The organism is Microbispora sp. NPDC046933 (assembly GCF_040644635.1).
Lineage (GTDB): Bacteria > Actinomycetota > Actinomycetes > Streptosporangiales > Streptosporangiaceae > Microbispora.
This window is the reverse complement of record NZ_JBEYWW010000055.1, coordinates 1-47,771: the sequence shown is the minus strand read 5'-3', so window position 1 is coordinate 47,771 and position 47,771 is coordinate 1. Positions and strand designations below refer to the sequence as shown.

The 47,771-nt window shown below is 71.2% G+C and carries 40 protein-coding genes and 2 tRNA genes; 17 read left to right on the top strand and 25 right to left on the bottom strand.

Annotated features, from left to right (window positions below):
- Positions 1-255: 255 nt before the first annotated feature.
- Both ABZ857_RS41395 and ABZ857_RS41390 read left to right on the top strand, forming a co-directional pair.
- On the top strand, positions 256-759 hold the full coding sequence (locus tag ABZ857_RS41395; RefSeq protein ID WP_357055499.1) for an ATP-binding protein: 504 nt from the start codon (positions 256-258) through the stop codon (positions 757-759).
- 195 nt (positions 760-954) lie between these two features.
- Entirely contained in the window at positions 955-1,989 is a 1,035-nt protein-coding gene (locus ABZ857_RS41390; RefSeq protein WP_357055496.1) for a sulfotransferase, read from the top strand.
- Between the two features lie 18 nt (positions 1,990-2,007).
- On the opposite strand, the gene ABZ857_RS41385 is transcribed toward ABZ857_RS41390, so the two are convergent.
- Positions 2,008-2,883, bottom strand: a complete 876-nt coding sequence (locus tag ABZ857_RS41385; protein WP_357055493.1) for a hypothetical protein — start codon at positions 2,881-2,883, stop codon at positions 2,008-2,010.
- Positions 2,884-3,204: 321 nt separating this feature from the next.
- Here ABZ857_RS41385 and gndA point away from each other — a divergent pair, with 321 nt between their 5' ends.
- On the top strand, positions 3,205-4,644 hold the full coding sequence (gene gndA / locus ABZ857_RS41380) for an NADP-dependent phosphogluconate dehydrogenase (protein ID WP_357055490.1): 1,440 nt from the start codon (positions 3,205-3,207) through the stop codon (positions 4,642-4,644).
- A gap of 70 nt (positions 4,645-4,714) precedes the next feature.
- Here the strand turns inward: gndA and ABZ857_RS41375 are convergent, their stop codons facing one another.
- On the bottom strand, positions 4,715-6,310 hold the full coding sequence (locus ABZ857_RS41375) for an MDR family MFS transporter (RefSeq protein ID WP_357055487.1): 1,596 nt from the start codon (positions 6,308-6,310) through the stop codon (positions 4,715-4,717).
- A gap of 105 nt (positions 6,311-6,415) precedes the next feature.
- Here ABZ857_RS41375 and ABZ857_RS41370 point away from each other — a divergent pair, with 105 nt between their 5' ends.
- The 3 genes from ABZ857_RS41370 to ABZ857_RS41360 all read left to right on the top strand — a co-directional run bounded on the left by ABZ857_RS41370 (position 6,416) and on the right by ABZ857_RS41360 (position 8,304).
- Entirely contained in the window at positions 6,416-6,976 is a 561-nt protein-coding gene (locus ABZ857_RS41370; RefSeq protein WP_357055484.1) for a helix-turn-helix domain-containing protein, read from the top strand.
- Between the two features lie 27 nt (positions 6,977-7,003).
- Complete coding sequence (locus ABZ857_RS41365; RefSeq protein ID WP_357055481.1) at positions 7,004-7,405, top strand: nitroreductase family deazaflavin-dependent oxidoreductase; 402 nt, start codon at positions 7,004-7,006, stop codon at positions 7,403-7,405.
- Between the two features lie 218 nt (positions 7,406-7,623).
- Complete coding sequence (locus ABZ857_RS41360) at positions 7,624-8,304, top strand: rhomboid family intramembrane serine protease (protein ID WP_357055478.1); 681 nt, start codon at positions 7,624-7,626, stop codon at positions 8,302-8,304.
- 10 nt (positions 8,305-8,314) lie between these two features.
- Here the strand turns inward: ABZ857_RS41360 and ABZ857_RS41355 are convergent, their stop codons facing one another.
- Positions 8,315-9,463 (bottom strand): histidine kinase, encoded by a 1,149-nt coding sequence (locus tag ABZ857_RS41355; RefSeq protein WP_357055475.1) that lies wholly within the window; start codon positions 9,461-9,463, stop codon positions 8,315-8,317.
- Between the two features lie 138 nt (positions 9,464-9,601).
- On the opposite strand from ABZ857_RS41355, the gene ABZ857_RS41350 reads away from it, so the two are divergent.
- On the top strand, positions 9,602-12,091 hold the full coding sequence (locus ABZ857_RS41350; RefSeq protein WP_357055505.1) for a DUF3516 domain-containing protein: 2,490 nt from the start codon (positions 9,602-9,604) through the stop codon (positions 12,089-12,091).
- 212 nt (positions 12,092-12,303) lie between these two features.
- Here the strand turns inward: ABZ857_RS41350 and ABZ857_RS41345 are convergent, their stop codons facing one another.
- The 5 genes from ABZ857_RS41345 to dusB form a co-directional block, all read right to left on the bottom strand.
- Positions 12,304-13,266, bottom strand: a complete 963-nt coding sequence (locus tag ABZ857_RS41345; RefSeq protein ID WP_357055472.1) for a TAXI family TRAP transporter solute-binding subunit — start codon at positions 13,264-13,266, stop codon at positions 12,304-12,306.
- On the bottom strand, positions 13,263-15,194 hold the full coding sequence (locus ABZ857_RS41340) for a TRAP transporter fused permease subunit (RefSeq protein WP_357055469.1): 1,932 nt from the start codon (positions 15,192-15,194) through the stop codon (positions 13,263-13,265). The genes ABZ857_RS41345 and ABZ857_RS41340 overlap by 4 nt, the downstream gene beginning before the upstream one ends.
- A 276-nt stretch (positions 15,195-15,470) precedes the next feature.
- Entirely contained in the window at positions 15,471-16,991 is a 1,521-nt protein-coding gene (locus ABZ857_RS41335) for a DUF6297 family protein (RefSeq protein WP_357055466.1), read from the bottom strand.
- Positions 16,988-17,614 carry a heme ABC exporter ATP-binding protein CcmA gene (gene ccmA, locus ABZ857_RS41330; protein ID WP_357055463.1) on the bottom strand — a complete coding sequence of 209 codons (627 nt, stop codon included), beginning with the start codon at positions 17,612-17,614 and terminating at the stop codon, positions 16,988-16,990. Before ccmA ends, ABZ857_RS41335 begins: the two co-directional genes overlap by 4 nt.
- 71 nt (positions 17,615-17,685) lie before the next feature.
- On the bottom strand, positions 17,686-18,798 hold the full coding sequence (gene dusB, locus ABZ857_RS41325) for a tRNA dihydrouridine synthase DusB (protein ID WP_357055460.1): 1,113 nt from the start codon (positions 18,796-18,798) through the stop codon (positions 17,686-17,688).
- A gap of 102 nt (positions 18,799-18,900) precedes the next feature.
- Here dusB and ABZ857_RS41320 point away from each other — a divergent pair, with 102 nt between their 5' ends.
- From ABZ857_RS41320 to ABZ857_RS41305, 4 genes are all read left to right on the top strand, one after another.
- Positions 18,901-19,563 (top strand): ACT domain-containing protein, encoded by a 663-nt coding sequence (locus ABZ857_RS41320; RefSeq protein WP_357055457.1) that lies wholly within the window; start codon positions 18,901-18,903, stop codon positions 19,561-19,563.
- A 54-nt stretch (positions 19,564-19,617) separates the two neighbouring features.
- A tRNA-Gly gene (locus ABZ857_RS41315) sits at positions 19,618-19,689 on the top strand.
- A 30-nt stretch (positions 19,690-19,719) separates the two neighbouring features.
- Positions 19,720-19,790 (top strand) — tRNA-Cys (locus tag ABZ857_RS41310).
- Positions 19,791-20,704: 914 nt separating this feature from the next.
- Complete coding sequence (locus tag ABZ857_RS41305) at positions 20,705-21,427, top strand: hypothetical protein (protein WP_357055454.1); 723 nt, start codon at positions 20,705-20,707, stop codon at positions 21,425-21,427.
- 51 nt (positions 21,428-21,478) lie between these two features.
- Here ABZ857_RS41305 and ABZ857_RS41300 read toward each other — a convergent pair whose 3' ends face one another.
- Genes ABZ857_RS41300 through ABZ857_RS41290 form a run of 3 tightly spaced genes read right to left on the bottom strand, consistent with a single transcriptional unit; the run spans position 21,479 to position 24,010 of the window.
- A complete protein-coding gene (locus ABZ857_RS41300) occupies positions 21,479-22,192 on the bottom strand; it encodes a phosphatase PAP2 family protein (RefSeq protein WP_357055451.1) in 714 nt (237 codons plus the stop codon).
- 49 nt (positions 22,193-22,241) lie between these two features.
- Positions 22,242-23,015 carry a phosphatase PAP2 family protein gene (locus ABZ857_RS41295; protein WP_357055449.1) on the bottom strand — a complete coding sequence of 258 codons (774 nt, stop codon included), beginning with the start codon at positions 23,013-23,015 and terminating at the stop codon, positions 22,242-22,244.
- Positions 23,012-24,010 (bottom strand): YihY/virulence factor BrkB family protein, encoded by a 999-nt coding sequence (locus tag ABZ857_RS41290; RefSeq protein ID WP_357055446.1) that lies wholly within the window; start codon positions 24,008-24,010, stop codon positions 23,012-23,014. The genes ABZ857_RS41295 and ABZ857_RS41290 overlap by 4 nt, the downstream gene beginning before the upstream one ends.
- Positions 24,011-24,313: 303 nt before the next feature.
- Between ABZ857_RS41290 and ABZ857_RS41285 the strand changes: the two genes are divergently transcribed.
- Positions 24,314-24,907, top strand: coding sequence for a transposase (locus tag ABZ857_RS41285; protein WP_357055443.1), 594 nt, complete (start codon positions 24,314-24,316; stop codon positions 24,905-24,907).
- A 252-nt stretch (positions 24,908-25,159) separates the two neighbouring features.
- Here the strand turns inward: ABZ857_RS41285 and ABZ857_RS41280 are convergent, their stop codons facing one another.
- Both ABZ857_RS41280 and ABZ857_RS41275 read right to left on the bottom strand, forming a co-directional pair.
- Positions 25,160-25,882 carry a hypothetical protein gene (locus tag ABZ857_RS41280; protein ID WP_357055440.1) on the bottom strand — a complete coding sequence of 241 codons (723 nt, stop codon included), beginning with the start codon at positions 25,880-25,882 and terminating at the stop codon, positions 25,160-25,162.
- 305 nt (positions 25,883-26,187) lie between these two features.
- Positions 26,188-26,580 (bottom strand): VOC family protein, encoded by a 393-nt coding sequence (locus tag ABZ857_RS41275; RefSeq protein WP_357055437.1) that lies wholly within the window; start codon positions 26,578-26,580, stop codon positions 26,188-26,190.
- Between the two features lie 50 nt (positions 26,581-26,630).
- Here ABZ857_RS41275 and ABZ857_RS41270 point away from each other — a divergent pair, with 50 nt between their 5' ends.
- On the top strand, positions 26,631-27,089 hold the full coding sequence (locus ABZ857_RS41270; RefSeq protein ID WP_357055434.1) for a MarR family winged helix-turn-helix transcriptional regulator: 459 nt from the start codon (positions 26,631-26,633) through the stop codon (positions 27,087-27,089).
- A 33-nt stretch (positions 27,090-27,122) separates the two neighbouring features.
- On the opposite strand, the gene pgeF is transcribed toward ABZ857_RS41270, so the two are convergent.
- On the bottom strand, positions 27,123-27,812 hold the full coding sequence (pgeF, locus tag ABZ857_RS41265; protein WP_357055502.1) for a peptidoglycan editing factor PgeF: 690 nt from the start codon (positions 27,810-27,812) through the stop codon (positions 27,123-27,125).
- Between the two features lie 58 nt (positions 27,813-27,870).
- Between pgeF and ABZ857_RS41260 the strand changes: the two genes are divergently transcribed.
- A complete protein-coding gene (locus ABZ857_RS41260) occupies positions 27,871-28,914 on the top strand; it encodes an alcohol dehydrogenase catalytic domain-containing protein (protein ID WP_357055431.1) in 1,044 nt (347 codons plus the stop codon).
- On the opposite strand, the gene glgA is transcribed toward ABZ857_RS41260, so the two are convergent.
- On the bottom strand, positions 28,889-30,082 hold the full coding sequence (glgA, locus tag ABZ857_RS41255) for a glycogen synthase (protein ID WP_357055428.1): 1,194 nt from the start codon (positions 30,080-30,082) through the stop codon (positions 28,889-28,891). The genes ABZ857_RS41260 and glgA overlap by 26 nt on opposite strands.
- 4 nt (positions 30,083-30,086) lie before the next feature.
- Here glgA and glgC point away from each other — a divergent pair, with 4 nt between their 5' ends.
- Positions 30,087-31,394, top strand: a complete 1,308-nt coding sequence (gene glgC, locus ABZ857_RS41250; RefSeq protein ID WP_357055425.1) for a glucose-1-phosphate adenylyltransferase — start codon at positions 30,087-30,089, stop codon at positions 31,392-31,394.
- A gap of 28 nt (positions 31,395-31,422) precedes the next feature.
- Here the strand turns inward: glgC and ABZ857_RS41245 are convergent, their stop codons facing one another.
- Together ABZ857_RS41245 and ABZ857_RS41240 are read right to left on the bottom strand one after the other, a co-directional pair.
- Positions 31,423-31,926 (bottom strand): hypothetical protein, encoded by a 504-nt coding sequence (locus tag ABZ857_RS41245; protein WP_357055422.1) that lies wholly within the window; start codon positions 31,924-31,926, stop codon positions 31,423-31,425.
- Positions 31,927-32,057: 131 nt separating this feature from the next.
- Positions 32,058-32,822, bottom strand: a complete 765-nt coding sequence (locus ABZ857_RS41240) for an enoyl-CoA hydratase/isomerase family protein (protein WP_357055419.1) — start codon at positions 32,820-32,822, stop codon at positions 32,058-32,060.
- A gap of 115 nt (positions 32,823-32,937) precedes the next feature.
- On the opposite strand from ABZ857_RS41240, the gene ABZ857_RS41235 reads away from it, so the two are divergent.
- Complete coding sequence (locus ABZ857_RS41235; RefSeq protein ID WP_357055415.1) at positions 32,938-34,173, top strand: DUF5685 family protein; 1,236 nt, start codon at positions 32,938-32,940, stop codon at positions 34,171-34,173.
- A gap of 461 nt (positions 34,174-34,634) precedes the next feature.
- On the opposite strand, the gene ABZ857_RS41230 is transcribed toward ABZ857_RS41235, so the two are convergent.
- On the bottom strand, positions 34,635-35,177 hold the full coding sequence (locus tag ABZ857_RS41230) for a transposase (RefSeq protein WP_357055412.1): 543 nt from the start codon (positions 35,175-35,177) through the stop codon (positions 34,635-34,637).
- A gap of 276 nt (positions 35,178-35,453) precedes the next feature.
- Here ABZ857_RS41230 and ABZ857_RS41225 point away from each other — a divergent pair, with 276 nt between their 5' ends.
- Complete coding sequence (locus ABZ857_RS41225; protein ID WP_357055409.1) at positions 35,454-37,064, top strand: hypothetical protein; 1,611 nt, start codon at positions 35,454-35,456, stop codon at positions 37,062-37,064.
- Between the two features lie 43 nt (positions 37,065-37,107).
- Here the strand turns inward: ABZ857_RS41225 and ABZ857_RS41220 are convergent, their stop codons facing one another.
- The 7 genes from ABZ857_RS41220 to ABZ857_RS41190 form a co-directional block, all read right to left on the bottom strand.
- Positions 37,108-38,163, bottom strand: coding sequence for a mechanosensitive ion channel domain-containing protein (locus ABZ857_RS41220; RefSeq protein WP_357055406.1), 1,056 nt, complete (start codon positions 38,161-38,163; stop codon positions 37,108-37,110).
- A 44-nt stretch (positions 38,164-38,207) separates the two neighbouring features.
- Complete coding sequence (locus ABZ857_RS41215) at positions 38,208-39,146, bottom strand: tripartite tricarboxylate transporter substrate-binding protein (protein ID WP_357055403.1); 939 nt, start codon at positions 39,144-39,146, stop codon at positions 38,208-38,210.
- Positions 39,147-39,514: 368 nt separating this feature from the next.
- A complete protein-coding gene (locus tag ABZ857_RS41210) occupies positions 39,515-40,129 on the bottom strand; it encodes a hypothetical protein (RefSeq protein WP_357055400.1) in 615 nt (204 codons plus the stop codon).
- A gap of 72 nt (positions 40,130-40,201) precedes the next feature.
- Complete coding sequence (locus ABZ857_RS41205; protein WP_357055397.1) at positions 40,202-43,744, bottom strand: DNRLRE domain-containing protein; 3,543 nt, start codon at positions 43,742-43,744, stop codon at positions 40,202-40,204.
- A gap of 608 nt (positions 43,745-44,352) precedes the next feature.
- The gene (gene glmS, locus ABZ857_RS41200; protein ID WP_357055394.1) at positions 44,353-46,170 is read right to left on the bottom strand and encodes a glutamine--fructose-6-phosphate transaminase (isomerizing); all 1,818 of its coding nucleotides are present in this window, start codon (positions 46,168-46,170) and stop codon (positions 44,353-44,355) included.
- Positions 46,171-46,178: 8 nt separating this feature from the next.
- Positions 46,179-46,454, bottom strand: a complete 276-nt coding sequence (locus ABZ857_RS41195) for a hypothetical protein (RefSeq protein WP_079319166.1) — start codon at positions 46,452-46,454, stop codon at positions 46,179-46,181.
- 275 nt (positions 46,455-46,729) lie between these two features.
- Entirely contained in the window at positions 46,730-47,374 is a 645-nt protein-coding gene (locus tag ABZ857_RS41190; RefSeq protein WP_357055391.1) for a hypothetical protein, read from the bottom strand.
- Between the last annotated feature and the right edge of the window lie 397 nt (positions 47,375-47,771).

Here is a 47,771-nt window from a genome sequence, read left to right as displayed (position 1 = left end):
GCCCCCGGCCGCGCGCGCGCGGTGCGGGCGGGGCGCGCGGGGCGTGGGGGGGCCCGGGGGGGGGGGGGGCCCCCCCGCCCCCGGCCCCCCCCGCCCCGTCGCGTTTCCACCCCCCATCCACCCACCGCGCGCGCCGGTGGTCACTTTTCCCCCCATAGCGAGGCAAGGACACTCATACTTTCCCGTGACATCGCGGGCGCCGAGGCGGACGTCCTCTCCTGCGGCGGCCACACCGCCCACGCGATGGAGGTGCTCATGGAGATCTCGGGGGACGGCGCGGGGAACCGCGTGGCCCGCCTCGCGGGTGCACGCGACCAGGTGGGGCGGGCACGCAGGCTCGTGTCGGCCGCGCTCGGGCGAGGCCACCCCCGGCACGACGACTGCGTGCTGCTGACCAGCGAGATCGCGACGAACGCGGTCGTCCACTCCCGTTCGGGGGACGGCGGCACCTTCACCGTCACCGTCTCGTGCCTGCCCGACCGCGTGCGGGTCTGCGTGGAGGACGACGGCTCGGCCGGACCGCCGTGCGCCGGTCATCCGCTCCCGAACGGGTCGAGCCAGGGCGGTCGCGGCCTGCCGCTGCTGGACATGCTGGCCGACCGGTGGGGGCTGGTCCGTGAGGGCGGCCGCAACGAGGTGTGGTTCGAGGTCTGGTCCGACGCCGACCGGCCCTCCGTCGCGCTCGCCCGCCCACGGCCGGCCGCGTGGGTCCGGCCCGCGGCCACGGCACGCGACGCGGCCGGCGCGACCTCCGGCTGACCCGGTCCTCCCGGACTCCCGATCGCAGGCGGCCCTCCCTGCCGGGCGCGCCGGGCGAGGAGCCGTCGCGGCCGGATACGGGCCCGGATGCGGCATCGGTGCCCGTTTCGGTGGTACTACACCGAGGTCGGGTGATTTTTTAGGCAAGGAAGGGGCAAAACCAACTTAATAAATCGGGAAAGTAGGAGGACTCCCATGGCCCTGCCCGACTTCCTGGTCATCGGGGTGCCGAAGGCCGGCACCACGGCCCTGCACGCGGCGCTGTCCCGCCATCCCCGGCTGTTCATGTCTCCCGTCAAGGAGCCGAAGTTCTTCCTCACCGACGGCCCGCCACCGGCGAAGGGCGGGCCGGGGGACGCGGAGACCTACCGCGAGCACGTGTGGCGGCGCGCCGACTACGAGGCGCTGTTCGCGGACGCGCCGCCAGGGGCGCTGCGCGGCGAGTCCACCCCCTTCTACCTGTACGACCGCACGGCCCAGCGGCGGATCCTGAAGGCGATCCCGGACGCGAAACTCATCGTCTCGCTGCGCGACCCCGTGGAGCGCGCGCACTCGAACTGGACCCACCTGTGGTCGGCCGGCCTGGAGCCGATCGGCGACGTCATCGAGGCGTGCGCGGCCGAGAAGCGGCGGATCGCCGACGGCTGGTCGCCGTTCTGGCACTACGTGGGCCTCGGCCGGTACGGCGAGCAGCTCGCGCACCTGTTCACGCTGTTCCCCCGCGAGCAGGTGCTCGTCTTCCGTTACCGGGACCTGGTCGACCGCCCCGCCGCCACGCTCGACCGCATCTGCGCGTTCCTCGGCGTGGAGCAGGGGCTGGTCGCCGAGGTGCCCAGGGAGAACGTCACGGCCCATCCGCCGCACAGCCGCAGGCACCGGATCCTGGCCCGGCTCGCCCGGCTCGGCGACCCGGTGCTGGGCCGGCGGCTCACCGGACCGCTGGAGCGGGTGCTGCAGCGCGACGGGCAGCCGCGGCGGCCGCTCACCTGGCAGCAGCGCCAGGAGCTGCTGACCTACTTCGCCGCCGACATCGCGCTGCTGCGCGACGTGCTCGGCCGCGACTCCTTCGGTGAGGACTTCGGCGACTGGCTGCGCCCCCGGGAGCGGTCGGGCGGCCTGGTCGGAGCCCGGCCGTCCGGCCAGCGGCAGTCCCGCAACGGCCGCCTCAGGAGCGCCTCCGACCCGGCCGCACGGGCGCCGGGCGCGGACGGCCCGCCCGCCGGGAGGTGATCCGGAGACCCCCGGCCGTCAGCGCAGCTCGGTGCGCAGCTCGTGGGCCCCGTCGGCGCGGGTCAGCTCGTAGTACAGGCGGTGGCCCCCCGGCACCGGCACGATCGACAGGTAGCGGAGCCCTCCCCCGGCGTGCTCCGACTGGGCGACGGGGGCGGTTCCCGTGGCGGTGAGCGTGGACGGGTCGGGGCCGATGGCCACGCCCGTGCGCTCCTCGTAGTTCTCCTCCGCCGACGCGCGGCCGTCGTAGTACGCGATGACGGTCCCGCCGCTGAACGTGACCGCGCTCACCCGCACGCCGCGCGAGTCCCACTCGCCCGGCCGCCGGTCGAGCGCGGTCCCCTGCCAGGTCCACTCGACGCCGTCGGCGCTGGTGGCGTAGTCGGTCACCATCTGGTCGGCCTCGTCGGGGTCCTCCAGGGGGTGGCAGGACGCCCACAGGTGCCACACGCCGCCGTGATGGAGGATCACCGGGTCCTTGACGCCCGTCTTGAGGTCGCCGGGCAGCACGACCCGCGCGTCGGCGGGGTCGAACCCCGCCGGCCCGTCGGCCTCGATCATCTCGACCCGCCAGTGCTTCGTGCCGTAGGTGGCGCAGCTCAGGTACAGGCGCCACCTGCCCTCCGGCGTCACCACGAGCGTCGGGCGCTCCAGCGACTCGGTCTTCATCTCCTCCTTGGTGATCGTGAGGATCCTCTCGAACCGCTCGCCGTCGGCCGAGCGGGCGATCTCCACGGCGTACCCGCGCCCGTCACCGAGCGGCCGGCGCAGCCGGTAGGCCAGGTAGATCCATCCGTCCCGGCTCACGGCGGTGGGCGCGCCCGCCCAGAATCCGGGCCCGTCTCCGGGCGGAGGAACCGCGACGACTGACCGTTCCGGCTTCGGTGCGAACACGTCTCTTCTCCGTAGGTGCGCGACGACGGTGGGCGGGCCGGCTCGGCGCCGGCCCTTCTTGGCTGTAGTGACTTACCAGCGGCCCGGCGGGAGGCCAAGTGTCCTCGCCATCGGACGGCCATGTCTATACAAAACCCGCTTGCTTTGCGGGTTTTGTCAGGATAGGGCAGTCCTGCCGCTACTCGCGCCGTCCTGCTCCCACGGCGCCGTCACCGGCGCGGTGTGGTTCTCGGTAGGCGAACGCGCAGCTCACGCGACCGGCCGCGGGACACGCCCACCCGAGGCTGCTCGCCCGTCCCCCGGAGCGGTATGACTTTAGACATGGACAAGGCAGACATCGGAGTGACGGGCCTGGCGACCATGGGCCGCAACCTCGCCCGGAACTTCGCCCACCACGGTCACGTGGTCGCGGTGCACAACCGCACGGAAAGCCGTACGACCCGCTTCATGGAGGAGCACCGCGACGAGGGCGCGTTCCTGCCCGCGGGCACGATCGAGGAGTTCGTGGCCTCCCTCGAACGGCCCCGCAAGGCGATCATCATGGTCAAGGCCGGGGCGCCCACCGACGCCGTGATCGAGGAGCTCGCCGCCGTCATGGAGCCGGGCGACATGATCATCGACGGCGGCAACGCCCACTACATGGACACCCGCCGCCGGGAGGCCGCGCTGCGCGAGCGGGGTATCCACTTCGTCGGCACCGGCATCTCGGGCGGCGAGGAGGGCGCGCTCAACGGCCCGAGCATCATGCCCGGCGGCGACGCCGAGGCGTACGAGACGCTCGGCCCCCTGCTCGAGGACATCGCGGCGAAGGTCGACGGGGTGCCGTGCTGCGTGCACGTGGGCCCCGACGGCGCCGGCCACTTCGTCAAGATGGTGCACAACGGCATCGAGTACGCCGATATGCAGCTCATCGCGGAGTCGTACGACCTGCTCCGGCAGGCCCTCGGGCTGAACCCGAAGGAACTGTCCGACGTCTTCCGGGAGTGGAACCGGGGCGACCTGGAGTCGTACCTCATCGAGATCACCGCCGAGGTGCTCGGCCACACCGACCCCGCCACGGGCAAGCCGTTCGTGGACGTCGTGCAGGACCAGGCCGAGCAGAAGGGCACCGGCCGCTGGACCGTGCAGAGCGCCCTCGACCTCGGCGTCCCGGTCACCGGCATCGCCGAGGCGGTGTTCGCCCGGGCGCTGTCGGGCCACCCGGAGCAGCGGGCCGCCGCCCGCTCGCTCACCGGCCCCTCCGGCACGGCCGGCCCCTCCGGCACGGCCGGCGACTCCGGCCTCGTCGAGGACGTGCGCCGGGCGCTGTACGCCTCCAAGATCGTCGCGTACGCCCAGGGGTTCGACCAGATGGCCGCCGCGAGCGCGGAGTACGGCTGGAACCTGAACCTGGGCGCTGCGGCCACGATCTGGCGCGGCGGCTGCATCATCAGGGCGCGCTTCCTCGACCGGATCAGGGCCGCCTACGACGCCGACCCGAACCTGCCGACGCTGCTGGTCGACCCGACGTTCGCCCAGGCGCTGGAGGAGGCCCAGGAGTCGTGGCGGCGGGTCGTGGCGACGGCGGCGACGATCGGGGTGCCCACGCCGGGCTTCTCCTCTGCGCTCGCCTACTACGACGGGCTGCGCCGCGACCGGTTGCCGGCGGCCCTGCTGCAGGGGCTGCGTGACTTCTTCGGCGCCCACACCTACCGGCGGGTCGACCGGGAGGGCTCCTTCCACACCGACTGGTCGGGCGACCGGGTCGAGCGCCCCGCCTGACCCACCCCGTGAACGCCGGTACGGCGCACTCCCCGCGCGGGGGTGTGCGCCGTACCGGCCGTGGGTTCGTCTACTCGAAGGCGGCGGCCACCGGCTCCGCCTTCTCGCCGGAGGCGGCGCCGGGAGCGCCGCTGCGCAGCGGGACGTGCTTGATGAAGGCGGCGATCACCGGGACGAGCGCGGCGAACAGGACCGACCACAGGAAGACGGTGCCGATCGTGCTGGCGAGCGCGTCCAGGAAGCCCGCCTTGACCGGCGGCGGAAGCCGGTCGAGTTGTCCCCTGTCGATCTGACCGCCACCGGAGCCGAGCAGGGTGGCCGCCTTCGCGCCGAACCTGGCGGTGATCTCGTCGGCGAGCCGGTTGTTGAAGATCGCCCCGAACAGCGAGATGCCGAACGACCCGCCGATGGAGCGGAAGAACGTCGAGGCGCTGCTGGCCACGCCGATGTCCTTCTGCTCGACGCTGTTCTGCGCGATCAGCATGGTCGTCTGCATCAGGAAGCCCATGCCGAGACCGAGGACGGCGATGTAGACGCCGGTCCGCCAGGCCGGGGTGTGGACGTCCTGCGTCGACAGCAGCCACACGCCGATGGCCATGATCACGCCGCCGATCACCGGGAAGCTCTTGTACCTGCCGGTCTGGGTGATCGCCTTGCCGACGAACAGCGACACGACCATGGACGAGGCCATCATCGGGAGCAGGAGCAGCCCGGAGTTGGTGGCCGTGGCGCCCTGCACGATCTGCTGGAACATCGGCAGGAAGGTGATCGCGCCGAACATCGCGAAGCCGAGCAGGAAGCCGAGCACGTTGATCAGCGTGAAGTTCCGGTTGGCGAACACGTGCAGCGGCAGGATCGGCTCCGCCGCCCGCCGCTCGATCGGGACGAACACGGCCAGCGCGACGACCGCCAGGGCGGCCAGCCCCAGGATCTGCCACGAGCCCCAGGGGTATCCGTGCTTCTGGCCGCCCCACGAGGTGATCAGCACGATCGCGGTGATGGCCACGGTGAGGACGGCCGCGCCGAGCCAGTCGATGCGGTGCTCGGTGCGGTGCTTCGGCAGGTGGAGCTTGAGGATCAGCCAGATCAGCGCCACGCCGCCGAGCGGGAGGTTCACGTAGAAGGCCCAGCGCCAGTTCAGGTGGTCGGTGATGAAACCGCCGACGAGAGGCCCGGCGATCATCGCGAGGGACATGATCGCGGCCATGATGCCCTGGTACTGGCCGCGCTCGCGGGGCGGGACCAGGTCGCCGATGATCGCCATCACGCCGACGATGAGCCCGCCCGCGCCGAGCCCCTGCAGCGCGCGGAAGGCGATCAGCTCGATCATGCCGTCGCCCGTGCCACCGAACAGCGACGAGCCGGCCATGCCGCACAGCGCGGAGCCGACCAGGAAGATGCCGATCGAGCTCAGGAAGATGTTCTTGCGGCCGTAGAGGTCGCCGAGCTTGCCCCAGATCGGCGTGGAGACCGTGGTGCCCAGCACGTACGCCGTGGTGACCCAGGTGAAGTAGTCCAGGCCCTTGAGCTCCCCCACGATCCTCGGCATCGCGGTGCCGACGATCATGTTGTCCAGCATCGCCAGCATCATCGCCAGCATCAGACCGGGTAAGACGATCATCACTTCCCGGGACCGGCCGGGCGCGGCCGCGGTCTCCGTGGTCATGGGTGCCCCCTTTGAAGGAATTTACTTACTTGCCGACAGGCTAGTGCCCGAGGCACGGTATTGTCCTTACTTGCCGGCCGTCAAGTTATTTAGGAACAGTCAGGAATGGGTGCTCATACCGACACGCGCAGCCGCATCCAGGAGGTCGCGATCAGGCTCTTCACCGAGCAGGGGTACGAGGCGACGTCACTCCGGGAGATAGCCGAGGCCCTCGGCGTGACCAAGGCGGCACTCTACTACCACTTCCGCACCAAAGAGGACATCGTCGCCAGCCTCATCGAGGACCGCATCGAGGCCCTGGACGAGTTGATCGCGTGGGCGAACGGACACCCCCGCACCCCGGAGACCCGTGGGGAGGTCATCCGCCGCTACTCCGCCCTGATGACCAGCGGACGCCACCACGAGATCATGCAGTTCATGGACCGCAACAAGACGGCGCTGCAGGGCCATGCCAAGGTCGACCTGATGCGCGAGCGCATGGCCGAGCTGATGCAGGCGCTGTGCGAGCCGGACGACCCGCTGCCGGTCAGGCTCAGGCGTTCGATGGCGCTGTTCGCGATGCATGCCGCCTGGTTCTTCATCCGGGACGAGTCGGCGACCGAGGAGGAGCGGGCCGCGGCGGGACTTCAGGTCGCCCTGGAATTGGCCGACGGCTCGGGCGGTTGATCCCCCTCTGATGGGAAGGTGATCGGCATGCTGTTTGGACAGGAACACGTCAAGCGCTACATCGAGACCGGCGGCGAGGAGGGCCACGACTGGCAGGGCACCACGGTGGCCATCCTCACCACCAGGGGCCGCAAGTCGGGACAGCCCCGCAGCACCCCGCTGATCTATCAGCCGTACGGGGACTCCTACCTGGTGGTCGCCTCCAAGGGCGGGGCCGACGAGCACCCGCTGTGGTACCTCAACCTCCAGGCCGACCCCGAGGTGGAGCTCCAGATCAAGGGGGACAGGTTCAGGGCACGCGCCCGTACGGCGACCCCCGAGGAACGACCGGACATGTGGCGGACGATGACCGCCACCTGGCCCGCGTACGACGAGTACGCCACCAAGACCGATCGGGAGATCCCGATCGTCGTCATCGAACGCGTGTAGCCGCACGGGGGGCGTGCCGGGCACCGGCGGCCGGGAACCACCGGACGCCCGGCCCGCCGCGCCGCCCGCCGAGGGCTACGGCGCCTCGTCGGCGGCACCCTCACCGAGCACCCGGCCGGAGCGGCGCGAGGTGCCGGGCTCCTGGCGCCGCCGCCCAGTGACGCGTCCGGCCGTCGGCGGTATCTTTCCAGGGTGATCGTCAGTGACGGGGAGGTTCGGTGAGCGACGGCCGCACCGCCGAGATCATGATCGCCGAGGCCCGGAAGGCCTTCTGGGTCATGGTCGGCTTCCTGGCGTTGATCTGGGTCGTGCAGGTGGTCAACTGGGCCGCGGACTACTCGCTCAGCTACAGCTACGGAATCAGGCCCTGGGACGTCGAGCGGCTGCCCGGGATCGTCTCCGCGCCGCTCCTGCACTGGAGCTGGGCGCACATCGAGGGCAACTCCGGGCCGCTGTTCATCTTCGGGTTCCTCGCGGCCTACCGGGGCGTGCGGCGCTTCCTCGGCGTGACCGGGCTGATCGCCGTCGCCAGCGGGCTCGGCTCGTGGTTCACCGCCGGCTCCTCCACGGTCGGCGCGGGCGCGAGCGGGCTGGTGTTCGGCTACTTCGGGTACGTGCTCGTACGCGGAGCCTTCGACCGGCACCTGATCGACATCGTCATCGGCCTGGTCATGGGCCTGTGCTTCGCCTACCAGTTCGCCGGGCTGCTGCCTGCCGAGGGCATCGGCTGGCAGGCCCACGTCTTCGGTTTCGCGGGCGGGATCCTCGGCGGCTACCTGTTCCGCGATCGACGCGCCGGGGTCACGGCGAAGGATGCCGGAGAGAACGCCTCCGGCGGGACCGCGCCCGGCGACTCCCGGTCCGCACTGCTCAAGGAAATCGAGGACCTCGGCCTCTGACCCGTACGGGTCAGGGCTCGGGATGCTCGGGCGGGTGGAAGGGGATCGTGGCGGCGAGCGCGAACCCGCCCTCGGCGGTCGGGCCGTACGTGAGCCGCCCGCCCACCAGGGCGACGCGCTCGCGCAGGCCGGGCAGCCCGTAGCCGCCCCCCGCGTCGGCGGGCACCCGGACCGGCACGGCCCGGCTCTTGCCGCTGTTGACCACCGACACGTTCAGCACGCCGCCGTGAGCCTCGCAGACCACCTGCACGTCGGCCCCCGGCGCGTGCTTGCGCACGTTGTTGAGACCCTCCTGGACGACGCGGTAGCAGGCGTGGCCGGCCTGCCGCGACAGCGCCTCCTCCGGCACGTCGTAGTGCAGGGCGACGCGCAGGCCGGTGGCCCTGCCCTCCTCGACCAGGCGCGGTATCCCCTCGACGCTCTCCGCCGAGGGGGGGAGGTCCCTGCGCCGCAGCGCCGTGAGCAGCTCACGCAGCTCGGTCAGCGCCCGCACGCCCTTGTCCTCGATGTTCCTGGCCAGCTTGCGGATCTCGTCGAGCTCGTCGGCGTCCTGGATGAGACCGGCGTTGAGGACCATCACGGTAACCGCGTGCGTCACCGTGTCGTGCAGCTCACCCGCGATGCGGCGGCGTTCCTGGGCGGCGGCGCGCTCCTCCCGCGCCCGCACGCCCGCCCGCAGCTCCCGGATCATCGAGCGGTAGCGCCACACCCAGGTGCCCACCAGCGCGGGCAGGAAGATCAGCGTGACCGCCCGCACCGTCACGACGACGGGCAGCCGGTCCGTGTAGGGGCTCGCGTAGTCGGCCAGCGCGTAGATCCCCGCGAGGACGGCGGTGACCCACGGCCATCGGCGCACCGTGTTCTGCGCCGTCATCGAGTACGCCGCCAGCATCAGCGGCATCGTCTGGCCCGCGAGCAGGGCGCAGGCGACGGTGGCCGCGATCATCGGCCAGGCCGCACTGCGCCGGGCCAGCATGGACGCGGCCGCCGCGCCCGCCGTGGCGATCTGCGCCCACCACGGCACGGCGAGGAACGGCAGGGCCGGGAAGGAGCGGCCGAACACCACCGCCGGGACCGCGAAGGCGAGGACGGCGACGGCGAGCAGCACGTCGGCCGCCGCCTCCCGGCGCGCGGCGAGCCCGGCCCACTTCTCCCCCATACCGCTAGTTTGTGGGTTTGACCTGCGGCTTCGTGCAGCGCCACGCCCCTTTGACGTAGCTGTGCAACACCTTGCCGTACGTCGGGCCGGTCGAAACAGTCATGCGTCTTGGGCAGGATAAGAGGCGTGAGCGAAAGCATGAGCCTCCTCCGCCGTCTTCCGTCCGGCTCAGAACCCGACGCGCTGTTCGACGCGTTCGTGTCGTGGAACGCCGATCGGGGGCTCACGCTCTACCCGGCGCAGGAGGAGGCGCTGATCGAGGTCGTCTCCGGCAACAACGTGATCGTGTCCACGCCCACGGGCTCGGGCAAGAGCCTGATCGCCGCCGGGGCGCACTTCGCGGCGCTGGCCCGGGACGAGATCAGCTTCTACACCGCGCCGATCAAGGCGCTGGTGTCGGAGAAGTTCTTCGACCTGTGCGCGCTGTTCGGCACCGAGAACGTCGGCATGATGACCGGCGACGCCACCGTGAACGCCGACGCGCCCGTCATCTGCTGCACCGCCGAGATCCTCGCCCAGATCGCGCTGCGCGACGGCGCGGACGCCGACGTCGGCACCGTGATCATGGACGAGTTCCACTTCTACGCCGAGCCCGACCGCGGCTGGGCCTGGCAGGTGCCGCTGCTGGAGCTGCCGCAGGCGCAGTTCGTGCTGATGTCGGCCACGCTGGGCGACGTCGAGCGCTTCCAGACCGACCTCACCCGCCGCACCGGCCGCCCCACCAGCGTGGTCAAGCACGCCGAGCGCCCGGTGCCGCTGATCTACTCCTACCGCACCACTCCCCTGCACGAGACGCTGGAGGAGCTGCTGTCCACCCAGCAGGCCCCGGTGTACGTCGTGCACTTCACCCAGGCCGCGGCGATGGAGCGCGCCCAGGCGCTCATGAGCATCAACATGTGCACCAAGGCCGAGAAGGAGGCCATCGCCGCCCTCATCGGCAACTTCCGCTTCACCACCCGCTTCGGCCGGGCCCTGTCCCGGCTCGTACGGCACGGCATCGGCGTGCACCACGCCGGGATGCTGCCGAAGTACCGCCGCCTGGTGGAACGGCTGGCCCAGGCGGGCCTGCTGAAGGTCATCTGCGGCACCGACACGCTCGGGGTGGGGGTCAACGTCCCGATCCGCACCGTGCTGTTCACCGCGCTGTCGAAGTTCGACGGCACCAAGGTGCGCCGCCTGCGGGCGCGGGAGTTCCACCAGATCGCCGGGCGGGCCGGCCGGGCCGGCTTCGACACGGTCGGATACGTCGTCTGCCAGGCGCCCGACCACGTGATCGAGAACGAGCGGGCGCTGGCGAAGATCGGCGACGACCCCAAGCGGCGCCGCGGCTACGCGCGCAAGAAGCCCCCGGAGGGGTTCGTCGGCTGGAGCGAGGAGACGTTCGAGAAGCTCCAGACGGCCGAACCCGAGCCGCTGACCTCCCGGTTCAAGGTCAGCAACGCCATGCTGCTGTCGATCATCAACCGGCCCGGCGACTGCTTCCAGGCGATGAAGCGGCTGCTCACCGACAACCACGAGGACCGCAAGGCACAGCGCCGCCACATCAGCCACGCCATCGCGATCTACCGCTCGCTGCTGGCCGGCGGCATCGTGGAGAAGCTCGCCGAGCCCGACGAGCACGGCCGGATGGCCCGGCTCACCGTGGACCTGCAGGAGGACTTCGCGCTCAACCAGGCGCTGGCCACGTTCGCGCTGGCGTCCTTCGAGTTGCTCGACCGCGAGTCCCCGACGTACGCGCTGGACATGGTCTCGATCGTCGAGTCGACGCTGGACGACCCCCGCCAGATCCTGCACGCCCAGCTCAACAAGGCCAGGGCCGAGGCGGTCGCCCAGATGAAGGCCGACGGCATCGAGTACGAGGAGCGGATGGAGCGCCTCGCCGAGATCACCCACCCGATGCCGCTGGCCGACCTGCTCTTCGGCGCGTACGAGACCTACCGGCGCGGGCACCCGTGGGTCGGCGACCACGTCGTCAGCCCCAAGACGATCGTGCGCGACATGTACGAGCGGGCCATGACCTTCACCGAGTACATCCAGTTCTACGAGCTGGCCCGCTCGGAGGGCACGGTGCTGCGCTACCTGGCCGACGCCTACCGGACGCTGTCGAAGACGGTGCCCGAGCATCTGAAGACCGACGACCTCGTGGACCTCATCGAATGGCTCGGCGAGCTGGTGCGCCAGGTCGACTCCAGCCTGATCGACGAGTGGGAGAAGCTGGCCAACCCCGCCGAGGCACTGGCGGCCGGGGAGGAGCTGGAGACCAGGGCCCGCCCGGTCACCGCCAACGCGCGCGCCTTCCGGGTGCTGGTCCGCAACGCGATGTTCCGCATGGTGGAGCTCGCCGCGCTGGACCGGGAGGAGGAGCTGGTCGGGCTCTACCCCGATGTCGACTGGGGCGCGGGCCTGGACGCCTACTACGAGGAGCACGACGAGATCCTCACCGGCCCGGCCGCCCGCGGTCCCGCCCTCCTGCTCATCGAGGAGGAGAAGGAGCTGTGGCGGGTGCGTCAGATCATCGACGACCCGGCCGGCAACCACGACTGGGGCATCGGCGCGGAGGTCGACCTGGCCGCCTCCGACGAGGAGGGCCACGCCGTCCTCCACGTCATCGGCCTCACCCGCCTGTAGCCCATAGACGAGCTGGGTCGCGGTCCTGGCGTGGCGGTCCTGGCATGGCACGAACCGCTCAGCGCGATCTTCCCCTCGGGGCGGGCGGCCGTCGCGGCGGTGCCCCGGCCCGCCCCGGCGGTCACCGTCCTGGTGACCTGCTCGATCCCGGCGAGGCCTCCCGGCTGTCCGGCAGGCCCTGCCGGTAGATCCTGTTGCGCAGCACTGCGACGTCAGCCGTAGAACCTCCTGGCGCCCTCGTGCAGCGGCACGGGGTCGGTCTCCGGCGCGTCGGCCAGGGTGATCTCCTTGGCCGACGCGTGCACCTTCTCCAGGTCGGCCTTGTGCTCGAACAGCAGCCGGGTCAGCTCCTCGGCGAGCTTCGCGTCCATCGTCGCGTTCACCACGAGAAGGTTCGGCACGACGATGGTCGGCACGTCGGACGGCGTGCCGTACACCGCCTTGGGGATCAGGCCCTCGGTGTAGACGGGGCCGTGGGCGGCGCGCATGGCGGGCAGCACGTCGCGCAGCGGCACGAAGGTCACCTCGTCGCGCATGCTCGTCACCAGGTCGGTGACGCCCGAGGTGGGCAGCCCGCCCGACCACACCAGCGCGTCGAGGGTGCCGTCCTTGAGGCCCTGCACGGTCTCGGGCAGCGACAGCGCCTGGCGCCTGACGTCCTTGTCCGGGTCGAGCCCGGCGGCCTCCAGCAGCCGCAGCGCGATCACCTCGGTCCCGGAGTTCGGCGAGCCGGTGGACACCCGCTTGCCACGCAGGCCGGCGACGGACCTGATCCCGGCGTCGGCCCGCGCGATGACGTGCGTGTAGTTGCCGTACAGCCGGGCGAGCGCGCGGATCGGCTGCGGGGCGGTGAAGGCGCCGGTGCCCCTGACCGCGTCGGCGGCCGTGTCCGCGAGCGTGAAGGCGATGTCCGACTGTCCCCTGACCACACGCTGGATGTTCTCCACGGAGGCGCCGGTGGCCTCCGCGGTCGCCCGGTGACCCGGCAGGTGCTTGTCGATCAGCTCGGCCAGCCCGCCGCCCAGCACGTAGTAGACGCCGGTGGTGTTGCCGGTGGCGATCGACAGGCGGGCCCCGCCGCCCGTGCCGCCCCCCGCGGCCGAGCGGTCGCCCCCGCAACCACCGGCCAGCAGTGCCGCGGTGACGGCCAGCGCCGTCACGAGCCTGAACCTCACGGTTGCGCCTCCCTGTTTCTGCGGACGAAGTGGACGGCGAGCGCCAGGGCCGCGACGCCCAGGCCGGCCAGCACGGGCCAGGGCGACAGGACGAGCAGCAGGACCGCCGCCAGCGCGCACAGGCCCCGCTCGATCGGGCCGGCGGGGCCGGCGATCCAGCCGCCGGTGGCCGCCGCGAGAACGGCCACGGCCAGCGCGGACACGGTCGCGGCGAGCACGACCTCGCCGATCGGGCCCCGCGCCAGCAGGGCCTCGCCCGACGGCGTGAGCACGAACGCGAACGGCACGAGGAACGCCGGGAGCGTGTACTTCCAGGTGGCCCACATGGTCCGGTGCGCGTTGCCGCCCGTGATCGCCGAGGCGGCGAAGGCCGACAGCGCCGTCGGCGGGCTCACCTCGGACAGTACGGCGTAGTAGAAGATGAACATGTACGCCTCGGCCGGGGTGACGCCGAGGTTCAGCAACGCGGGACCGATGATCACGGCGGCGATGACGAAGGACGCCGTGACCGGCACGGCCAGCCCGAGCAGCAGCACGGCCAGCGCGCAGGCCACGGCGGTGGCCGCGAGGTTCCCCCCGGACAGGCCGACGATCAGCGAGCCGGCCTTGAGCCCGAGCCCGGTGAGCGTGACCACGCCGACGATCGTGCCCGCCGCCGCGCAGGTGACCGCGACCGGCAGCACGCCGGTGGCGCCCGCCGCCAGGGCCCGTACGGCCCGGCGCGGCGTGAGCCGGTTCTCCCGATCGAGGAACGACAGCGCGAAGGCCAGCAGCGTGGCGTACACGACCGCGCGGAACGGCGACTGGCCGAACGCCATCAAGATGATGATCACGAACAGCGAGCTGAAGTGGTAGCCGAAGCGCCTGATCAGCGGCCAGGGACCGCCCGTGTCCACGGGAACCGCCCGCGTGCCGTATCTGCGGGCGTCCATCTCGATCGCGAGGAAGACGCCCAGGTAGTACAGGACGGTCGGGATCGTGGCGTAGACGAGCACCGTCAGGTAGCTCACCCGCAGGTATTCGGCGATGATGAACGCCGCCGCGCCCAGCGTGGGGGGCGACAGGATCGCGCCGATGCCCGCCGCCGCCAGCACTCCCCCGGCCTGCTCCCGCGGATATCCGGCCCGGCGCAGGATCGGCCAGGCCACGCTGCCCACGCTCACCGTGGTCGCCACGCCGGAACCGCTCACCGTGCCGAGCAGGAACCCCGCGAGCGTGACGGTCCGCCCCGGCGCGGAGCGCGAGCGGCGGAACGCGGCGAACGAGACGTCGACGAAGAACCGCCCCGCCCCCGAATGGTCGAGCACCGCGCCGTAGATCGTGAACAGGATGATGTAGGTCGCCGCGACGTCGAGGGGCACGCCGTACACGCCCTCCGTGCCCGTCGTGAACGCCGCCACGATGCGGTCCAGGTCGTAGCCCCGGTGGCCCAGCGCCCAGTCGGCGGGCAGGTAGCCGCCGTAGTAGGCGTACGCGACGAAGAGCGCGCACACGACGGGCAGGATCCAGCCCACGGTCCGCCGGCACGCCTCCAGGAGCAGCAGCGTGAGCAGCGCGCCCGCCGCCACGTCGAGCGGCGTCGGCGCGTAGGCCCGGCGGATGATGTCGTCGAAGACGACGAGCGGATACACGCAGACGGCCAGGGACAGCGCCGCGAGCCCCCAGTCGAGCAGGCCGGGCCGGTCCCCGCCCCCGCGCCGCGCCTTGTAGCAGACGAAGGCCAGCGGCAGCACCACGGCCAGGAACGCCATCCGGTACGGCAGGACCGGCCCCGGCCGGAAGGTCTGGTAGAGCGCGTAGAACGACAGGGCGAGCGCGACGATCGTGACGAGCGCCGCCGGGCGGCCGGACAGGCGCCGCGCGGGACGCTCCGCGTCGAACTCGGCGACGAGGTTCTCCGCCGACGTCTCGTGCCGGGTCTCGGTCACGCCTCTCCCCTGCGGTACGGCAAGCCCTTGACCGCAAGGTACGCCGAAGTTGACTTCCCGTAGTCACAATCCGGATCACAGTCCGGTCACGGACCGTAGTCCCGTCCTCACCACCGCGTGCCGGTCCTTCACACCAGATCGTCGGCTGGGCACGCCGCCGCCGTCGCCACCCGCGTCCGGCCCGGCGACCTCGCCTGGGGACGCGACCTCATCGCCGCCATGCGGGCCGAGGGAGTCGAGGGCGATCCCGGCTACCGGCCCTGTGAGCGCCTGCGACTAGCCGCCGGCTCTCCGGCCGGAGCGCAGGACGTAGGCGGCGAGCACCGCGGCCCCCGCGATGGCCTGTGCGATCACGTACGGCGCCACCGAGGCGGGTGGTGACGCCAGCGCGGCGAGCGCGGGCAGGGACCCGAGCAGCGCGAGGTCCACACCGGTCAACGCCCAGATCAGCGGGCCGGTCGGCACCGCACCGCCCGGGGTGTCGATGACCGGCATGGAGTGGTCGACGGGCCGCCGCCGGGCCATCCGCAGCGCCCCGGCGGCGAGCGCGGGCGCCGCGGCCGGCCCGAGCGCCCACCAGGCCCCCGGCGGCAGCGTGCCCACGACCTGGAGGCCCGCCAGGGCGAGCGCCGACCAGGAGGCGGCCAGCAGCGCGGGCAGCACCGCACGGGCGGCCGTCACGGCCCTGCCGTCCACGGCCAGCATCCGGGCCAGGGCCGGGTCGCCGCCGTCGCGCCGGACCCCTCCTGTGCACATCGCGGCGGCGGTCAGCGCCCCGCACAGCAGCATTCCGGCGGCCGGCCCGAGCCCGCCTCCGGTGGCGTTCGCGCAGACGGCGGGCAGGGCCACCGCGCCGAGCAGCGCCGCCAGGCGGCCCGGTCGCCTGCCCACCCGCAGCCACTCCTGCCAGGCCAGCGCGGGCCCCGGGCCGAGCCGCGACACGAGGCGGGGCCAGGGACGGGAACGCAGCGCCCGGCCGCGCCAGTGAACGTCCTCCGCGACCCAGGTGAGCATCCCGGGATCCAGCATCGTCGCCGCCGAGGTCACCCGCGCCGTCCGGGTGGAGGCGGCCAGGATCCGGCGGGCGGGGATGCGGTCGAGCGCCGCCCAGGCCCGCCGTACGAGGAAGGCGGCCACGACGGCGGCGACGCCCGCGACCGCCGCGCCCAGGGACGCGGGCGCCTCGGCGACGGCGGCGAGGATGCGGCGGCCGGGGCCGGCGCCGAGCACGGCCGCGAGCACGGCGACGGAAAGAGCCCCGGCGATCAGGAATTGCAGCCAGGCGTCCGACTCCGGGGACTGCTGGCCGAGCACCGCCGTGGCCATGCCGCCCGCGCCCGCCGCGACACCGAGCACCAGCGCCGCCGCGAGTCGCACGCCGAGCTGACCGGGGGCTCCGAACACCGACAGCGCCGCCAGCCCGAGCACCGCCCCGGCGAGCACCGCGGCCGACAGCAGGAGCAGCGCCGTACGGCCGAGCACGGCCCGGCGGGGCAGCGGCGACGTCACCAGCCACGAGGCGTCGGCGGCGGGCAGCACGACGGGTCCGAGCGCCCGCGCCAGGGCGAGGAAGCCCGCGTAGGCCGCCGCGACCAGCGCGAGCCCGGGGCCGAGCCGCGCGGGATCGGCGTGACGGGCCAGCCCGGCGAGCGCGTCCGCGGCCGGGCGGCCGAGCACCGCGGCGGCGACGAGCAGGCCGAAAACCCTGGTGTAGCGGTCCGACCAGGTCGCGGGCCGCCCGCGGCGGTCGCGGAGGTAGGCGAGGGCGGGGTGCGTCCGCGCGGTCGCCGGGATCACGACGCCGCCCGCAGCGTGATCCCACGGGCGCCCGCGTCCCGCGCCAGCCGCGCGTCGTGGGTGGCCATCACGACCGTGCCGCCCTCGGCGGCGTAGCCGCGCAGGATCCCCGCGAGACGCTGCCTGAACCCGGTGTCCAGGCCGCGCTCCGGCTCGTCGAGCAGGAGCAGGCGGCTCGGCCGGAGCAGCGCCATCGCCAGCGACAGCCGCTGCCGCTGGCCGGTGGACAGCGACAACGGGGCGAGATCGGCCCGGGCGCTCAGCTCGAAGGTCTCCAGCGCCTCGTCGACCGTCAGGCGGGCGTCCTGCTGGACGGCCCCCATCAGCTCCAGGTGTTCGCGGACGCTCAGGCCCGGATACCAGGCGGGCTCGTCGCCGGCCTGCACGACCCGCCGCCAGAATGCGGGGAGGTCCGCCGGCGGCGCGCCGAGGACGTCGATCTCGCCGCGCGGCGAGGGGTGCAGGCCGGCCAGGCATCGCAGCAGCGTCGACTTCCCGACGCCGTTCTCGCCCATGACGGCGACGATCTCGCCAGGAGCGGCGGTGAGATCGACGCCGCGCAGCACGGGCACGCCGCCCAGGTCAAGCCCGACCCCGCGGGCCGTGATGATCGCGTTCGCCATGCCCCGAGCCTACGCGCGACGCACCCCGTCCGCCTGAGCCGCGCGAGCGGAGCGAGCGCCATGAGCACGCCTCAGCCGCCGGAGGTGGGGTCCTCGGCCCCGGCGCCGGGGATCGTCATGTCGTCGGGGTCGTCGAGCCAGCCGTGCGGCAGCGACACCTTGGACCTCTCGCCGCTCTTGCCGCGCGGGCCGTCGGCCTCGTCCGGCCAGGGCTGGTCCGCGTCGAGCTCGGCCACCCGCTCGGCCATCTCCGACAGCCGGGTGACCGAGGTGAGGGCGCGGCGGGTCTCGGCTCCGACGACGAAACCCTTGAGATACCAGCCCACGTGCTTGCGGAAGTCGGCCAGCCCGTGCGGCTCGCTGCCGATGACCTCGCACAGCAGCTCGGCGTGGCGCAGCATCATCGCGCCGACCTCCCCCAGGCGGGGGCGGACGCGCTCGGCCGAGCCGCGGAAGGCCATGTCGAGGTCACGGAACAGCCACGGCCGCCCCAGGCAGCCCCGCCCGATCACCACCCCGTCGCAGCCGGTCTCCGCGACCATACGCAGCGCGTCGTCGGCGCTCCAGATGTCGCCGTTGCCGAGCACCGGGATCTCCGGCACCGCGTCCTTCAGCCGCTTGATCGCGTCCCAGTGCGCGGTGCCGCCGTAGTGCTGGCGGGCCGTACGGGCGTGCAGGGCGACGGCGGCGAGGCCCTCCTCCACGGCGGTCCGTCCCGCCTCGACGTAGGTCAGGTGGTCCTCGTCGATGCCCATGCGCATCTTCATCGTGACCGGCAGCGGACCGGCTCCGGCCACGGCCTCGCGCAGGATGGCCCGCAGCAGGTTCCGCTTGTACGGCAGGGCCGACCCGCCGCCCCTGCGGGTGACCTTGGGCACCGGGCAGCCGAAGTTCAGGTCGATGTGGTCGGCCAGGTCCTCCTCGGCGATCATCCGCGCGGCCTTGCCGATGACGGCCGGATCGACGCCGTACAACTGGATGCTGCGGGGGGACTCGTCCGCGCCGAACCGGATCATCTGGAACGTGAGCGGCACCCGCTCGACCAGCGCCCGCGAAGTGATCATCTCGGACACGAACAGGCCGCCGCCCTGCTCCCGGCACAGCGTGCGGAAACCGATGTTCGTGATGCCCGCCATGGGAGCGAGCACCACCGGGGGCCAGACCTCGAGCGCGCCGACTTTCACCCGTTCATTCTCCCCGCTGCCGGCGGTGAGCCGTACAAGATCATGGACGCGAGGCTTTTGCCCCGGTTAATCTGACCTGGACCAACGGTGGGGGAGGTCGTCATGCTGCTGCGGCTGAGAATCGCCTTGCCGGATCGTCCGGGCTCGCTGAGCCAGGTGACCGGGGTCCTCGGGTCCGCGGGCGCCGACATCACCCAGGTGACGGTGCTCGACCGGGGCGACGGCCGCGCCCTCGACGACTTCACCGTCTACTGGCCCGACACCGCCCCCCGCGAGGACCTCGTACGGGCCATCGAGGACATGGACGGAGTCAGGATCGAGGGTATCTGGAGCACCAGGGAGGCGCCCGGCACCTATCCGGAGCTGGAGATCCTGAAGTTCCTCACCACGGCGGGCGACCGCGCGCTCGGCACGCTGATCGACTCCATGCCCGTGCTGTTCAGCGCCGACTGGGCCGCGGCGGCGACCGAGAAGGACCCGCGCGTCACGGTGTACGCGAGCTGGCGGGCGCCCGAGGACATTCCGTTCCCGGAGGACACCCCGGCCCGGCCGACGGCCGCCACCCTGCCGTCCGGCCTGCACGTGATCGTCGCGCCGCTGCCGCCGCTGGCGCTGTCGCTGATGCTGGCCAGGGCGGAGGGGCCGGCCTTCCACCGCAACGAGGTGCACCGGCTCACCCGGATCCTGGAGATCTTCCTGACCCTGCCCGCGATCGAGCGGGGAGCCGACCGCGTGTTCCGCAGACCCAGCGCCCGGCCGTTCTGAGTACCCACCGCAGCCGAAAACCCGGTACAGTAGCCACGTCGCCGCAAGGCGGACGCGGAAGTGGCTCAGTGGTAGAGCATCACCTTGCCAAGGTGAGGGTCGCGGGTTCGAATCCCGTCTTCCGCTCCGAGAGGTCACGAATGCGGGCCTCGCTCTGGTGGAGTGGCCGAGAGGCGAGGCAGCGGCCTGCAAAGCCGCGTACACGGGTTCAAATCCCGTCTCCACCTCTGTTTTTCCGATCCGGTTCCGGTTGTCGGCGGGCGTGTCATGCACCGTACGGCACCTCCGCTTCCATGATCGTCGGCGCTCCGATCGGGCTGCTGACACGCATGAATCGGCGTGCCGCACGCCGCCGACGCGGCCGACAGCGGCGGGTGGGTGCCGGCCCGCCGCCCAGCACAGCTGCAGTTCGTTCTTGCTGACGTCGCGGTCGTCCGGGACCGGCCAGATGCCGTCCTCCTGGTGGTACCAGTGGATCCAGGCGGGCGCGGGCCGCAGCACCGGCTGCGGTCCGAGCCTGTCCGCACAGGTCACGAAGTCGGCCAGGAGACCGGCGAACAGCCGTGGCGCATCGGCGGGTTCTGGTGGTTCACCGCCTGGCAGCGACGCCTCGGCGCTGGCGGCCTTCGGTCCTAGGGGCAGCACACCGGTCAACGGCTCCGGGCACGGGAATCCCGCCTGCCACATCCGGCGCTGCACCCAGGTGCAGGCGTCCAGCCGCGGATCAGCGTTCCGAACCTTCAGCACCACCTCGCGGTCATCGGCCAGCCGCAGGCCGTACACCGTGGACAGGTTTCCCGCGGTGAAGGTGCGTCCGGCGACCGGGGAGCCCAGGTGCTCAGGGCACCAGTCGCTCACCGCCTGGTCATCGATCTCTGCAGGCATATCTCCTCATAAGAGTGTCAGCGAGTCGCCTTCCCGGCGGACTCGACCTAGCCCTGCAGGACAAGGCGCACCTCACGCCCGGGCGAGCGGGAGTACAGCAGTACCAACCACCTGGTCGCCACTGGTGCGTTCCGCCATGCGAGGGACAAGTCGCGGTAAGGGTTCTTCTCAACGTCCCATACCGGGCGCACACTGAAAGTGACACGATAGGCGATTCAGCATGGAGTAGCTCGTGCACGGTCAGATGCCTCCAGCGATGCCCGTCCTCTCTCGTGGCAAGCATCGCAATCCCAGCAAGGGCGCCTGCTTCATGGAGTTCGCGTCCTACCTCGCAGGTGAGCGGTGGAGCGACCATCCGTCGTGCACGCACCCGCTGCTCGCCGGGCTCGCCCGCCTCGTCAACGACCACACCTCCGACGCCGCCCGGCCCCTGCTGGCCGAGCTGATCCCGTCGGTGATCGGCCTGACGGGCGACGATCCGCGCCTCGACGCGCGGATCGCCCTGTGCTCCGCCAGGGCCGCGCTGCCGGTCGTCGCGCACGAGCGCCAGCTCGCGATGGCGGTCTCGATCCTGTCGGCCGAGCACGTGCTCGCCGAGTTGGAGGGCCGTCCCGTCGGCGACCTGGACGAGCGCAGCAGGCAGGCACTGGCCCAGGTGCCGGACGCCACCCGCTGGGCCTACACCTTCGGGCGCGGCGTGCGGGTCTCGCCCAAGGGCTTCCGCAGGTACGCCGCGCCGAACACGGTGCAGCTCGCGGTCCGGGGCATCGCTCAGGCGTGCGTGCCCGACCCCGATCCGCTGCTGCGCGACCTGCTGACCGACACGATCGACGATTGCTGGGCCCTGTTGCGGCCCGCCGGGACCACCCCGCGGTCCGCCCTCGGATCCGCCGCGGGGACCGCCGCCGAGCCCGCCCCGGCCGTGGTCGATCCCGCTCGCTGGGCCGACGCCTGCCGCCTCACCGGCGTGTCGGCCTGACCGCCCCGGCCGCCGGCTCGCCTTCCGGTGAGCCGGTAGCCGGTGAACGCGTCAGGTCAGCGCGGCCCCGCGTACGGCCCGCTTCGGCGCGGCACGCCGGGACGCCGTGATCGGCCGTAGCAGCAGGGCCTGGGCGAGCACGACCACGCAGAAGATCCCGAGCACGTAGCCCCAGCTCACGTCCGTCAGGTGGTGCATGCCCCGGTAGAGCCTGGCCAGGCCGACCGCCAGGGCCGCTCCCGCGCCGAGCAGCCACCACAGCGCGTTCAGGATCGTGTGGCGGTGCGTGTGCAGGGTCAGCACGAGCGCGGTGCCGCAGTAGAACGCCACGGCGGCGCTGGTGTGCCCGGACGGATAGCTGGACGTGGGCGGCGCGGGGTCGAGGTGCGGCACGTGCGGGCGGGCCCGCTGCGCGAAGACGGTCGCCAGCAGGAAGATCGCCGACTGGGCGCAGACGGCGGCCACCAGGAAGACCGACTCCCGCCAGCGCCGGTAGACGACCCGGAAAAGGATCGCCATGATCGCCGTCACCACGATGATCACGGGGGTGTCGGACAGCATCGAGGCGTAGTGGGTCACCTCGTTCCAGAACGGCGTGCGCTCCTGGGCGATCTCACGGCTGACCGCCTCGTCCTGCGCGACCAGCGTCGAGTGCTCCAGGACCCTGGTGAGCAGCAGGCCGAGCCCGAGGGTCACCAGGGCCATGAGCGCGAGCGGGAGCAGGACCCGCCGCGCCGCCTCCGCGGCCACGCGTCGAGTGGGCACGCGTCGAGTGGGCACGGAGGAGGACCGGGTGCTCCGGGCCGTGCCACGATTACGATCGGCGGCCAATTCGTCCTCCTTGGGGGGCGATCTCCCTCTTCGTCTCGGGCCCGACGCCCTCGCGTAACGGCTGGGCGGGCCGGCGGCCCACGTCGCGGCGGCGCCAGGTCTCGAAGGCGGCGGCCGTGGCCGCCACCACCGCCACGCCGAACACCAGCCCGCCCACCACGTCGCTGAACCAGTGCACGCCGAGCGCGATCCGGCTGAAGCCGACCGCCAGCGGGATCAGCACGGCGAGCGTCCAGGCGAGCACCCGCCCGCGCTCCCGCAGGAGGGGCAGGACGAGCAGCAGCAGGATCCCGGCGCCGAGCGTGGCGTTGACCGTGTGTCCCGAGGGGAACGACGCGCCGGGGGCGATGGCGACGGGGTCGGGCAGGCTGGGCCGGGCCCGCGCGACGATGACCTTCAGGGCGAGGCCGAGCAGGCCGCCGACCACGAGCGTGGTGGCCGCCCACAGGGCCAGGTGGTAGGCGCGGCGCCAGACCAGCCAGGCGACCGCGACGCCGACCGCGATCCGCCAGGTCAGCGGCTGGAAGACGTCGCTGACCAGGTGCATCAGCCGGGCGAACCCGGGGTTGTGGATCGCGTAGGCGTGCAGGTCCCACGCCGCTCCCTGGTCGATCTCGGTGAGCGGGCCGAAAGAGGTCTTGACGAAAACCAGCAGCACCGTGAACGGCACCCCGATCAGCGCCAGCGCCGCCGTCGCCACCGTCAGCCGCAGGCCCAGACCGTGCTCGGGGTCGAGCCGCCTGCGCCACCAGCTCATCGGCCGCTCCCGACCGGATGCCGCTCCCGCGGCGACACCGGGGCGGGGCCGGGGTCGGGCTCGGCCGGCTCGCCGCGGCCCGCGCGGCAGGCCTCCAGCTGCGCCGAGAAGGCCAGGCCGAGGAAGAGCGCCATCGAGCTGAGGAACGACCACAGCAGCAACGCCATGACCGCCGTGAGCGGGCCGTACGTCGCGCCGAAGGTGTGGCTGCTGGCGGTGTAGAGCGCGAGCAGCCAGGTGAACAGCGTCCACAGCAGCACGGCGACCGTCGCCCCGACCGCGAGCCAGGTGTGACCGGGCTGCTTGCGGCGTGGCGCGGAGCGGAACAGCACCGAGATCGACAGGACGGCGAGCAGGAAGCCGACCGGCCAGCGCAGCCAGCCCCACAGCCGCTCGGTCGTGCCGCTCCAGCCGAAGACCTGCGCCGCGGCCTCACCGACCGCGCCGCCGCCGACCAGGATGACGAAGCCGACGCTCATGAAGAGGCCCGCCGTGACGGCCATCAGCAGGGCCCTGCCGTACTTGGCCGCGAAGGGGCGGTCGCGCTCGATGCCGTAGATGCGGTTGGCCCCGCGTTCGAACTGGCCCATCGCGGTGGTCAGCGACACCAGCGCGGTCAGCAGACCGAGCCACAGGGCGAGCTTCTCCCCCGCGCCCGAGGCGTGATGGCTCTGGCTGAGCGTCTCCTGGATGACCTGCGAGCCCGCGCCGGGGGTCAGCCGCCGCAGGGTGAGCTCGAGGAGCCTGCCGAGGTGTTCCTGGTGCAGCACCGAGCTGAGACCCACGAGGGCGATCGCTCCCGGGATGATCGCGAGGCAGGTCTGGAACGCGAAGGCGCGGGCGTTGCTCGTGCCGTCGCCGTACCTGAACCGGACGTACGCGTCACGGATGAGGTGCCAGCCGCCGTACCGCCGGATGGCGGCGTAGGCGTCGTCGGCCGACAGTTCGTCGCCGCTCATGCTCCTGGTCTCCGGCACCGGGGTCGCGGTTCCCATCAGAACCTCGGCAGGGGACCGTCGCCTTCAGGCGACAGGGAAATGCCGTCCCTGACTGGTTTTCTCTCCGGGCTCATTGCGAGTTCCTTCCACTGGTGGATGAGGTGGGCGGCGCTTTCATGGTGTCGTGTGACTCGTCAGGTGCACCGCGGCGTGTGACCGTGGCCGGGTGAAGTCCTGCCGTGAAGAGCTGATCCGCGGCCTGCGGCTCACCGGTGATTCCGCGCTTCCTGCCTCCGGGTTTTGTCGGCGCCTTCCGATAGCGTGGTGATCTGATTACCGAACGTAAGAGGATTGTGGGGGGTGGGGGTGCGCCGGTCGTGCACGTTCCTGCTGCGCCCCACGGCCAAGCAGGCTGCCGCGCTCGCCGTGTGCCTGGTGGATCACCGGGTCCTCTACAACGCCGCTTTGGAGCACCGGCGCACCGCCTATCGCAAGGCGGGGGTGACGGTTCGGTACGGTGACCAGTCCGCAGAGTTGAAGCACATTCGTGCCGATGACGCCGCCGGTCAGGGCCGGTGGTCGTTCTCCTCCCAGCAGGCCACGCTGCGCCGGTTGGACAAGGCATTCGCCGCGTTCTTCCGCCGCGTCGGGCACACGCCCGGGTTTCCCAGGTTCAAGGGGCGCGACGACATGGGCGTGGCATCGCCGGCCACCACCAGCGAGCGTGTGCTCGCGCACAAGGCTGAAAGCGCCGGTCGAGAGCTGATCGCAGTCAACCCCGCCAACACCTCCCGCACCTGCTCGCGGTGCGGGCACTGCGCGAAGGACAACCGCGTCACCCAAGCCCGGTTCCGATGCCAGGCGTGCGGGCACACCGCGCACGCCGGCGTGAACGCGGCGATCAACATTCTCAGGGCAGGGCTTGCCCTTCGCGACGCTGCGGAAGCGGCTTAGCGAGAAGCCGCTCCCTTCAGGAAGCGGAGGAGTCACGTCAGTCCTCACATCGTCGGGGGTGGGGACCACCGGGGGCCGGGTCGCGGGCCGGTCTCCGGCGGTCCCCGCAGGCCCACCGACTACCCCGATCACGCTGCTTGGAACGCCAGGGTTTTCAGAAGATCCGTTGACCTGGGCGGCGGCTGACCGCGACGCGCCGGAGGACCGGCCCGACCGGGCCGGTCCTCCGTGTCGCCGTTTTCGGGCCGGCCGTCACAGGACGGCGCAGCCGACGCGTACGGGAAGGCGGGGCGACCAGCGGCCGGAGACGACGTCCTGGGCCTGCGCGTAGGCGTTGGCCGCCTTGCCGCCTCCGGAGCAGTCGAACACGCCGGTCTTCTTGCCGAAGCTGCCGCCGGCGTAGCCGCTGTGCGCGCTCGCGCTCACCGTGCCGCTCCAGTAGGGCTTGCCGGTGTTGTAGCGGATGTAGAGCCTGACCTGGCCGATGTTGTAGTGGTCGCCGTTGATCTTGAGGCGCGGGATGTCGTCGACGGAGGTGCTGGTGGCGGTGCCGTCGCCGTTGTCAACGGGCGGGACGGTGTAGCGGCTGATCCACAGCTTGGCCGAGACCTTGCGGTCGGCCGCCTTGCCGTTGTCGAGCTTGGCCTGGGTCCGGACCGCGGGCTTGACGCACACGTCGTCGCCGGTGAACGCCTCGCGCCAGACGTATCCGGTGACGCAGGTGTGCGGGCCGTACGGGCCGGAGGTCCAGCGGGAGGCCTTGGCGGCGTTGTCGTCGACGGTCTGCGTGCGGGTCGCGGGCGTCACGCAGACCACGTCGCCGGCGCGGGCCTCGCGCCAGACGTAACCCTCCAGGCAGGTGTCCGGGCCGAAGTCGCCGCCGGCGGAGGCCGGGCCGGCCATGAGCGTGACGGGGGCGGTGACGGCCAGACCGGCGATCGTGGCGGTGGCCAGACCGAGCAGGGTGCGCTTCATTACAGTCTCCTGTGCAGCTGCGGGTTGAGGGTGCTGGTCGGCGGTCCCGGTCCGGCCGTCGCCGCCGGGTCCGTGCACCTCAGTGATAGGCCCGCTCGCCTGCACGCCCCTTGCCGCAGGCTTTCCGCAACCGCTGCAAGCCGCCCGCAAGCCCGGCGCCGAGCCGCCGCCGGTCCTGCTGGCCGCCCTCGGGCCTGTGCCGAGGCGGGCGCGACCGAACTCGTGGTGAGCCTCTTCGGAGACGCGCGCGAGCGGGCGCGGCCCCTCGGCCTCCTGGCCGCGCTGCGCGGGCGGCGCGGCGGCGCTCAGTAGGACTGGAGCTCCAGCAGGTTTCCGTCGGGATCGCGCAGGTGGGCGGTGCGGCAGGTCGGTCCCCATTCGGGCCGGGCGCTCGGCGGCGCCACGACCCGGCCGCCGTTGGCGGCCCCCACGGCCGCGGCCCGGTCCACGTCGTCCACGGTCAGGACCAGCATCGTCCCGTCGCCTCCGCCGTCGAGGTCCACGCCGGTGACCTTCGCCAGCATCTCGCGGTCGAGCAGGGCCAGCACCGCCTCCGTGTCCCGGTCCCAGTTGGCGTACGGCCCCGTCTCGGTGCCCTTGACGAGATGCGCGCCCGCCACCGCGGTGAGCAGGCCGTCGTAGAAGCGGAAGCACTCGGCGAACCGGGAGGCGAGCACGCGGGGATAGAGAGCGTCCATGACAACCCCGTGGTAAGTCCCAACTATTGGTTGTGCCCTATCCTGGTCGCGTGAGCGATGTGCCGCAACTCCCTCCCTCCCTGCTCGGGATCACCGCGTTCCTGCTGTCGAAGGTGGGCATCGCCGGGCGGCGCCGCATGGGCGACCGGCTGCGCGGGCACGGCATCGGCCTGTGGGACATGGCCGTGCTGGCCGCGCTGCGCGACTTCGGCCCGGCGTCCCAGCGGGAGCTCGGCGCCCGGCTGGGCATCGACCCCAGCGACCTCGTGGCGGTGATGGACACGCTCGTGCCGCTCGGCCTCGTGGAGCGCGAGCGCGACCCCGAGGACCGGCGGCGATACCGGGTCGCCGTCAGCCCCGTGGGCCGGGCCACGCTGGAGGCGGCCCTGCGCGAGGCCGGCGAGGTGCGCGACGACCTGCTGGCCGCGCTGGACGAGGACGAGCGGGCGACCCTGCACGCGCTGCTCCGCAAGGCGTACGCCGGGCTGGAGCCGCGGGCACGGGCCTGAGACTCCCTCCGACGGCCATCGGAGAGCGGCGTCTCAGGCGCCGGTGAGCCAGACGTAACCGGCGAAGCGCCCGGTGCGCTGCTCGCGGCGGTAGGAGTAGAGGTCGGCGGTCTCGATCGTGCAGCGGTCGTCGTGCCGCACGTCGGCCACGCCGGCCCGGGCGAGCTGGGCCGCGATCCCGGCCCGGATGTCGAGCGCGGGCGTGCCGTGCCGGGTCCGCGACCAGGTCTCGGGCACGCGGGCGGCGACGCGCTCGCGCAGGTCTTCCGGCACCTCGTAGCACAGCCCGCAGGCCGACGGCCCGATCACGGCCGTCATCCGCTCCGGCCGTGCGCCCCGCGCGGCCATCGCCTCGACCAGGGCGGGGACCACGCCCGCCTCCGTGCCCGGCCGTCCCGAGTGCGCGCCGCCGACCAGGCCGGCCACCGGGTCGGCCACCAGCACGGGCGCGCAGTCGGCGACCAGGACCGCCAGGCCGAGCCCGGGGCGGTCGGTGAACACCCCGTCCAGCGCGGGCGGGTCGTCCCCGAACGGCTCCTCCGCGTAGGCGACGTCGGTGCCGTGGACCTGGCGCATGAAGACCACCCGGTCGAGCCCGAACTCCGCGGCCGTCTTCGCCCGGTTCTCGGCGACCGCCGCCGGGTCGTCCCCCACCGCCCCGCCGAGGTTGCGCGTGCCGTACGGCCCGGCGCTCACGCCGCCGCGCCTGTCGGTGAAGGCCATCCGCACCCGGTCGATCGCAATCACCCGATTAGCGTACGGCCTGGGAAAGGAGCGTGACATGCGCGCGGTGGTGTACGAGGAGTTCGGCGGGCGGGCCGGGGTGCGCGAGGTGGCGGACCCGGTGGCGCCGCCGGACGGCGTCGTGATCAGGGTCGAGGCGACCGGGATGTGCCGCAGCGACTGGCACGGGTGGATGGGCCACGACGCGGACATCACGGTGCTGCCCCACGTGCCCGGGCACGAGCTGGCGGGTGTGGTGGACTCGGCCGGCCCGGGGGTGAGCCGCTGGCGGCCGGGCGACCGGGTGATGGTGCCGTTCGTCTGCGCCTGCGGGAGCTGCCGCGAGTGCACGACCGGCAACCAGCAGGTGTGCGAGCGGCAGACCCAGCCCGGCTTCACCCACTGGGGGTCGTTCGCCGAGCTGGTGGCGATCGACCACGCCGACGTGAACCTCGTACCGCTGCCGGACGGCATGGCGTTCGCCACGGCCGCGAGCCTGGGCTGCCGCTTCGCGACCGCGTTCCGCGCCGTCGTCGAGCAGGGGCGGGTCCGGGCGGGCCAGTGGCTCGCCGTCCACGGCTGCGGCGGGGTCGGGCTGTCGGCCGTGATGATCGGCGCCGCCGTGGGGGCGCGGGTCGTCGCGGTGGACGTGTCCTCCGCCGCGCTCGACCTGGCCCGGCGGTTCGGCGCGGCCGAGTGCGTCCTGCTCGGCGAGGGCGCCTGTCCCGAGGAGTCGGCCGCGCGGGTCAGGGCGGCGGCCGGGGGCGGCGGCGCCGACGTCTCCCTCGACGCGCTGGGCGGCGCCACGACCTGCGCCGCGTCGATCGGCGGCCTGCGCAGGCGGGGCCGCCACGTGCAGGTGGGCCTGCTTCCCGGGCAGACCGCCCTGCCGATGGGCCGGGTGATCGCGCACGAGCTGGAGATCGTGGGCAGCCACGGCATGCCCGCCCACGCCTACCCCCCGATGCTGGAGCTGATCGCGGCGGGCGTGCTCCGCCCCGGCCTGCTGGTCACCCGCACCATCGGCCTCGACGAGGCGCCGGACGCGCTGACCCGCCCGGGCGCGCACCCGGGCGTCACGATGATCCTGCCGGGCCGGTGAGCGAGGCGTAGAGCTCGTGGGTGCGCTCGGCGATCCGGCGCCAGGAGAAGTGGTCGATCGCGCGCACGCGCCCGGCCTCGCCCATCGCGGCGGCGAGGCGCGGGTCGCCGAGCACCGCGTTCACCCGCTCGGCCAGCGCCGCGGCGAACGCCTCCGGGTCGTGCGGCTCGCCGTCGCCACCCTGGTCGATCGGGACGAGCAGGCCCGTCTCGCCGTCGGCGACGACCTCGGGGATGCCTCCCGTCGCGGTCGCCACGACGGCGGTCTCGCACGCCATCGCCTCCAGGTTCACGATGCCCATCGGCTCGTACACCGAGGGGCACACGAACACGGTGGCGTGCGTGAGGATCTGGATCACCTCGGGCCTGGGCAGCATCTCGGAGATCCACACCACGCCCTTGCGGGAGGCCGACAGCTCGCGCACGAGCGCCGTGACCTCCTCGGCGATCTCCGGCGTGTCGGGCGCGCCCGCGCACAGCACGAGCTGCGCCGCCGGGTCGAACGACCGGGCCGCGTGGAGCAGGTGCACCAGGCCCTTCTGCCGGGTGATCCGCCCCACGAAGACGACGTACGGCACGGCCGGGTCGATGCCGTGCTTGACGAGGGCCTCGGTGCCCCGGGAGGGCGCGTACTCCTCGGTGTCGATGCCGTTGTGGATCACGCGTACGCGCTCGGCGGGGACCTCCGGGTAGGCCGTGAGCACGTCGCGCCGCATGCCCTCGGACACCGCGATGATCGCGTCGGCCGCGTGGAGCGCGGTCCGCTCCGCCCACGACGAGAGCGTGTAGCCGCCGCCGAGCTGCTCGGCCTTCCACGGGCGCAGCGGCTCCAGGCTGTGCGTGGTCATCACGTGCGGCACGCCGTACAGCATCTTGGCGACGTGGCCGGCGAAGTTCGCGTACCAGGTGTGGCTGTGCACGACGTCGGCGCCCTCGCAGCCGGCCGCCATCTCGACGTCGACGCCGAGCACCTGCAGGGCGGCGTTCGCGCCGGACAGCCCCCCGGGGACCGGGTAGGCCCGCACGCCGGGCTCCTCCCGTGGGGCGCCGAAGCAGCGAACCCGCACGTCGGCCAGCCGGCGAAGCTCCCGCGCGAGGTACTCGACATGGACTCCGGCACCGCCGTACACCTCGGGCGGATACTCACGGCTGAGCAGATCGACACGCATACGTGTGAGCTTAGAGTCCCTGATCCGCGCTGTTTGCCGGTGTCCCTGGTGTTTGTTAGCCATTTCGCGGGTTAAGGTCCTGCCTATGAAGGTCCTGGCGATCGTGCTTGCGGGTGGAGAGGGCAAGCGGCTGATGCCGCTGACCGCGGACCGGGCCAAGCCCGCCGTGCCCTTCGGCGGCATCTACCGGCTCATCGACTTCGTCCTGTCGAATCTGGCGAACGCGCACTACTGGCAGATCGTGGTGCTCACGCAGTACAAGAACCACAGCCTGGACCGGCACATCTCCCGGACGTGGCGGCTGTCGTCGATGCTCGGCAACTACGTGACCCCGGTGCCCGCGCAGCAGCGGCTCGGCCCGCGCTGGTTCGCCGGATCGGCCGACGCGCTGTTCCAGAACCTCAACCTGATCTACGACGAGATGCCCGACCACGTGATCGTCTTCGGCGCGGACCACATCTACCGGATGGATCCCCGCCAGATGGTCGACCAGCACGTCGACTCGGGCGCGGACGTGACCGTCGCCGCGATCCGCCAGCCCCTCGAACTGGCCGACCAGTTCGGGGTCATCGAGGCGGACCCCTCGGGCCGCAGGATCGTCGCGTTCCGCGAGAAGCCGAAGGACGCGGTGGGCCTGCCCGACGCGCCCGACCAGATCTTCGCCTCGATGGGCAACTACGTCTTCAAGACCCAGGCCCTCATCGAGGCCCTGCGCGAGGACGCCCTCGACCCCAGCAGCAAGCACGACCTCGGCGGCAACATCATCCCGATGTTCGTCAAGAGCGGCGGCGCCGAGGTGTACGACTTCGCGAACAACGTGGTGCCCGGCTCCACCGAGCGCGACCGCGGCTACTGGCGCGACGTGGGGACGCTCGATGCCTACTACGAGGCCAACATGGACCTCATCTCGGTGCAGCCGGTCTTCAACCTCTACAACGACCGGTGGCCGATCTACACCGGCAACGACCCGCTGCCGCCGGCCAAGTTCGTGCACAACGAGGGCGACCGGGTGGGGCACGCGCTGGAGTCGCTCGTGTCGCCCGGGGTGATCGTGTCGGGCGGCACCGCGCTGCGCTCGATCCTGTCCCCCGGCGTGGTGCTGCACTCCCACTCGCACGTCGAGGACTCGGTGCTGATGGGCTCGGTCAAGATCGGCAGAGGCGCGATCGTCCGCAAGGCCATCATCGACAAGAACGTGGTCATCCCCGACGGCGCCCGGATCGGCTTCGACCTGGAGTACGACCGCCAGCGTTTCGCGGTGACCCGCAGCGGTGTGGTCGTGATCGGGAAGAACGAGATCGTCGACCGCTGAGCCCGCCCGTCTGCGAGCGGCGAGCGGCTCAGCGGCCGTTGATCCGCCACATGGGCTCGACCACGGTCCACTGGGCCTCCCACACCCGGCGGGCCCGGCGCTGGTTCACCAGGCGGGTGCAGGTCACCAGCAGCGCGAGGATCGCGGCGGCGGCCAGCGGGACGCCCGTGCCGACGGTCAGCGCGGCGACCACCGTGGTCTCCCGGTCCTGTGGCCGGGGCGTGATCACGCCTCTGTCGTCGGTCCAGATGCGCACGGTCTCGCCCGCGTGTCTGCCGGGCGAGACCTCGATGACACCGGCCCTCGCCGTGCCGTCGGGCGCCATCCAGGTGGCCTGGGCATGCCCGACCGACGCTCCGGCCACCGACAGCCGGGGCGTCGTCACGTCGCCCGTCAGCGTGGCGACGACCTGATGCCGGGTGCGCGCCTGCTGGGCCTCGGTCCTCAGGCCGTTGCCGTACTCGCGCATGCCGAACATCACGCCGAACGCGATCGCGGCCACGACTCCCAGCACCGCGGCAAGCCGTACCACCGCTTCGACCCGGTCGCACCGGCGCCGAAGCGGATTCCTATCAAGTCCTAGCCAGCGAGCGAACCTGGCGAATGGATTCTGCGACATCTCACACCTCACAGGGTCATTACCACTGCGAGTCCCGTTTATGCCTATTTTGCATCCCAAGAGAATCCAGGGGAACGCCCCTCCCGATATGCCCGGACACCTTCGGCCATTTCGCCGCTCTCCCTGGCCTCCCGCTGCCAGGCGCGCACCTCGGCCTCCCCGGCCCGGCCGTCGATGATCTGCTTGGCCGCCGCGAGCGTCAGCCGGGACCTGCCGACCATCGTGGCCGCCAGGCCGTACACGCGCTCGCGCAGGTCCTCCGGCGGGCAGACCTCGTCGACGAGGCCGGTACGCAAGGCGTGATCTGCGCTGATGAGCTCGGCCGAGAAGAGGAGGAGCTTCGCGGTGGCGGGCCCGGCGATCTCCGCCAGCCGCCGCGTGGAGCTGAGCGGGTAGACGATCCCGAGCTTGGCCGGGGTGACGCCGAAGCGGGCCCCGGCCGCCGCGATGCGCAGATCGCAGGCGAGCGCGAGCTGGCACCCGCCGCCGACGCAGTATCCCTCGATCATCGCGATCACGGGTTTGGGAAAGGTCACGAGTGCGCGCTCCGCGACAACGGTAAGACCAGTGTCATCGTCGTTATCGCGAAGCTCATGAATTTCCGAAATATCAGCACCGGAGCAGAAAGTTCCGCCAGCTCCGGTAAGGATGAGGACACGTACCTTCGGGTCGGCGGCGAGGTCCGCCAGGACGCCCGGCAGCGCCCGCCACATGGCGGCGGTCACGGCGTTGCGCGTGGCGGGGCGGTTGAGGGTGAGGGTGGCGACGTGCTCGGCGAGGGCCAGTTCGAACCCGTCGGTAACATGCATCCCTCGATTGTCCAGGCCGCCCGCCCGGTTGCTCCAGCAGGGTCCCCGGCCGTGATGGCATAATCGCCGCGCAACGGGACGATCCCGTACGCATGACCCCCCAAGGAGTCTCTGGGTGTTCGGGATCCTCCGGCCGTGTGCCCGCCACTCCTGCCCGTCCGTCCACGAGGCCTGGCGCGCGCACCTGTGCGGGCTCTGCCTGACGTTGCGGGACCGGCACGGACATCTGGCCCGCATGGCGACCAACTACGACGGCCTCATCCTGTCCGTCCTGACCGAGGCCCAGTCACGGGCCCAGTCACAGGCCCAGTCACAGACAGGGGCCGGGCCGAACCGGCGCACCGCCGGGCCCTGCGCACTGCGCGGCTTCCGGCCGGCGGAGGTGGTGCGGTCGGACGACCGGGGCGCCCGCCTGGCCGCCGTGGTCTCCCTGGCCCTCGCCGCCGGCAAGATCCGCGACCACGCGTCCGACGGCGACGGGATCGCGGCCCGGCGCGTGGCCGGCGTCCCGATGCGCGCCACGGCCGCCGCCTGGACCTCGGCCGCCCGGCGCGGCGCGGAGTCGATCGGCTTCGACACGGCCGTCCTGACCGAGGTCTCCGCCCGCCAGGCGCTGCTGGAGGCGTCCCCCGGGCGCGGGCTGCTCGACGTCACCGAGCCCACCGAGACCGCCGTGGCCGCGGCCTTCGCGCACACGGCCACGCTCGCGGGCCGGCCGGGCAACGTCGAGAGCCTGCGCGAGGCGGGCCGCTTCTTCGGCCGGATCGCGCACCTGATCGACGCGGTCGAGGACCTCGCCGAGGACCGGGCCCGCGGGGCGTACAACCCGCTGGACGCGACCGGCACCTCCCCCGCCGAGGCCCGGCGCGTGTGCGAGGAGGCGCTGCACGGGCTGCGCCTCGCCGTACGCGACCTCGACCTGGAGGAGCGGCACCTGGTCGAGGCGCTGCTGTGCGGCGAGACCCGCCGTGCCGTCGACCGGGCGTTCGGCACGCGCGCCCACGGCGCCGCCTGCGCGGCGCACCGCACGCGGGCGGGGGACACCTCTCCGGCGCCGTCCGACGCCCCGCCCGACGGACCCCCGGGGCCCCCGCAGGAGCCGCCGGGCAGGCGCCCGGGGATCGCGCTGACGGCGGCGGCCGGGATCGCGGTCTTCCTGACCTGCGGTCTCTACCGCCCGCCGTGGAGCGAGTACCGGCAGGAGCGGTGCATGGACCGCTGCTTCTGCGACGCCTGCGACGGCTGCCCCGACTGCTCGGGATGCTGCGACTGCTGCTCGGCATGCTCCGACTGCGGCTCGGGCGACGGCTGCTGCTGCGGGGACGGCTGCTGCTGCGACTGCGGCTCCTGACACCTGCTCCCGATCCCGTTTCCTGACGCCGGATGCCCGGCGGCGCTCACCCGAGCGTGGTCCGGCCGTCCGTGCCCGGGAGCCGGTCGTAGGGCACCGCATGGCTCGTGCGGCCGCGGAAGCCGGTGGTGGTCGTCGCGGTGAACAGGCATCGGTGATCGCGTTCAGCGGCCCGGTCGGCAACGCGCCGACGACGACGCCCAGCGAGCGCGCCCGTACGCGCCCGTTCAGATGGTTCTCCACGGCTGTTCCTCTTGTCGTGTCACCCTCCGCACGTACGCGGAGCGGCCCCGGAGCACCTGCTCACCACCGTCGTCCTTCGGGGAACAGCTCTCCGTCGCGGTGGTCGCTCTCGTGCCGTACGCGGCGAGTCACCTCGCCAGTGCGGCGGCGGCCCATTCGAAGATCGGCGATATCGTCGGCCCGTGACTCCTCCGCTCCCTGAAGGGAGCGGCTTCTCGCTAGGCCGCTTCCGCAGCGTCGCGAAGGGCAAGCCCTGCCCTGAGGATGTTGATCGCCGCGTTCACGTCGGCGTGTGCCTCGTGGCCGCACGCCTGGCATCGGAACTGGGCTTGGGTGAGGCGGTTGTCCTTGGCGCAGTGCCCGCACCGCGAGCAGGTGCGGGAGGTGTTGGCGGGGTTGACTGCGATCAGCTCGCGACCGGCGCTTTCAGCCTTGTGCGCGAGCACACGCAGGAACACCCCCCAACCCGCGTCCAGGATGCTCCGGTTCAGCCCGGACTTGGCCGCGATGTTCCGGCCGGGGTTGTCGATCGTGCCGGACGCGCTGCGGGTCGTGTTCGCGATGCGCAGGTCCTCATGCACGATCACGTCGTAGTCGCGGACCAGCGCGAGCGCCGCCTTGTGCGCGGTATCACGACGTTGGCGGCGGACCTTGGCGTGCAGCGCCGCCACCCGCGCCACCGCCTTACGGCGACGCGTGGACCCGCGTTTCTTACGGGCGAGAGCCCGCTGGGCCGCCGCCAGACGACCGGCGGACGCCATGGGCGTGGCCAGCGTCGGCCCGGATGTGCTTCAAGTCTGCGGACTGGTCACCGTACCGAACCGTCACCCCCGCCTTGCGATAGGCGGTGCGCCGGTGCTCCAGCGCGGCGTTGTAGAGCTGCCGGTGATCCTCAAGGCAGGCTGGCGAGCGAGGCAGCCTAGCACCGCCCATCTACTCCACCAGGGAAAGGAACCCGCGATGAGCCCGGAGAGAAAACCAGCCAGGGACGGCATTCCCCCGTCGCCTAATGGCGACGGTCCCCTGCCGAGGTTCTGATGGGAAGATCGCGGCCCCCTTTCCGCCGGCTCACCCCCGCCGAGCGACGGCTCTGGGACGCCTACCCCACCGGCGCCTGGGTCGACCTGCGCCACGGCCGCGAGACGGACTCCTCCTCCGGCGGCGCGTGGGGCCGCTCCCGGGTGGTCCGGGCGGAGGTGATCTCCGCCCTGGTGCTCGACCGGGGCGCCGGCGGATCGCCCCGGGTGCCGGGCGTCCGGCTCGCCGGAGCCCGGATCGTCGGCGACCTCAACCTGTCCGACGCCACGATCGAAGCGAAAGTCCACCTGCTCGACTGCCACATCGCCGGAACGGTCTCGCTCAACGACGCCAGGACCAGGGGCGTCCGGCTGCGGCGCTGCGACATGTTCCGCTTCCGGGCCAGCCGGGCCACGGTCGACGGGCTCCTCGATCTCGACGGATCAGTCGTCCACGCGGGGGTGCGCCTGGACAACGCCCACGTGACCGGGCAGCTCAGGCTCTCCGGCACGCGGGTGGGCACACCCGGCGGGGCGCAGAACCTGGGCATGCCGCCCGGGGCGTCGTCCCTGGAGCCACCCCTGGAGCCGGCCCTCGATCCGACCCTGGAGCCGACCCGGTGGAACGGGCCCGAGGGATCGGAGGAGCCGCGGACCTGGGAGTCGGTCGCGCTGTGGGCCGGCGGGCTCGTCGTCGACGGCAGCGCCTTCTTACGCGACATGCGGGCCACGGGCGGCCTGCGGCTGATCGGCGCCCGCTTCTCCAGCGGGCTCTACCTCCAGGGCGCCGTCGTCACGTCGGACGACACCCCCGCCGTGCACGCCGACCACTTGCAGGCCGCCGCGGCCGAACTCGGCGCGGGTTTCACCGCCCACGGAACCGTACGGCTGCGCGGCGCGCGCATCGGCGGGGTCCTGTCGTTCCACGGCGCGGTGCTGCGGGCGCGTGGCCGGGTGCTGCACCTGAGCCACATGCAGGCGGACGAGCTCATTCTGCTGCCCGAATCGATCGAGGGCGAGGTCAACCTCGGCTACTCCCGCTTCGGCGTGCTGTTCGACCGTCCGGAGAGCTACCCGGGCGACGTGCGGCTCAACGGGCTGACGTACGAGTCGCTGCGCGGGCCCGCGACCCTGGCGGACCGGCTCTCCTGGCTGCGGCGCGATCCCGGAGGCTACCGGCCCCAGCCGTACGAGCAGCTGGCCGCCTACTGCCGTCGCATCGGGCACGAGCCGGACGCGCGCCGGGTGCTGCTGGCCCGGCAGCGGGCGCGGCGGCGGACGTTGCGGCTGCCCGGGCGGCTGTGGGGCCGGCTGCTCGACGGGCTCGTCGGGTACGGCTACCGGCCCTGGCTCGCCGGCCTGTGGGCCGCGCTGCTCCTCGCGACGGGCACGGCGGTCTTCACGCAGTGGCCGCCGCACCAGATCGGGCTGGACGAGTCGCGCCACTTCAACGCCTTCGTCTACACGCTCGACCTGCTCGTGCCGGTGAGCGTGTTCGAGCAGCGGGGCGCCTGGGAGCCGGCCGGATGGACCCAGTGGCTGGCGAACGGCCTGGTCGCGGCGGGCTGGATTCTCGCCACCGCGCTGATCGCGGGCGCGAGCAGGCTCCTGCGGCCGTCCAACGCCCCCTGACACCCGTCGCTCACGGCCTGGTGCGAGAGAGCGGACGAGACGCTCACCGTGCGGGGGTGTCGACGCGCAGGCGCGGGAGGCTCTCTGGGTACTTCTCGCGGATGAACCCGACCAGGTGCTCGCGGATGTCGCAGCGCAGGTCGAAGGCGCTCGCCGAGTCGGCCGCGCTCATCAGCGCGCGCAACTCGACCAGCCCCTCCGGGGTGATGTCGGTGACCTGCAGCGTCCAGTCCTTCTGGTCCCACAGCGGGTTCTCGCGCAGCGCCCGGTAGAGCTCGGTGCGCACCTCCTCGACCGGGATCGACCAGTCCACCCGGAGGTACACGCTGCCGAGGATGCGGCTCTCGTGACGCGTCCAGTTCTCGAACGGGTTGGTGGTGAAGTAGGACACCGGCAGGATGAGCCGCCGCTCGTCCCACAGCCGCAGCGCCACGTACGTGAGGGTCAGCTCCTCGATGCGGCCCCACTCGTCCTCCACCACGACCACGTCGTCGAGCCGCAGCGCGTCGCTGAAGGCGAGCTGCAGCCCGGCCAGCATGTTGCCGAGCGTGGACTGGGCCGCGATGCCGCCCACCACGCCCGCGATGCCCGCGGAGGCGAGCAGCCCCGCGCCCAGCGCCCGCACCTGCGGGAAGGTGAACAGCATCGCCCCCAGTGCGAGCACCACGACGACCGCCGCCGACACCCGGCGCACCAGTGCGATCTGGGTGCGGATGCGCCGGGCGCGGCGGTTGCGCTCGCCCTCGACCCGGGTGAGCCGGTCGAGGACGACGTCGGTCACCGCGTACGCCGCCTGGATCATCAGCCAGGTCACGCAGGCGATCAGCAGCAGCGCGAGCACCCGCTGGAAGCCGTGGGAGTCCGATCCGGGCATGTCGGGGTCGTAGGCCGCCTTGACGGTGCCCACCACGGCCGAGGCGAAGCCCGGCCAGGTGCACCGGCGCACGAACGGCCCGGCGAGCGCCCACCGCTCCCCTATCAGGCGCGATTTCAGCACCCGCCGCACCAGTTCCACCGCGACGATCGCGGCGGCCACGGCGATCGCCAAGGTCGCCCAGTTCCACGCTGCCGCTGTGACGGCGCCCCCTGTCGTCGTCATGGCGTTCCCTTTGCCCTTTACGGGTACGCCGAAAACGGATGAGTTCAACGGAGTCCGAGATCATTGAGCAGCAGGGCCGTACGGCGCGCCTCGCCGACGAGCCATTGGCGGAAGTCGTCGCCGTCGAGCCACATCGGCGTCCAGTCGTTGCGGTCGCACAGGCTCCGCCATCCCGGGGTGTCGGCGACGGCCCGGCACAGGGCGAGCAGCGCGTCCCGCTCGGCCGTGCCGACCGGGGCGATCAGACCCGTCCAGTCGGCGTACACGACCCGTACGCCCGACTCCGACAGCGTCGGCGCGTCCACCCCGGGCAGCCGCTCGGCGGAGGAGACCGCGAGCGGCCGCAGCCGTCCGGCGCGCACGTGAGGGGCGACCTCGCGCCTGCTGCCGAACCCGAGCGCGAGCCGCCCGTCGAGGACCGCGGCGACGGCCTGCGCCCTGCTGTCGAACGCGACGTAGTCGAGCAGGCGGGGGTCGGCCCCCAGGCCCTGCGCGGTCATGCCGAGCAGCAGGTGCTCCGGGCCGCGGTCGGCGCCGCCCGCGACCCTGGGCCCTCCGGGGTCGCGCAGCAGCGCGGCGGCGAACTGCTCGAACGTGCGGTACCCCGAGTCGGGCGAGGCGACCAGCACCTCCCACTCCCCCGTCAGCCGGGCGAGCGGAACGGCCCTGGCGACCAGGAGCGGGTCGCGGGCCAGCGCGCAGGCGGCGAGCAGCGCGGGATCGGCGATCACCAGGTCGGTCCGCGGCCCGCCCTGCCGGGCGAGCGCCGTCCCGCCGTCGCCGGCCTCCCGCGTGATCCGTACGGCCCGGGCCCAGCCACGCCCCTCGACGAGCGACTTGATCCCGGCGGCGACGCCGTCCCCGCATCCTCCGGGCGGGCCCGGGACGGCCAGGGAGAGCTCCCTGCGATGTGGCGGCGCCTGGACGCCGCACGCGCCCGCGAGGGCCAGGACCCCCAGCGCGAGGACCGTACGGCGTCGCATGTCGGCACCCTCCTACCCGAAGAGTCCCTTACACGCACAGACTATGAGTAACTACACCATGTCACCACATAACGGACGTTACGGCTGCGGCGATCGATACCACCTCATCCGGGGCGCGTCGGTCAGCGGATCACGACGGGCTTCCGCACGCCCTGATGACATCGCCAGGCCGTACAGGCCTGCTCGGACCGTCGATCGCACTGCCGCCCGGGAGCCCGATGGGCAGGCGTGCCCACAGGCACGCAGCCGGGCGGCGGCCAGCCGCGGGGGCACGCCCGCTTCGTGGAGCGTGCGGCCGACCGGCGGCAGGATCGCTTCGCCGGGAAGGCGGGAGCCCTTCCGCCCGTCCACAACGGCGAGGGCTTCAGTCAGAACTCGTCCTCGAAAACGAGGGCGGGTAGAGGGCTCTCCAACGATGCGCTTCCCAGGCGGACACCACTGGCGAGCTCTACGACCGCCATTCCAGCCGCCCACCATGTGATGAGACTGTTCTCGTACTGCAGGTTGCCCTCGTCGGGCGTGCGCACATGCTCCGAGAGGAAGTCTCGGTACGGATCGAATATCTCGGGCTCGGCACCTCCGGCCCGGGTCTCGTAGAGGAAATCATAGGCGGCGAGGAGTCCCCCATCACGCGCGTAGTTCAGTTGAGCAGCGAGGTTCTCGTTCCAGGAGACGCTCCACACCTCTCCGCCGATGCTGAGAGTCCCCATCGCCGACGACGAGGAAAGTATGGCCCCCATGGGCTCGACGACCATGACCGCGGCCTCGCTTTCCACGAAGAAAAGAGCGGACCTGTCGAATTCCAGCCAGTCGGCAAGAGTGAGCAGCTCGAGTGCGCTCTCATCCCGGCCGAGCCGGCGCACGCACTCGTTGACGCTCATCTTCTGCGCGGCGCCCCTGACGACAGTCCAGCATGCGCTGAGCTCGAGAGGGTGACACCTCAGTAGGAGCTTGTAGTGCTCCAGTACGTCCTCGTACATCACGTCGCTTAGCTGAGAAGGAATGGGGGACGGAGGTCACTCCGTCCCCCATGCTATCAAGCGTCCTGAGGCTTTCTAAGGAGTCGTCGGGGGACGCTCAACCCTCACGTAATACGGATCCCAGTTGTGTATCTCTCGCTGCAGCGTCCCGTCCCGTCCCAGAACACGCTGAAGCGTGAGAAAGCGACCCAGCTTCCCACCCGCCCCAGAGTTGTTGGTTTTGGTGACTGGACGCACCGAGAACTGATCGCCCTGCACACGAGAAGCGCTAGCGGTAGTGGAGTTGAAGGGATACTCGTCGCACTGCCTGATGTCCTTGTCATAGTCCGGCAGCGTCTCGCATACCGCCCTGATCTTCCTCCCGCTTGCCCTGTTCCACGTCTCGTTGATCGATCTGTACAGCGGTTCCGCTTTGTCCTGCCTACCCGGCAGGGTCTTACTCAGAACGTACGGAACAGTTTTAGCTGGTGCATACAACGCGGTCCAGATATGGCCGAGAGGCGAGCGGTAGGCGGAGTCGGGGTCGTTCGACGGGACCGTCGGATCAGAAGCGTCAGTAAGCAGCAGCTTGAACGTCGGCGGCTTGTGATAATACACGCACCCGGCACCAATGTGACTTAGGATGTAGTACGCGCTGTCGCACCGCACTGACGGCAAGGTGTCATAGGACTTCGACGAGACGTTTTCGGTCAGGCTGGTCACCTTGGACCAGAACCGCGGCTTACATACCGCGACGGCATCGAGGTCGTCGTAGTCACCGTCATCGAGCGACGTCACAGTGAATACGGCCTCTGTGTTCGGCCAGGCGGAGTTATGGTACGTATACCTATCCGGGCCGCTGATCTTGCACCGCTGCGTACCGGGCGTCTGTGCCAGGCTCATGCCGAACGTGACATTCGCCCAGCGCGGATACGCCTGTCCCTTGAAAGTGAAGTTGTTGATCGATACGCGCACCTGGAAGATGCGTTCGTAGTTGTACCTGCCGGCGTTGTAGGCGCGTAGGCGAATGACCGCCTCTCCATTGATGTAGTGCGTAGTTTCCGGCGACGTCCAGTTTTCATTGACCATGCCGACCTGGCGAATCGTGCACCAGTTGAAGCGATCTTTCTGCCAACCGCCTGGGAACCATATCCGTGAGTTCTCATACCCTGCACGCTTCGCTTCGGCGGTGTGCTTACGGCACTCGGACTCAGTCATGATTCCGGTACCAGGGGGAACCGGCGGTGCCGCCTGCGCTGTGGCCAAGGACGCCCTGCTCGCGCTCGTCCCGGCTCCGCCCGCAGGAACGACAGTCACCGAAAGCACCGGTGGCGCCGAGTCCTCTTCCTCGGATACCGGCGAGTCGAAGTAGCGCTCCAGAGATCCTGGCTGGCCCTCGGGCACGGCACGAAGTTGAATGCCGTGGTTGGCTTGCCCGCCCGTCCACGCCTGAACAATCGGGGTAACCGCCCAGTTGATGTCGGCTACATCCTGGCAGAAGGGTTCCGAGTCAGCGCTGATCGCGCGGGTGGTATCGGTTGTCGGCCGAGAGCTCCAGGTCAGCAGCGCCGGGTCCCATGGCGCCGTGACTTGGAAGGCCTTTATTCCGATGCCGCTTCCGAAGCAGTATCCAAAGCGGTTATGCAGCTTGAGCCGTGCTGCCACCACCCTCATTCCTGCGAGTGCGGAAGTATCGAACTTCAAGTACGTCCGGGAGAGGTCGTAGCTGCCGTCTTCCCAGTCGTAACTGCCGGCGACGAGATCCGTTCCGCCGTCATCCTCATAGCCCCAGGTCGTACTGACGGCAGAAGACACCAGAGGAAGTTGTATGGTTTGCTCGCCTCCTGCCGGATCGGTCGGGGAAGGGGAGGGCGAAGGGGAAGGCGAAGGTGAAGAGGGCGCATCGGGATCGCCGGGTTCGACGGTATAGCCAGGCCCGGTGTCCGGATCATCTAAATCAGCCAATTCCTCCGGTGTCGAGTCCGGAGGGGCTTCTAGCGAATCGGCGTCGACGTCGAAAGATTCCTCGGCCGACTTGGCCGAATCGAAGATGGTCTGGTCGTCGACGTCGGGAAAGGTGGGGTTGGTTGCGGTCGTCTCCCGGCTCTTGATGTCGTCGACTTCAGCCTGGCTCGGCGATTCCGAGGGCTGCTCCGCCTGTAGGTAGGAGTATTGGAGGGGGGGCTCGAACTCGACGAACAGGACGGGCCCACGCGGTCCATTCGTCCCGGCGGAGTACCCGTAGTTGGCCGATCGATACTGGCGCCAGTTGGTCGCGTCGGATTCGCTGAAAGCACGCAGTTGCAGACCGTAGTCCGGCTCACCGTCGGCCCACGCCTGAGCGATGTCCTCGATTGAGTAATAGAGCTCCCCCTCCCCCCAGGAGCAGGTGTCGCTGTACGCGGCCTTGTTGCCGACCTGGCCACTCGATGTGGTGCCGGGCTGGGAGCTCCAGGAGAGCGTGGAAGGTGACCAGTCCTTGGTAACCCGGCGGACCAGGATGCCGGACCCTACCTCCAGGCCACATGCGTTGGACCGGTAGTTCCACATCCGCAGGTCGGCGTTGAGGATGTGCGCGCCCATGAGCTGGAAGGAGGCGTCCATCTGAAAACCTATGTAGGTGCGCCAGGTCTCGCCTCCGCTGCTCGACTTGCCGGCTCTCAACCACGTGGCAGACCCTTGCGCCGCATTGGGATACTGGACATTGGAGACGAAGGTATCGACGGCGCGTCCCGCGCCCAGCCACTCAGATCCTCCTGCTGCCACTGTCACAGGGAACTGCGTGGCGGGATCGTTGAGGAACGAGGCATCCGCGGAAAGCGTCAGCTCCGAATCTTCGCCGCCGACGGACACCTTTGCGACGCTCTTGTGACCGTCGTCGGGGCCACCCTGTGCGGCGGCGGCGTCGAACATAGGAGCGTCGAGGATGTCGGAGATCTTCTTCTTGCCGACTTTGAGCTGAGTTCTACCGTTCGCCGTCCGCGCATACGAGAGGCCGTGAGGAAGTCGCGCGGTCAGGCGCAGTTTCTTATTCTCCCTGGGACGTTGGCGGAATACGATTTGCTGACTGAACCCCGTCGGCGTAGCCGACACGGCCAGGTCCACGCCCTGTCCGTACACGTCGCGATAGGTTGCCGTGTTACCACTGACTATTGGTCTGGGCAGCATTGCCGGAGCGGACAGCGCGGAGCGCTCGTTCTCGTGCCGAAGCTTGACCACGGGGCCGGCACCACCGGCGGACAATTGCAGACCGTTCTTGGCGAACTTGGGTGCGAAGGACCCGTCCTTCTCCACCAGCGTGGTGTCGATGCCGTGCCAAACGCCATTGCGTTTGACGCGGACTGGTCCGGTGTTGAGATAGGCTTGCACGGTCTTGCCGTCAGGCTTGGCAAAGAACTGCGCCGTTTCGGTGGTCCAGGCCTCTACTTCGACTGGTTTCTTCTGTACAAGCGCCTCTCGCTTCGCCTCTTCGAGCTGCCTTCCGTGTATCGGGGTCTGCGGGGAGGGTTGGGGGGAAGCCGCAGCGACAGCTGGGACGTTATTTCCTATAGGCGTAGGTGCCAGGACGATGGCTGCCAGAGTGGCCGTGCTTATGGATAACCACTGCCGGCGCCCTCTGCGGAAGGGCAAAATTCCCATGGTGTCCTTTGGGGGGAGGTGCGTACGGATCAGTCACGCGCTCAGGACGTGTCATAAGGTGCCCATACGTCAATAGACGGACAGCGCCTTACCGATTACTGATCGTGAGCCCTTTCGTCCTGGGTGACGATCCACTTCGACGGCTTCCCGGGTATCAGCCGGAACCAGCATGCAAGGGACCGGAGAGATGCGTCTTGTCTTTTTCTGCACGCTTGCTGTCGTTTTCTGCAGAGCGTGGGCGCAGGCAACGGCGACAGCAACCCGGCTGCCCAGGATCATGCTGACAGGGATCTCCTCGCGTCTACGCCGGGCTGCGCCGAGTACCACGCGCTGACCCCCGGCTGACACGCCGCCTCTCGCCGCGGTTCCTCCGCATCAGACATCCCTCGGCCCCGCCGGCGCACCCATGCCTCCGCGCCGTCCGCATCCGGCCAGGAACCCATCCCCCCGCTCGTGACCGGGCACCCGCCTGCCCGCGCACCCTGTTCGTACACCCCGCTCACACACTTGACTCACTCCGGCCCGCGTACCTGACGCGCGCCCGTACGGCTCACGCCACAGGGGCGCGAGCCGTACGAAAAGCGACCCGTACGAGAAGGGACCCGGTCCTACTCGACCGTCACGCTCTTGGCGAGGTTGCGCGGGCGGTCGACGTCGCGGTCCAGGGCGACGGCGGCGTAGTAGGCGAACAGCTGCAGCGGAATCGTGAGCAGGATGGGGTCGAGCTCGACCTCGTTCTTGGGCACCACGATGCAGTCGTCGGCCGCCTCGGAGGTGCGGTGGCCGACCATGAGGATGCGCCCGTGCCGGGCCCGGATCTCGCCCAGCGTGGTGAGGTTCTTGTCCAGCAGCTCATCGTCGGGGACGATCGCGACCGTCGGCAGTTCGGGGCTGATCAGCGCGAGCGGGCCGTGCTTGAGCTCGCTCGCCGGATACGCCTCGGCGTGGACGTAGGAGATCTCCTTGAGCTTCTGCGCGCCCTCGCGGGCCACCGGATAGCCGCGCACCCGGCCGACGAACATCATGCCCGGCGAGTCGGCGTACTTCTTCGCCAGCTCCTTGATCCGGTCCTCCAGAGTGAGGATCTCCTTGATCTGCTCGGGCAGCCGGCGCAGTCCCTCGCAGATCCTGCGGCCGTCGGCCGGCGACAGGTCGCGTACGCGGCCGAGGTGCAGGGCGAGCAGCGCGAACGCCACGGCCGTGGAGATGAACGCCTTGGTGGAGGCCACCGAGACCTCGGGACCGGCGTGCAGGTAGATGCCGCCGTCGGTCTCCCGGGCGATGGCGCTGCCGACGGTGTTGACGATGCCGAGCACCCGGCCGCCCTTGCGCTTGAGCTCCTGCACGGCGGCGAGCGTGTCGTAGGTCTCCCCCGACTGGCTGATCGCGACGTACAGGGTGTCGGGCTCGACGACGGGGCTGCGGTAGCGGAACTCCGACGCGGGCTCGGCGTCGGCGGGGATGCGGGCCAGCTCCTCGATGAGCTGCGCGCCCATCTGGCCGGAGTAGTACGCGGACCCGCAGCCGATGATCTTCACGCGGCGGAACGAGCGGGTCTCGCGGGCGTCCATGTTGAGGCCGCCGAGGTGGGCGATGTGGAACCGGTCGTCGATCCGGCCGCGCAGCGTGCGGGCGACCGTGTCGGGCTGCTCGGAGATCTCCTTGAGCAGGTAGTGCTCGTAGCCGCCGTTGTCGTAGTGGCCGGCGTCCCAGTCGACCGTGAACGGCTCCTTGGCCGTCTCCCTGGCGTCGCTGGTGAACGTGTTGAACCCGTCAGCCTTGATGACCGCGAGCTCGCCGTCCTCCAGGTGGACGACCTGGCGCGTGTAGCGGATGAGCGCGGCGACGTCGGAGGCGGCGAACATCTCCTTCTCGCCGAGGCCGAGCACGATCGGGCTGCCGTTGCGGGCCACCACGATCTCGCCGGGGCGCTGCGCGTCGATGACGGCGATGCCGTACGTGCCGACCACGCTCTTCAGCGCCCGCAGGACGGCCTCCCGCAGCGAGTCGGTGTCCTTGACCATGCGCCCGATGAGCTGCGAGAGCACCTCGCTGTCGGTCTCGCTCTCGAACTTCACGCCCTCGCCCTCCAGGCGGCGGCGCAGCTCGTCGGCGTTCTCGATGATGCCGTTGTGCACGACGGCGATCCGCTGCTCCTGGTCGAGGTGCGGGTGCGCGTTCACGTCACTGGGCGCGCCGTGCGTGGCCCACCGGGTGTGGCCGATGCCGCTCGTGCCCTTGAACTTCGCGGGTACCGCCGCCGCCAGGTCGGCGACCCGGCCCTTGACCTTGCGCGTCCTGAGGCTCTTGGCGTTCACGACGGCGAGGCCGGCCGAGTCGTAGCCCCGGTACTCCAGTCGCTGGAGACCTTCGAGCAGGATGGGCGCCGCATCCTTAGGCCCGACATAAGCGACGATTCCGCACATAACCGCTCCTATCCGTAAACGATCCGCCGAAGCTGGCGCAGGGTCAGCTCCGGTGCCGCGACACGCCTTCCCGCAAGCTCGGCGGAGATTCTGGGAAAGATCTGGTCGTTCGTCAGCCCCCTCGACTTGAGTTCGCCGTGGCGGCGCCGCACGTACTCTTCCGCGGGCTCGCCGAAGTACGTCAGGACGTCGGCCACCACGCGGGCCGCCTCACCCGGCCCCAGTGAGGTGGTCCGGGTGAGGTGGCCGATCAGATCCTCGAAGGGATGCCGTGCCGTGGACACAGAGCAGGACCCTAACGCAGTACTGATGCCGACTAACAAGTTTCCTGCCCGTTTTCGGGCAGGATCAGTCCGGAGATCGCCCTGCGCGGCGTCCCAGTGGCCTTCTCAGACGTCCACGGCGATGTTGGCCACACGAAGCGACATGACTCTGGGGTCGTCGGCGAGGGGCAGCAGGTCCGCGGGCCATCCGCTGAGGTTGGGATACGTCGCCGGCAAAAGGCTCCACCAGAGGGCCAGACGACGCGCCCTTCAACCAGCCGGGCCGGGGCACTGGTTCAGCTCGGGACGTGGTCGGTTCGCGGCACCATCTCGACGACGTGGACAACGCGCACGTCCGGCTTGCCGAGCAGGCCCAAGAGGTCGTCCTTCGTCATCCAGTTGACGATGAAGCCGTAGACCCGGCCCTCCGAGGCGGCGGCGCGAAGAACGTCCAGATCAAGACCGACTCTGCGCAGCTTACGGCGATCGTCCTCGGTCAGCAGGCCGGCCGACTGCTGGAACTGCTTCGTCGCGGCGCGGTCGTCGCACCCGGCCAACCCACGATCGGCGCACCCGTCGAGGGCGGACCAGAAGACCGGCTTCGCCGCGGCCGGAACCGTCGGCGACAGGAAGAAATACTTGTCCCTGTCCTGAGGGCCGAACCCATACAGTTTCATCTCTTCGACCAGGTCCCGCTCGGCGAGAGGGCTCGCCAGTTCCATCAGGGCCGTCGCCCACTCCGACTGCCCCAGCCCCCTGATCTGCCGCTCCGCCGCCTTCTTCGCAGCCGGCTCATGACCCCGGCCACCGGCGAACGCCCGCAGATACCCGGTCAGGTCTGTGGTGGGGAACGAGGGGACGGTGGTGAGGTCGCCCAGCGCGTTCTCCACCACCTCCCGCCCACCGCCGGAGCTGCCGGAGGACTGCCGCTCGAAGGACAAGGGGAGAGTGAGAGAAAACTCCGTCTGGAGGTTCTAATCGCACTCGATACTCCGGGTGGGCGACCTGCACCGCATTCCCGAGAACCGCCAGCATCCGGTGTGCACGACGAGCGGTTGTCGAAACGAACCAGGCAGCAACCCCGACCAGCACCAGGCATATCGCCAGGCCGATCGACCCGGGTCCCGCATCCGCTTCGGTGGCTCAGCGCGCGGACCAGGCGTTGAATCAGCCTAAAGGCTACGAAACCATCCCAGGCCGACGTTTGGCACCAACGACCGCCACGACGAGCCGACGACGTTCTACTAGGGCGCGTATCGGGTTGTGATCAATATTTGGGATTCGCCCTTGCGGCAGGGTCTGATCCGGTAGGTCGTCGTGTATGACGCGGGCCCAGCT

Excerpts from the sequence above, each read along its gene's own strand:
- ABZ857_RS41275 (WP_357055437.1), bottom strand. The coding sequence starts at position 26,580 with ATGGACGCTCTCTATCCCCGCGTGCTCGCCTCCCGGTTCGCCGAGTGC.
- ABZ857_RS41350 (WP_357055505.1), top strand. The coding sequence starts at position 9,602 with ATGAGCCTCCTCCGCCGTCTTCCGTCCGGCTCAGAACCCGACGCGCTG.
- pgeF (WP_357055502.1), bottom strand. The coding sequence starts at position 27,812 with ATGGCCTTCACCGACAGGCGCGGCGGCGTGAGCGCCGGGCCGTACGGC.
- ABZ857_RS41390 (WP_357055496.1), top strand. The coding sequence starts at position 955 with ATGGCCCTGCCCGACTTCCTGGTCATCGGGGTGCCGAAGGCCGGCACC.
- ABZ857_RS41355 (WP_357055475.1), bottom strand. The coding sequence starts at position 9,463 with ATGGGGGAGAAGTGGGCCGGGCTCGCCGCGCGCCGGGAGGCGGCGGCC.
- ABZ857_RS41375 (WP_357055487.1), bottom strand. The coding sequence starts at position 6,310 with ATGACCACGGAGACCGCGGCCGCGCCCGGCCGGTCCCGGGAAGTGATG.
- ABZ857_RS41295 (WP_357055449.1), bottom strand. The coding sequence starts at position 23,015 with ATGAGCTGGTGGCGCAGGCGGCTCGACCCCGAGCACGGTCTGGGCCTG.
- glgA (WP_357055428.1), bottom strand. The coding sequence starts at position 30,082 with ATGCGTGTCGATCTGCTCAGCCGTGAGTATCCGCCCGAGGTGTACGGC.
- ABZ857_RS41215 (WP_357055403.1), bottom strand. The coding sequence starts at position 39,146 with ATGCGACGCCGTACGGTCCTCGCGCTGGGGGTCCTGGCCCTCGCGGGC.
- ccmA (WP_357055463.1), bottom strand. The coding sequence starts at position 17,614 with ATGGCGAACGCGATCATCACGGCCCGCGGGGTCGGGCTTGACCTGGGC.
- glmS (WP_357055394.1), bottom strand. The coding sequence starts at position 46,170 with ATGTGCGGAATCGTCGCTTATGTCGGGCCTAAGGATGCGGCGCCCATC.
- ABZ857_RS41205 (WP_357055397.1), bottom strand. The coding sequence starts at position 43,744 with ATGGGAATTTTGCCCTTCCGCAGAGGGCGCCGGCAGTGGTTATCCATA.
- ABZ857_RS41370 (WP_357055484.1), top strand. The coding sequence starts at position 6,416 with ATGGGTGCTCATACCGACACGCGCAGCCGCATCCAGGAGGTCGCGATC.
- ABZ857_RS41240 (WP_357055419.1), bottom strand. The coding sequence starts at position 32,822 with ATGCATGTTACCGACGGGTTCGAACTGGCCCTCGCCGAGCACGTCGCC.
- ABZ857_RS41230 (WP_357055412.1), bottom strand. The coding sequence starts at position 35,177 with ATGGCGTCCGCCGGTCGTCTGGCGGCGGCCCAGCGGGCTCTCGCCCGT.
- ABZ857_RS41225 (WP_357055409.1), top strand. The coding sequence starts at position 35,454 with ATGGGAAGATCGCGGCCCCCTTTCCGCCGGCTCACCCCCGCCGAGCGA.
- ABZ857_RS41395 (WP_357055499.1), top strand. The coding sequence starts at position 256 with ATGGAGATCTCGGGGGACGGCGCGGGGAACCGCGTGGCCCGCCTCGCG.
- ABZ857_RS41320 (WP_357055457.1), top strand. The coding sequence starts at position 18,901 with ATGCTGCTGCGGCTGAGAATCGCCTTGCCGGATCGTCCGGGCTCGCTG.
- ABZ857_RS41280 (WP_357055440.1), bottom strand. The coding sequence starts at position 25,882 with ATGAAGCGCACCCTGCTCGGTCTGGCCACCGCCACGATCGCCGGTCTG.
- ABZ857_RS41305 (WP_357055454.1), top strand. The coding sequence starts at position 20,705 with ATGCCCGTCCTCTCTCGTGGCAAGCATCGCAATCCCAGCAAGGGCGCC.
- ABZ857_RS41290 (WP_357055446.1), bottom strand. The coding sequence starts at position 24,010 with ATGGGAACCGCGACCCCGGTGCCGGAGACCAGGAGCATGAGCGGCGAC.
- ABZ857_RS41260 (WP_357055431.1), top strand. The coding sequence starts at position 27,871 with ATGCGCGCGGTGGTGTACGAGGAGTTCGGCGGGCGGGCCGGGGTGCGC.
- ABZ857_RS41365 (WP_357055481.1), top strand. The coding sequence starts at position 7,004 with ATGCTGTTTGGACAGGAACACGTCAAGCGCTACATCGAGACCGGCGGC.
- ABZ857_RS41220 (WP_357055406.1), bottom strand. The coding sequence starts at position 38,163 with ATGACGACGACAGGGGGCGCCGTCACAGCGGCAGCGTGGAACTGGGCG.
- gndA (WP_357055490.1), top strand. The coding sequence starts at position 3,205 with ATGGACAAGGCAGACATCGGAGTGACGGGCCTGGCGACCATGGGCCGC.